This window comes from Paenibacillus silagei, from assembly GCF_017874735.1.
GTDB lineage: Bacteria > Bacillota > Bacilli > Paenibacillales > Paenibacillaceae > Paenibacillus_AQ > Paenibacillus_AQ silagei.
The window spans coordinates 56,732-114,402 of record NZ_JAGGLV010000021.1 but is presented as its reverse complement, the minus strand read 5'-3'; the positions used below and the strand labels follow the sequence as shown (position 1 = coordinate 114,402).

The 57,671-nt window shown below is 48.1% G+C and carries 43 protein-coding genes (2 of these 43 running past the window's edge); 36 read left to right on the top strand and 7 right to left on the bottom strand.

Going from position 1 to position 57,671, the window contains the following annotated elements; translation table 11 throughout:
- From J2Z70_RS25235 to J2Z70_RS25135, 21 genes are all read left to right on the top strand, one after another.
- Nucleotides 1-149, top strand: the 3' end of a protein-coding gene (locus J2Z70_RS25235; RefSeq protein WP_209877758.1) for a carbohydrate binding domain-containing protein. It extends 1,882 nt beyond the left edge of the window; the window shows 149 of its 2,031 coding nt (coding positions 1,883-2,031); the start codon falls outside the window, past its left edge; it ends in the stop codon at nucleotides 147-149.
- Nucleotides 150-171: 22 nt separating this feature from the next.
- The gene (locus J2Z70_RS25230) at nucleotides 172-1,428 is read left to right on the top strand and encodes an NBR1-Ig-like domain-containing protein (RefSeq protein WP_209877756.1); all 1,257 of its coding nucleotides are present in this window, start codon (nucleotides 172-174) and stop codon (nucleotides 1,426-1,428) included.
- A 49-nt stretch (nucleotides 1,429-1,477) separates the two neighbouring features.
- Nucleotides 1,478-7,090 carry an RHS repeat domain-containing protein gene (locus J2Z70_RS25225; protein WP_209877754.1) on the top strand — a complete coding sequence of 1,871 codons (5,613 nt, stop codon included), beginning with the start codon at nucleotides 1,478-1,480 and terminating at the stop codon, nucleotides 7,088-7,090.
- 3 nt (nucleotides 7,091-7,093) lie between these two features.
- Nucleotides 7,094-7,540 (top strand): hypothetical protein, encoded by a 447-nt coding sequence (locus J2Z70_RS25220; protein ID WP_209877752.1) that lies wholly within the window; start codon nucleotides 7,094-7,096, stop codon nucleotides 7,538-7,540.
- A 360-nt stretch (nucleotides 7,541-7,900) separates the two neighbouring features.
- A complete protein-coding gene (locus tag J2Z70_RS25215; protein ID WP_209877749.1) occupies nucleotides 7,901-8,086 on the top strand; it encodes a hypothetical protein in 186 nt (61 codons plus the stop codon).
- A 230-nt stretch (nucleotides 8,087-8,316) separates the two neighbouring features.
- On the top strand, nucleotides 8,317-10,011 hold the full coding sequence (locus J2Z70_RS25210) for a hypothetical protein (RefSeq protein ID WP_209877748.1): 1,695 nt from the start codon (nucleotides 8,317-8,319) through the stop codon (nucleotides 10,009-10,011).
- Nucleotides 10,012-10,027: 16 nt separating this feature from the next.
- Complete coding sequence (locus J2Z70_RS25205; protein WP_342593056.1) at nucleotides 10,028-11,443, top strand: GBS Bsp-like repeat-containing protein; 1,416 nt, start codon at nucleotides 10,028-10,030, stop codon at nucleotides 11,441-11,443.
- A gap of 30 nt (nucleotides 11,444-11,473) precedes the next feature.
- Nucleotides 11,474-13,480 carry an FG-GAP repeat domain-containing protein gene (locus J2Z70_RS25200; RefSeq protein ID WP_209877747.1) on the top strand — a complete coding sequence of 669 codons (2,007 nt, stop codon included), beginning with the start codon at nucleotides 11,474-11,476 and terminating at the stop codon, nucleotides 13,478-13,480.
- Between the two features lie 42 nt (nucleotides 13,481-13,522).
- Complete coding sequence (locus tag J2Z70_RS25195) at nucleotides 13,523-15,724, top strand: hypothetical protein (protein WP_209877746.1); 2,202 nt, start codon at nucleotides 13,523-13,525, stop codon at nucleotides 15,722-15,724.
- A gap of 19 nt (nucleotides 15,725-15,743) precedes the next feature.
- Nucleotides 15,744-17,312 carry a hypothetical protein gene (locus tag J2Z70_RS25190; protein ID WP_209877745.1) on the top strand — a complete coding sequence of 523 codons (1,569 nt, stop codon included), beginning with the start codon at nucleotides 15,744-15,746 and terminating at the stop codon, nucleotides 17,310-17,312.
- Nucleotides 17,313-17,739: 427 nt separating this feature from the next.
- Nucleotides 17,740-18,657: an RICIN domain-containing protein gene (locus J2Z70_RS25185; RefSeq protein ID WP_209877744.1), complete on the top strand. Its 918-nt coding sequence runs from the start codon at nucleotides 17,740-17,742 to the stop codon at nucleotides 18,655-18,657.
- Nucleotides 18,658-18,722: 65 nt separating this feature from the next.
- On the top strand, nucleotides 18,723-19,895 hold the full coding sequence (locus tag J2Z70_RS25180) for a hypothetical protein (RefSeq protein WP_209877743.1): 1,173 nt from the start codon (nucleotides 18,723-18,725) through the stop codon (nucleotides 19,893-19,895).
- 37 nt (nucleotides 19,896-19,932) lie between these two features.
- Entirely contained in the window at nucleotides 19,933-25,506 is a 5,574-nt protein-coding gene (locus J2Z70_RS25175) for an RHS repeat domain-containing protein (protein ID WP_209877741.1), read from the top strand.
- 14 nt (nucleotides 25,507-25,520) lie between these two features.
- Nucleotides 25,521-25,829 carry a hypothetical protein gene (locus J2Z70_RS25170; RefSeq protein ID WP_209877740.1) on the top strand — a complete coding sequence of 103 codons (309 nt, stop codon included), beginning with the start codon at nucleotides 25,521-25,523 and terminating at the stop codon, nucleotides 25,827-25,829.
- Between the two features lie 699 nt (nucleotides 25,830-26,528).
- Nucleotides 26,529-27,086 (top strand): hypothetical protein, encoded by a 558-nt coding sequence (locus J2Z70_RS25165; RefSeq protein WP_209877738.1) that lies wholly within the window; start codon nucleotides 26,529-26,531, stop codon nucleotides 27,084-27,086.
- Nucleotides 27,087-27,100: 14 nt separating this feature from the next.
- Nucleotides 27,101-27,625: a hypothetical protein gene (locus tag J2Z70_RS25160; protein WP_209877736.1), complete on the top strand. Its 525-nt coding sequence runs from the start codon at nucleotides 27,101-27,103 to the stop codon at nucleotides 27,623-27,625.
- Nucleotides 27,626-27,639: 14 nt separating this feature from the next.
- Nucleotides 27,640-27,867, top strand: coding sequence for a bacteriocin immunity protein (locus J2Z70_RS25155; protein WP_209877734.1), 228 nt, complete (start codon nucleotides 27,640-27,642; stop codon nucleotides 27,865-27,867).
- A 414-nt stretch (nucleotides 27,868-28,281) separates the two neighbouring features.
- Nucleotides 28,282-31,659, top strand: a complete 3,378-nt coding sequence (locus J2Z70_RS25150) for a X2-like carbohydrate binding domain-containing protein (RefSeq protein ID WP_209877732.1) — start codon at nucleotides 28,282-28,284, stop codon at nucleotides 31,657-31,659.
- A 177-nt stretch (nucleotides 31,660-31,836) separates the two neighbouring features.
- Nucleotides 31,837-32,430: a sigma-70 family RNA polymerase sigma factor gene (locus J2Z70_RS25145; protein ID WP_209877730.1), complete on the top strand. Its 594-nt coding sequence runs from the start codon at nucleotides 31,837-31,839 to the stop codon at nucleotides 32,428-32,430.
- The gene (locus J2Z70_RS25140; protein ID WP_209877728.1) at nucleotides 32,409-33,389 is read left to right on the top strand and encodes a hypothetical protein; all 981 of its coding nucleotides are present in this window, start codon (nucleotides 32,409-32,411) and stop codon (nucleotides 33,387-33,389) included. The genes J2Z70_RS25145 and J2Z70_RS25140 overlap by 22 nt, the downstream gene beginning before the upstream one ends.
- Nucleotides 33,390-33,961: 572 nt before the next feature.
- Nucleotides 33,962-34,633 (top strand): hypothetical protein, encoded by a 672-nt coding sequence (locus J2Z70_RS25135; protein ID WP_209877726.1) that lies wholly within the window; start codon nucleotides 33,962-33,964, stop codon nucleotides 34,631-34,633.
- 72 nt (nucleotides 34,634-34,705) lie between these two features.
- Here the strand turns inward: J2Z70_RS25135 and J2Z70_RS25130 are convergent, their stop codons facing one another.
- Nucleotides 34,706-35,323, bottom strand: a complete 618-nt coding sequence (locus tag J2Z70_RS25130) for a nitroreductase family protein (protein ID WP_036729596.1) — start codon at nucleotides 35,321-35,323, stop codon at nucleotides 34,706-34,708.
- Between the two features lie 323 nt (nucleotides 35,324-35,646).
- On the opposite strand from J2Z70_RS25130, the gene J2Z70_RS25125 reads away from it, so the two are divergent.
- The 11 genes from J2Z70_RS25125 (at nucleotide 35,647) to J2Z70_RS25075 (ending at nucleotide 45,488) form a co-directional block, all read left to right on the top strand.
- Entirely contained in the window at nucleotides 35,647-36,084 is a 438-nt protein-coding gene (locus J2Z70_RS25125) for a DUF1641 domain-containing protein (protein WP_036729594.1), read from the top strand.
- 31 nt (nucleotides 36,085-36,115) lie between these two features.
- On the top strand, nucleotides 36,116-37,294 hold the full coding sequence (locus J2Z70_RS25120) for an NAD(P)/FAD-dependent oxidoreductase (RefSeq protein ID WP_209877724.1): 1,179 nt from the start codon (nucleotides 36,116-36,118) through the stop codon (nucleotides 37,292-37,294).
- 159 nt (nucleotides 37,295-37,453) lie between these two features.
- Complete coding sequence (locus tag J2Z70_RS25115; protein WP_209877722.1) at nucleotides 37,454-38,083, top strand: SGNH/GDSL hydrolase family protein; 630 nt, start codon at nucleotides 37,454-37,456, stop codon at nucleotides 38,081-38,083.
- Between the two features lie 96 nt (nucleotides 38,084-38,179).
- On the top strand, nucleotides 38,180-38,926 hold the full coding sequence (gene map, locus J2Z70_RS25110; RefSeq protein ID WP_209877720.1) for a type I methionyl aminopeptidase: 747 nt from the start codon (nucleotides 38,180-38,182) through the stop codon (nucleotides 38,924-38,926).
- Between the two features lie 364 nt (nucleotides 38,927-39,290).
- Complete coding sequence (locus J2Z70_RS25105; protein WP_036695137.1) at nucleotides 39,291-39,578, top strand: carboxymuconolactone decarboxylase family protein; 288 nt, start codon at nucleotides 39,291-39,293, stop codon at nucleotides 39,576-39,578.
- Between the two features lie 107 nt (nucleotides 39,579-39,685).
- On the top strand, nucleotides 39,686-40,108 hold the full coding sequence (locus tag J2Z70_RS25100; protein ID WP_209877718.1) for an Rrf2 family transcriptional regulator: 423 nt from the start codon (nucleotides 39,686-39,688) through the stop codon (nucleotides 40,106-40,108).
- Nucleotides 40,109-40,494: 386 nt separating this feature from the next.
- A complete protein-coding gene (locus J2Z70_RS25095) occupies nucleotides 40,495-41,043 on the top strand; it encodes a GNAT family N-acetyltransferase (RefSeq protein WP_209877717.1) in 549 nt (182 codons plus the stop codon).
- A gap of 30 nt (nucleotides 41,044-41,073) precedes the next feature.
- Nucleotides 41,074-41,469 carry a hypothetical protein gene (locus J2Z70_RS25090; RefSeq protein ID WP_209877716.1) on the top strand — a complete coding sequence of 132 codons (396 nt, stop codon included), beginning with the start codon at nucleotides 41,074-41,076 and terminating at the stop codon, nucleotides 41,467-41,469.
- Between the two features lie 30 nt (nucleotides 41,470-41,499).
- On the top strand, nucleotides 41,500-42,174 hold the full coding sequence (locus J2Z70_RS25085; protein ID WP_209877715.1) for a DUF4085 family protein: 675 nt from the start codon (nucleotides 41,500-41,502) through the stop codon (nucleotides 42,172-42,174).
- A gap of 236 nt (nucleotides 42,175-42,410) precedes the next feature.
- Nucleotides 42,411-43,277, top strand: a complete 867-nt coding sequence (locus tag J2Z70_RS25080) for a VOC family protein (RefSeq protein WP_209877714.1) — start codon at nucleotides 42,411-42,413, stop codon at nucleotides 43,275-43,277.
- A 180-nt stretch (nucleotides 43,278-43,457) separates the two neighbouring features.
- Entirely contained in the window at nucleotides 43,458-45,488 is a 2,031-nt protein-coding gene (locus J2Z70_RS25075) for a Na+/H+ antiporter (RefSeq protein ID WP_209877713.1), read from the top strand.
- A gap of 112 nt (nucleotides 45,489-45,600) precedes the next feature.
- On the opposite strand, the gene J2Z70_RS25070 is transcribed toward J2Z70_RS25075, so the two are convergent.
- The 3 genes from J2Z70_RS25070 to J2Z70_RS25060 all read right to left on the bottom strand — a co-directional run bounded on the left by J2Z70_RS25070 (nucleotide 45,601) and on the right by J2Z70_RS25060 (nucleotide 47,565).
- Nucleotides 45,601-46,038, bottom strand: a complete 438-nt coding sequence (locus tag J2Z70_RS25070) for a threonine/serine exporter family protein (RefSeq protein WP_036729575.1) — start codon at nucleotides 46,036-46,038, stop codon at nucleotides 45,601-45,603.
- Nucleotides 46,039-46,065: 27 nt separating this feature from the next.
- Nucleotides 46,066-46,833, bottom strand: a complete 768-nt coding sequence (locus J2Z70_RS25065; RefSeq protein WP_209877711.1) for a threonine/serine exporter family protein — start codon at nucleotides 46,831-46,833, stop codon at nucleotides 46,066-46,068.
- Between the two features lie 150 nt (nucleotides 46,834-46,983).
- The gene (locus J2Z70_RS25060) at nucleotides 46,984-47,565 is read right to left on the bottom strand and encodes a YitT family protein (RefSeq protein ID WP_209877799.1); all 582 of its coding nucleotides are present in this window, start codon (nucleotides 47,563-47,565) and stop codon (nucleotides 46,984-46,986) included.
- A 116-nt stretch (nucleotides 47,566-47,681) separates the two neighbouring features.
- On the opposite strand from J2Z70_RS25060, the gene J2Z70_RS25055 reads away from it, so the two are divergent.
- Nucleotides 47,682-47,897, top strand: coding sequence for a hypothetical protein (locus J2Z70_RS25055; RefSeq protein WP_209877709.1), 216 nt, complete (start codon nucleotides 47,682-47,684; stop codon nucleotides 47,895-47,897).
- 12 nt (nucleotides 47,898-47,909) lie between these two features.
- Here J2Z70_RS25055 and J2Z70_RS25050 read toward each other — a convergent pair whose 3' ends face one another.
- Nucleotides 47,910-48,782, bottom strand: a complete 873-nt coding sequence (locus tag J2Z70_RS25050; RefSeq protein ID WP_209877707.1) for a helix-turn-helix transcriptional regulator — start codon at nucleotides 48,780-48,782, stop codon at nucleotides 47,910-47,912.
- Between the two features lie 168 nt (nucleotides 48,783-48,950).
- Between J2Z70_RS25050 and J2Z70_RS25045 the strand changes: the two genes are divergently transcribed.
- A complete protein-coding gene (locus tag J2Z70_RS25045; protein WP_209877705.1) occupies nucleotides 48,951-50,942 on the top strand; it encodes a glycoside hydrolase family 127 protein in 1,992 nt (663 codons plus the stop codon).
- Nucleotides 50,943-51,033: 91 nt separating this feature from the next.
- Here the strand turns inward: J2Z70_RS25045 and J2Z70_RS25040 are convergent, their stop codons facing one another.
- Both J2Z70_RS25040 and J2Z70_RS25035 read right to left on the bottom strand, forming a co-directional pair.
- Complete coding sequence (locus J2Z70_RS25040; protein ID WP_209877703.1) at nucleotides 51,034-53,469, bottom strand: glycoside hydrolase family 94 protein; 2,436 nt, start codon at nucleotides 53,467-53,469, stop codon at nucleotides 51,034-51,036.
- A gap of 105 nt (nucleotides 53,470-53,574) precedes the next feature.
- Entirely contained in the window at nucleotides 53,575-54,630 is a 1,056-nt protein-coding gene (locus tag J2Z70_RS25035) for a LacI family DNA-binding transcriptional regulator (RefSeq protein WP_036729560.1), read from the bottom strand.
- Between the two features lie 232 nt (nucleotides 54,631-54,862).
- Between J2Z70_RS25035 and J2Z70_RS25030 the strand changes: the two genes are divergently transcribed.
- Nucleotides 54,863-56,689: a cache domain-containing sensor histidine kinase gene (locus tag J2Z70_RS25030; RefSeq protein ID WP_245368506.1), complete on the top strand. Its 1,827-nt coding sequence runs from the start codon at nucleotides 54,863-54,865 to the stop codon at nucleotides 56,687-56,689.
- Nucleotides 56,664-57,671 carry the 5' portion of a response regulator transcription factor gene (locus J2Z70_RS25025; protein WP_245368505.1) on the top strand. Its footprint extends 633 nt past the window's final position, so only the first 1,008 of its 1,641 coding nucleotides appear in the window; it begins with the start codon at nucleotides 56,664-56,666; the stop codon falls past the right edge of the window. The genes J2Z70_RS25030 and J2Z70_RS25025 overlap by 26 nt, the downstream gene beginning before the upstream one ends.

Genomic DNA, 57,671 nt, shown 5'->3' with positions numbered 1-57,671 from the left:
CGGATGTAAATAGTTTAAATGCATGGACTACAGTAAGCGAAATATTAAAACCACCAGCAGGGTCTGTGTCCGCTAGAATTCATTTTCACAGTGATTCTCCATCAGGAGGCACTTTTGTAGTAGATAAGATTACTTTTACTAAAGAATGAACTAGGTAAAGACGGAGGTAATATGCAAAAGTATTGGAATAAAATCAGTCTATTGTTCATCTTGCTGCTTAGTTTCCCGGCGGTGCTGGTTCCTTCAACAACTCATGCTTCAGGCAGAGGGGCGGCCATTCTACACCACACGATTCCGTCGATGATGCAAGCGGGAGTTACATATCCAGTGAGTGTGACGGTCCGTAATGATAGTTCAGAAGTCTGGTCAGAGCAAAATCTAATTCGGCTGGGTGATGTGGGGGACAGCGATCCGCTTTCTTATGGGAGGAAGTTTATCCCTAATGGACAAATTGTCTCTCCAGGACAAACCATCACATTTTCGTTCACTATGACAGCTCCAACTACAACGGGAAGCTACATTACTGATTGGAGAATGGTGAAGGAGAATGTCGAGTGGTTTGGAGATACGGTGACCGTGAATGTCTCTGTTGTCTCATCGATACCATCCAGTTCGGCCACATTGATGTATGAGAATATCCCGTCTGTCATGGCCAAAGGGCATAAGTATCCAGTCACTCTGGCCTTCCGCAACGATGGCGGAGATACGTGGTCACCTGAAGAGTGGTATCGTTTAGGCGGTGCAGGGGACCAAGATCCATTTGCCAATACCCGGCAAATTATTCCTGATGGAAGAAGAGTGAAACCAGGAGAGGTGCAAAGCTTTACTTTTATCATGCAGGCGCCGGCTGAGACGGGAGCCTATATGACCGATTGGGGAATGGTTCATGACGGGGTCACCTGGTTCGGTCAGACTTTCACGAAAAATGTCCAAGTTGTAGAGGGGACGCGGAACGCGAGGGTGGTCACACATTCGATTCCTTCTACCATGGAATTAGGACAGTCCTATAATGTGACTGTTACCATGCGCAATGAGGGAGAGACCTCCTGGTATGAGGAGGGGACTGCTCCAGGAATGTACCGATTAGGGGCGGCAGGGGACAATGACCCGTTTGCACAAGGACGTTATTATTTGCCTCCCGGGACCATTATTAGACCGGGTGAAGAATATACTTTTGCTTTTACAATGACAGCTCCTGCTGTACCAGGAACCTATATAACCGATTGGGGAATGCTGCAGGAATACGTGACCTGGTTTGGAGAAACGTTGGTGAAGTCGGTTACGGTTATTGATCCTTCTAAAACCAATACCTATACTTATGACTCTTCTGGAAGACTTCAATCGGTAAAGCTTACTTCAGGGCAGACCGTTTACTATGACTATGACGCGAATGGGAATCTGATTAAAAAACGGGTTCGAACCAATTGATTTCTACACAAACTATTATTTCTATTTCATATTGACAGGAGAGTTTATATTGAAATTTACGAAAAAGATCAAGCCCTTCATAACCACTCTACTAGCCACCACCATGCTTCTATCCTGTATTCCTCCAATGAATTCAACGGTGGCTGCAAAGGGGGCCAGCAGTAGCTCTAAAGAGCGAGCGGTCTCACAAGAAAGTCTCACGCCAAGCCCAAGTGCGTCGCCAGTGCCAAGTTCTATCAGTGAACGTTCTGCAGAGCTTGAACCTACAGCAAGACCAGCAGAGCTGACGTCAAGACCACCATTATTCCCGGAAACTCCCCCGGTTGAGGCGAAACTTCCGGTAGTTCAGGAAGTCTATGGCCCGGAGGAGATGTCGGTCATCCCCCTGCTTAAACTGAAAACCTTAGAGAAACAGGGAATATTGGATACCTCCTTCCTGCTCCAGTCGCCCACTCTTCAAAAGCAGATGCAGCAGAAATCCCTGACCTCATCATCTAAGGATTTAAAGCAAAAAGATATTGAACAATTGATAGCAGCGGGAGCTTCAAAGGAAGATGTATATTGGATCAATCTGCTTCAGTTGGATCGTCCAGACCTGATGCCACTTGAACTTTTGAAACAGCATCAAGGAGGAATAGCATGGGAAGAGATCCAATCTCAAGAGAGTGGCAGCCACTCAGGGTTCTTGGAGAACCCTACGGTAAGTAAAGATGTCTATCTGCAAGACCTCATCCTGCTCCCTCAAACATTCCGTACAGTAACTCAGGAAGTATATCTTGATGAACTTGGAAAAGCGGAGAAATTCAGTAAAGATCAATTGGAGTGGGCGGCCTCAAGCGTTACCACCTTCGACAGGGCTGTTGACAATGTCATTAATGGTTACAAAATGGCGCAAATTAATCAAACGAACAAACGTCAGTATGAAGACCGGAGTCTGACGAATGAAGTCGTAGATCCTATTTCCGGGGCTCTAACCTGGAAACAGAATCAAATCCATTTACCCGGCCGGGATGGACTTGATTTAGATATTGGTCTCATGTATAAATCCAGTCAGATTGCTGAATTTAAATGGAATACCAGCGCCACTCATGGCCCTTACTTATCCTTAAATAATTACAATATGACTAAATTCAACATTGGCACAGGCTGGTCATTTCAGTTTCCTTCTTTACAATATACCGGGCCAGGAGTCTTTTACCATGATGGAAAGGGCGGGACTTTTTTAACTACTATTAAAGAGGATGAAGTTTATGGATTAGCTCAGTACACGGGCTTTGTAGGCTACTTTGGTCGGAATATGCGGCTATTGTATAGTAATAACTTTTCTAACGGACAGGAAAAATCAAGTTATTGCGTTGAATATTTGGACCAGCGAAGAGAATATTTTTCGAACAATGGAGATATTATTGGGATACAAGACAGATTTGGCAACACCATTACATTTAAGTATTTAGAAACAGAAAGATTAAATGGAGATTACGTAAAATTACTCTCATCCATTACGGATACCGTCGGGCGAGAAGTCACATTTAGTTATGATCGAAATCTGAACACAACTGGAGTATTTAACGGGGAAAACATAGTTATTCGTGTGAATGAAGGGCAGAAGGAGGTTAAAAAGGTCACATTAAAAAAATGGCGAGTCGCCCAAAGCATGATCTGGAAAGATGATAACCTTAGTCCAATAAATATGGCTTACTTATGGACGATAGAAAATAACGACGAGACTACCACTTTTGATTATGACTTTAAATTTGCTAAATATAAACCGGATGTTGGTTACGATGGACCGCAAGATTTAAATTTTTATGCTCTATTAAAAAAAATAGATTATCCCCGGTCAACGACCAAGTATAACTATCAATCGACAGTAAGACATTATGCACCTTACGATATAGTAGGAGATTACCAAATAGAGTCAAGAAGTGATATTGTAAACAATAAAGTTTATAACCAGATCGATTACAAGTATAACGGCAATTACACGGGCAACTTACCTGAACATTTCCCGAAGAATCTTCCCGATGATTTTCGTTATGGTACCACAGCCAAGAGTATCAGCAGTACTGCGAGCAATAACTTGGCAACAACCCAAACCTTTGACCGGGATGGAAGATTAATACTAACTGAAACAGCTGCTGCGAATGGAGAGCGGAAGGTATCTCAGAACACTGCATTCGATGCCACCTTTATCTACTCTCCAACGAAGTCGACGCTTACAGACTACGGCGCGGGCGGTGCAGCCAATAGTCTCTATTCCGAAACGGTCTATAACGACTATGGGATGGTTGTTGCCCAAACCGAGCCGCTGACCGCAGGACAAGTGGGCAATCCATCATTGAAACAGCATTACACCACCACATATGCCTTTGAGCCTACGTATCAGTTTCTGGCATCTAAATCGTGGTACCAGGATGAAAATGATGCTGCTCCGCTGATAGAGTCCTATATCTACACTACAGAAGGCCGGCCAGCAACGATAACGAATGCCAAGGGCGAGCAAACCAAGTATGACTACAGCTATGTGAACGACAAAGGACAAAACAAGCTGGAACAGGCCGTTGCCCAGACGTGGGCAAATGATCAGCGGGTTGCTAAATCGGTGGTGCGCTATGGCAGTGAGAACAACTATGCGTATCCCACAGAGCAACAGCAATGGTTCAATATCGGAACTGCTGATGAAAAAGCCGTTACGACCAAAATGGTCTACAATAAAGGCAATGGCCAAGTCATTCAGAAAACCGAAGCCAATAACCAGACTGTTACCTATGAATACGATGGTGCAGGGCGGTTGAAAAAAGAAACGTATCCAATAAAGACGAACACCAAGGGGCAGCAGATTCAGGAGGTTGTGGACTACAATTACTACAAAGAGACTTCTCCGTATTTTGATGCGGTCAATGCGGATACTCCGGTGCTAAAGGTGGATTCCATTAAAACCGTCACTCATATTGCCAGTGGATCTTATATGAAAACTTACGCAAATGTGTTGTATGACGGATTAGGTCTCGCCTTGCTGGAAGAGCATTATGATGAAAATGCAAGAAAATGGATGTTTACGCAATATCATTATGACGACCAGGGACGTCCAGTCTATTCCATCGATCCTGCAGGAAATACACTGACTGCCAGCTACGATGCCTGGGGCCGGCAGAACCGGGCCACAACGCCGAGTGGGGATGTGATGGTCAGCGACTACGATCTGGGGTCTCGTACCGCGACCAGTTATATTCAGGACCAGGCTACTGGCCAGACTCTGAACTATGTCCAGGAGAGCTATGATGTTAAAGGAAACAAGTTGTCTGCGTCCACCTATAAAGACTGGCCAACGAAGCAGCAGCCCATCAGCGAATCGTATCGTTACAATATTGTCGGACAGGTGACGGGGTATACCGATCCGAATCATAATCTGAACGAGGATGGAGTAACCACTAGCTACCGTTATGACACCTTAGGCCGGTTGACTGCCCTGAAGGACGCACTGAATCAGACGACCAACTATAGCTATGACGGGAACGGCCAAGTCACCAAGGTTACGATCCAAGCCAAAGGCGGTACTCCGCAAACCCTAAACACCAAAACCTATAACGAGTTGGGTCTGCCTAGCCTCAAGCAGGATGGTGCCTCACAAAGCGAGAGCTACACATATAACAGTGCCGGGCAGTTAGCGGCTAAAACTGACCGCAATGGAAGCAGCTTTGAGTATCTGTACGATGAAGCGGGTCAACTGAAGAAGAGCACGATACAAGGGAAGATCAACAACGTAGCCCAAACGCTGGAGACCGTCATGATTACGGGGGATGAAAGTCCGAAGAAGCAGACGATCCAAACGTTGCTCAATCAGGCGGAGACGGCTTACCAGACGTTGACGAGCGATAGCTTGGGGCAAGCCCGTTCGATCTATGGGCGTTCTGGAAGCCACTACGTAGCGATTGGTAACGAGGTGGATGTGCTGGGAAGAATGACACAGATTAGCGACCAGTACATGGGCTTTTTCACCAACTATACGTATCAGCAGTCACGGGTGACTCAGGTACAGACCAACGGGAGTGCCGCAGTGACTGGGGCAGCATCAGCTAATGCACAGTACACCTATTTCGGCAATGATCAAGTGAAGTCGATCACCTATCCGACCCTGACGGATGGCAGCACACTGAAGACAGAATACACCTACAACCCGGCACTGGGCTGGACGGAGCGGATGACCAATACCAAAGGGAGCAGTAGCCTGTCCAGTTACAGCTACAGTTATGACAACAACGGGAACCGGGTCGCTGTCAGTGAATCGCGCAACGGAGCCTCTGCCCAAACAACGAATTACGCCTACGATGCGCTGAACCGGCTGATCTCCATCAGCCGCCCAGACGGCGGACAAACGACGTATACTTATGATGTGCGGGGCAACCGCCTAACGTTGTCCGATACAAGTACCGTAAGCCTGGATTCTGCGGATACCAGCTACACCTACGATTTGCAGAATACTTTAACGAGCGTCACCAAGGGCGGAGCCAGCACCAGCTTCCAGTACTATGCAGATGGAATGCGGTCTATGAAGACCAAGGGCAATATCCAGACCCAGGTGAACTACAACTTCCAGGGTCAAGTCATCTCGGAAGAGAAACTCGTCAATGGTGATTTTGTAGAGCAAGCGAATTTTGTGCGCGGCGATCGGGTATTGGTGAAGAAGGACAAGAAGGCGGCTAAGGATTATTACTACTTGTACAATGGCCACGGTGACGTCGTACAGATCGTAGATGCCAGCGGAACCGTCATGAACAACTATACCTATGATGAGTGGGGGAATATCACCAGCCAGGACGAGAAAATCTCTAATTCCTTCAAATATACTGGAGAGTTATATGACGAGGAGACCGGACTGTATTACCTACGGGCACGGTATTATGATCCAAGCCTGGGACGGTTTTTGAATGAGGATACGGTTGAGGGGCAGATTGATAATCCGCTGAGTTTGAATTTGTATACGTATGTGGAAAACAACCCTTTGAAATACATTGATCCTTCAGGTCATTCAGCAATGGCAGCAGGAGGACTATATTTAATTCCTGGGTTTGGAGAGGTACTGGCTGTTGTTACTGGTGCAGGTATTTTAGTATATGGAGGGTATAAGATTTATCAGTGGGCTACTGCTCCAAAAGAGGTACCGAGTGTATCCATTCCAAAAAAACCAGAACTAAAAGTTATTCCAGGTGGTAATAATAGTAACAAACCGGAATCAAATCCTAGACCCAAAGCTCCGCCTTTATCTCAGCCAAATAATGACAAGCAAAAAAAAGAACCGACAAAAATCTATAGACTAGGGAGTGATAGCCCATGGAACTTGACACCTAGAGAAAAAGATGGGACAACAGGTTTGTCATTTTTATTAACTCGTCCTTCCTCTGGTGCTTATATTGAAACTACGGCCGAAGATATTAATGCTTCTGGATTACTTGTAGCAATTATTGACGGGAAGAATCACGTTTCAGTTGTGCCTTTAGATGGGAGACTTACTTATTGGGCTTCGCAAAGACCGAATACTGGAGATGCTGCACGAGATTCGTACAATTATAACATTCAAGGAAGTTGGAATGCTTATACTACCGAAATGTTAAAAATATTTGGCTCTTATGATAAATGGGTGCAAAAGAAAGGAGGATTGTAATACATGGAAAAATACAATGATTTAGATATTGCAGCTATGATTGACACACTGGATGAGTTGCAAAATTCTCAGCTATTATCAGAAGCGTTAGAAATTCAAAAAACACTAATTGAAATAAGAGAAGGTATTGTCCCATTTCTTAAACTATCCAAGAAGGACTCGAGCTTTATACACTATTTTTCTGCATTTTTCATCCCAGCTTGTGATAAAGAATTTTTAGTTATGATGAAACAAGAGTTATTTGCAGTCATAGATAAGATGGATCTTACTGAATATGTTGATTTATTGATTGCCGAAAGTTTGATTAAAGAACAGGTTTTCATTAAAGAGCTGAGTAATAAATTACTTGAAAAACAGAAACATGTCCAATACTTTTATGAATATTCAAATATGAATAAATATGTTCTAGCTGACTATTTGGATAAATTATCTTCTTTGTTGAAAATATAACTCCCTGTTTGAATTTAAATTCTACTGAAAGGACTGACCATATATTTTCAAAATGAAGTTAACATTTGAGAAGCCATTGGAAAGTATACCTGAAAGTGAATACTTAATACCTGATTTAGAACTTGATGATTCGCTGGTTGTTTTAACATGTATATGTGAGCGTTTGAAATATCTCAATCTGTATCATTCGTTGTTGGTGGTTTTGGGCAAGATGTTTGGCCTGTTGATTGCAGAACGGATCTATGTACTATTATTGAACAAGTGCCGGATATATTAATGAGAACAAGAGTGGGTATATATTCCTTCGAATTAGATTTTTTCGAACAGGGAATTGAAAGACGGCTACTATTTGAAGATGATATGGATTTTATTAAAATCACTTGTAGTAGTCGCACTGATTGGTTACCTAAACCAAGTTCTATAGTAATGACCAAGGCTGAAATTTCAAACATGTTTGAAGCACTATATCAGACCTTCGTAGAGTTGGGCAGTGTGATTTGTGAAGGTCTAGTAAATCATTTTCTATTAAAGGATTGGAAAATGTGAATGTTTTTAACACCGAACCACATGGGAGTATCTAATCCATGTGGTTTTTTTTGAATTGGAATAGTATGCTCTCCTCTCCAAATGTCTAGTCTGAAATTAAATGTGACTAAAATAATACCAAATCGACAAAATAAGTTGTATCTCGACAAATTACAACCGTTCTCAACGTTGCATATCTCCCTTATGATGGTTGAGGAAGTTCTTGGAGAAAAGAGAGTGAGGGAATTATAATGCTGAGCAGCAAACCTAAAATAACTTTCTATTTAACACTATTGATGATTTCTACACTATTCATTAGCGACTCTGTGGCTATGGGTGCGGGAGGAAAGACGTACTATTATGATACCAATGGGAGATTAGTAAACGAGGCATTGCACTCCAATGAGATTATGGAATATCAGTATGATTTAAATGGAAATGTAAAGCGGAAGTTTAGAACTAATAATATGCTCGTAAATCCGAATTTTGAGTTGAATGCTAGTAAAGCAACGGACATAGCCAGTGGTTGGGACAAATGGAGCGATACCGGAAGTGCCTTGTTTCAAGTAATTCCAGCGTCAGTAGTGTCTCAGAGTGTGGCGCAGAATATTTCAGCCTCGGGGATGAGGCTTGGCACTGCAGCGTGGCTATTTCAGGATGTTGCCGTTAAGGGGAACTTGCCGGTTCTGTTTAATGGCGATGTTAGTATCGAGAGCATTAACAAAGCCAAGGTGTCCTTATGTATCCAATATTTCGATGCAGCCAATACGCTGCTGTCTCAAAAAACGGTTGATTACCCCTCTGGAGCTCTAAGTAGTTATATGACTTTATCCTTGACAGATATCACTCCTCCTAACACGGTTCGTGCCAGAGCCCATGTAGGGATCAGAACGGAAGAAGGGGGAGGAAGCGGTGCTTTTTATGTGGACAACATGGCATTTAGATATGATACTGCAGGCAATATATTAAATAACCCTAGCTTTGAAAATAATCTATCCGGCCAAAAGGAAATTGCTGAAAGCTGGTCGCGATGGTCCGACTCAGGAGGAAGTCTATTACAAGTAGTCTCTTCCCCTGTGACTTCAGGTGTAAGAGCTCAAAAATTGACAACTCCAAGCATGAAGACTGGAGGTGCCAGTTGGTTATTTCAAGATGTAGTCACTCAACCCAATGTCCCGATCTCAGCAAGCGGAAATATAGTTGTGGATCAGCTTACATCCGCGAAAGTCTATATTATTATCCAATTTTTTGACGAAAAGAATAAGTTCTTAAGTCAGCAATCGGTGGACTATCCCACAGGCATGCTCCAAAAGTATATGACGTTATCTCTAAACACAATAACCCCAGCAGACTCGGTAAGAGCTAGGCTACACGTGGGGATTCAGGCAATCGCTGAAGGAGGCAACGGGTCCATTTATATTGATCATATGGCTTTAAATCGTGATCCGCAAAGAAACATGTTATCTAACCCAAGCTTTGATGCTAACTCCACAGCAAATGTTGGTACGGCAGATAGCTGGCAGACATGGTCCGACTCCGGGAATCATACTTTTCAAGTTATGGGACCTCTTCAAACGGCAAATACCTACGGACAGAAGTTTACTAGTGCCAACATGAAAAAGAACGGAGCAGCATGGCTGCTGCAGGATGTAGTGGTAAGCGGAAATAAGTTAGTCGAGTTCAAAGGAAATATTTTAGTCGAGAGAGTGGTGCAGACAAAAGTTTCTTTATGCATACAGTTCTTCGATCGTAATGATTCTTTACTCTCAGAGAAGTATGTTGACTACCCTGCGGGAGTGCTACAGAAATTCTCTACGCTGTCATTAACAGAAAAAACTCCCTCCAACGCTGTTAGTGCAAGGGTCCATGTAGGATTACAAGCAACTGCAGCGGGTGGGAGCGGAACCTTTTATGTGAAGCAAATGATATTGAAATATAGTGAATAATGGAGCGTGTACTATCGTGATTGCGAAAATAGTGAAACTTGTTAAACATATCTGCCTTCTCTTTATTCTGTTCTTAGGATATGCTGCTTCATCTGCTTATGCTGAGGCATCCAGTACAAACCATATCGTTATTGATGTCATTGGTTCATCTCCACAGCGTATTTATACCTATAATCAAGGGCGGTTGGATACGGAGATTCTACAAGACAGTACGATTAATCAATATACATATGATGCTAACGGAAATCTGATCAAGCGCAGTCGCGCGAATTCTTCCACATCACCCTACGTATTCGATCTATCTTCAGTATCCTATGATATTTATATCCGCGGGGTTCAGCCTAATGTCCAGCAAGTACATTTTCCAACTTGGACTGCCTGGAAGGACCAGGATGATGTGGAGTGGATCGTAGGGGAAAAACTGGCCGATGGAGTCTGGAAAGGAACTGTAGTTTTTAATAGACATGGTGGAGAGACAGGTACATATATTACACATATTTATGCGGATGGGAAAATGGTTAGTGATGTAGGTGCAGAAGTCCGGAACAACGGAGTGACGATTACAGCACCTGAACAAGCTTCGCTGGCTGACGGGTTCTATACTGTGCAGGCTAATGGTATACCGGAGAGTATCAAAGAGGTGCGCTTCCCTACGTGGACAGAGCATATGGGACAAGATGACTTGGTCAATCCCTGGATAACAGGTGAAAGACTTGCAGACGGATCTTGGAGAATTAAAATACCGTTCAGTACACACAACTTTGAAATGGGGAATTATATTACACACATTTATTCATTTGATCGGTATGGGAACAAAACAGGAGTGGGCGGCAAAGTAGTCAATGTGTTAGGCGGAGCAGGGGGATCTAAAGAGACCGATCTGTCCGGTGTTTCGTATGACGTATTCATCTATGGGGTAGACCCGTCTATCCAGAGTGTCCAATTTCCAACATGGACGGCGAACAATAATCAGGATGATATTGAGTGGATTGAAGGTGTGAAAGTTGGGAACGGCGTGTGGAAAGCAACAGTCGTGTACGCCAGACACCATTCAGAGACCGGCAGGTATATTACACATATTTATTCCAGCGGTCGTATTCTTGGAGCTTGGGAATATGATGTCACTAATTCACAGGTATTGAAAGCACCCGTAAATGCTAAGATCAGTGACGGTTACTATGAAGTCTCTATTGAAGGAATACCAGCCAACGTAACCCGCATGGAATTTCCGACGTGGACGAATCAGAATGGCCAAGATGATCTCATTTGGTATCAAGGGGAACGGGAGAGTTCGTCCAAATGGAAAGTTCGGATTCCTTTTGCTAATCATGGGAATGAAACTGGGATTTATATCACACATCTCTATGCCAGTGATGGATACGGAAACAGCCGGCCTGTTGGAGGAGTTACAGTAAATGTTAATCGTTATTGAAATGATAAAGGAGTGGAGGAAATAGATAACATGAAAATTGGAAGGGATTTAAAAATTCTAATTTGTATCATTGTATTTTTGTCTCTTATAGTAAAGCCTTCACAGGGTACGGCTGCCTCAGTAGATCAAGTATTTAGAACCGTGGATAAAGGCGGAACCATATACAACTACGATCCGACTGGAAGATTAACGGAGACTCAAACCCTTAATGCTGTTGTCAGAAACAAATACGACTTGAATGGTAACATGGTAAGCCGAAAGTCGGTGGCGAGAAGCCTGACACAGTGGCAGTTGGGAAACGGTCTTGGCTCCAATACTCGTTTTATCAATGATGTGAACGGTGATGGGAAGGCGGATGCGGTTCTCTTTTTTAAGGATACAGGAACATGGTATGTCTCTCTGTCGAATGGTCAAGGAATTAAGGGGTTCCAGAGATGGATTACCGGCCATGGAGTGGGATCGGATGCTCAACTGTTAGCGGATGTGAACGGAGATGGTAAAGCGGATGCAGTTATCGTGAATTACGGAAGCTGGTACGTGGCATTGTCCAATGGGAGCGGTTTTGAAGGCTATAAATTATGGGTCTCCGGCCATGGAGTTGGGGCCAGTGGCTTATTTCTGGCAGATGTGAACGGAGACGGCAAAGCAGATGCAGTTATTGAAAATAGCGGAAGCTGGTATGTATCACTTTCTTCAGGTCAAGGATTTCAGGCTTACAGCAGATGGATTGAAGGATATGGTGTAGGAGCTACCAAAGAGTTCTTAGCTGATGTAAATGGGGATAGTAAGATGGATGCCGTTGTTTTCTACGAGCAAGAGGGTTCTTGGTACGTAGCGTTATCCAATGGAAAGGGGTTCGAAGGGTATAGAAAGTGGATAGAAGGCCATGGTGTTGGTTCAGCGGATCAGCTTCTGGCTGATGTGAACGGAGATGGCAAAGCAGATGCTGTAATAATAAATTACGGGAATACGTATGTAGCCTTATCAGGAGGTAGTTACTTTAAAGCATATACCAAATGGTCAATAGAAGGTGCTGTGGGGCAAAACACTTATTGGCTAGCTGATATCAATGGGGATCACAATGCTGACGTTGTTCAATATAGTGAGGTTGGTATGAAATGGAGCGTATCTTTATCTAATGGTTACAGCTTTCTGAAGAATAAGGATTGGTCACTGGAAGGTGGATCAGAGGTTCACACCCAATTTACATCTGACGTGAACGGTGATGGGAAGGCGGATACGGTTCTCTTTTTTAAGGATACAGGAACATGGTATGTCTCTCTGTCGAATGGTCAAGGAATTAAGGGTTACCAGAGATGGATTACCGGCCATGGAGTGGGATCGGATGCTCAACTGTTAGCGGATGTGAACGGAGATGGGAAAGCGGATGCGGTTATCGTGAATTACGGAAGCTGGTATGTGGCATTGTCCAATGGGAGCGGTTTTGAAGGTTATAAATTATGGGTGGCTGGGCATGGAGCTGGGGCCAGTGGCTTATTTCTGGCAGATGTGAATGGAGACGGCAAAGCAGATGCAGTTATCGAAAATAGCGGAAGCTGGTATGTATCACTTTCTTCAGGTCAAGGATTTCAGGCCTACAGTAGATGGGTTGAAGGATACGGTGTAGGAGCTTCCAAAGAGTTCCTGGCAGATGTAAATGGGGATGGGAAAGCAGATGCCGTTGTATTTTATGAGCAGGAAGGTTCTTGGCACATAGCATTATCCAATGGCAATGGCTTCGAAGGGTACAAAAAGTGGATAGAAGGCCATGGCGTTGGTTCAGCAGATCAGCTTCTGGACGATGTGAATGGCGATGGAAAAGCGGATGCTGTGATTATTAATAGTGGAAATTGGTATGTAGCATCATCAACTGGAACCAGCTTTACAGGCTATGCACCTTGGATTATGGAGTTTAGTGGTGTCGGTTCAAAATTATACCGGTTGGCAGACGTTGACGGAGATCGCCGTTTGGAAGCAATAGTAATTACTACCGATGACTCTTGGTATGTGTGGGATTATTTATCTGGTGCTAATTGATTAAAAATGAAAATAGGCGGGAATAAGGAGCGAGACATTTCTATGAGCTTCAGGATAAAAAAGAAAATAATATATTCTCTTGCCCTAAGTCTAGTCTTTAATTTAGTTGGCATGTTCAATTCCGATTATATTAAGGCGGATGCAAGCGTGGGTACAGATAATATAATTAAAAATTCTGGTTTTGAAATAAACACTAATGGCAGTAGCATAGCCGATAACTGGGTCTCACATGGGATTGGGAGTTTCGAAGTTACCAGCTCATTGGTCTCTGGAGGAAGCAAAGCACAGAAGGTTTCCATTAGTAATTTACCGATGAATCAATTTGCTGGTGTGAGCCAAACCTTATCGGTGAATCCTGGGCAACCGTATAATATGAACGGACGTTTTTACATTGAGAGCATCTCCAATGCTAAAGTGCAATTGTACGCAGATTTTTTTAATGCTGGAGCTTTTGTGGATTGTAAGGTTTACGAATTGCCTAATCAGGCTACAGGACAATTCGTTACTTTAGGGGGAACAGGCAGTGTGCCTGAGGGAGCTACATCAGTTGTCATTTATGCTTTGATTCGTTCTAGTTCTGATGTCAATTCCGGTGCTTTCATTACGGATAATATCTCTTTTCAATATACTAATGACGGCAATCTAGTTGCTAATTCAGATTATGAGAGCTTTTCAAACACGCTTGCTAACTCAGACGATTGGGATTATACGACCTCCTATAACCCATCATTTAGTTCCGTTGCTTATCCATCTTTAAGTGGAGCTAGAGCCCAGAAAATCAAAGTCTCGTCTCTCCCGGTTAACGGATATGCGGGTATGTTGCAAAAAATTAAAGTAGTTCCGGGTAAGTCATTCCAAGTAAGTGGTGCATTGTTAATAGAAAGTCTAGCGAATGCCAAGGCGCAAATCTATATTGATTTTATGAGCTCCTCTGGAAATTATACGGGGACGACTATTCTCGAATATGCTAAACCGACCAATGGCATATATATGACATTATCTGATACAGGTCAAATTCCTAAGAATACCACTTATGCTGTTATATACGTAATCATTCGAGGGACAGGGAACAATGGTTCAGGAAGCATGTATGTGGACTCTTTGAATTTTCATTATACGAATGAACCCAATCTATTTAACAACGGGAACTTCGAAGCACCTGGTTCTAACGGCTTGGGAAGCGGGTGGTTGCCCAGTTACGGGAATGATAACCATACCTACAGATTAGTTTCGGAAAGCTACGGGAATACCGTTCAGCAAATCGATGCATCTAATATAAAAGCTAATGAGTATGTTGGAATAAGTCAGATGTTAAAAGTTGTACCTGCTAAAAAGTATACGATGAGCGGCAGATTAAAGGTGGATCGTATCAGCAATGCCAAAGTACAGCTGTATGCAGATTTTTTTACAGGCTCAGGTGCATTTATTGATGCGAATATCGTAGAATTGCCTGCTACCACTCAAGGGGGATATATCACAATATCTAATACTGGAACCGTACCTTCTAATACTGATTACGTCCGTGTCTACGCTATTATACGTGCAACTAGTGGAGGCGGGGCAGCGAGTATTTATGTAGATGATATGAGATTCAGTTATAGCTCCAACTTATTGGATAACCCTGACTTTGAAGTGAGTAATTACGGGTCGCAAACGCCGCTGAACTGGACCATTTATAAGCCTCTAGGAGTAGAGGATGGAATTCGGTTGATTGAGAATAGTCCGGCTAAGGGTGTAACTACTAATTCTTATTCGGCAGCGGGACGTTTGCTTAATCAGACGCTTGTACAAGGAACCCAGACTTATAATACATTTTACAAATATGATCTGAACGGAAATTTAACGAAGAAATCAACGGTGATAGGTACACTAGAGGCATTTCATGATCAAAAGTCAGTGGAAGTCAGGGGATTCGGGATTCCGGTTAATCAATTTGTTGGCATCTCTCAGACTCTACGTGTAATTCCTGATAAGTCTTACATGGTTACAGGAAAAGTTAATATTAGCATGTTGAATCAATCCAGAGTGCAGATGTATATTGACTTTTATGCTATGGATGGGTCATTCGTCTCCAGCAGTATTAAAGACACCACTGAAGCGAATGGAAAGTATGTGTTACTGACGAATGAGGGGGTCATCCCAAGTAAAGCTGTATTCGCAAATGTATATTTTCTAATCAGATCTGCAGGAGATTCTGGGGCGGGGACGTTCTATCTTGATTCGGCTAGCTTTGATTATAAATGAAATTAGGTGGGGAAAAAGAATGAGATATAGGAAGAGTTCACTTGGGGGAATTGTTGTATTTGTATTTTTTCTTATTGGCTATTTCTCAAATGGTAATTTGATTTTTGCTGATAATGGTAAGAAACAAGAACTTCAATACTTTTATAATCAGAATCGATTGGACTTTATTTATTCAGAAGACAATTCATATTTAGATTTTTACTATGATCGGAACGGAAACTTGATAAATAAAATACATAGGGAGTTTGAAGGGTTTGAAAAAGGTAACATCTCGGCAACCAGCTTCATTCCTCTAATAGGTACGCTATCGATGACCCAAGAGCCAAGCAAAGTTGTAAACGGAGCGTATTCAGCATATGGGGTCGGGGAAAAGAATGTGGAATGGACAGTGTTTATGATTTCAGATTTCAATACGTTCAAACTCGAACCGAATACGCCATATAGTGTGACGTTCAACTATAAAGTAATAGATAAACCGGCAAATGGAGGATATTTTGACTTTTTTGTAAGGAGCTTAACCGGTAATGGAAAGGATGATGTGGGTTGGCTGACTTGGAATGAGGCCATCGGAACTAAGGGGAGTAAAAAGATAGAGTTTGTGACTGGAGCGAACAGTGATTATTTTTTGAATTTCGGGATGCGTAACGGTGGAGCTATTTCTATTGATGATATTAAAGTCACGAAGGAAGCGGAATCCTTTGAAAAAGGGGACATTACAGCAACCCAGTATATGCCTCTAATAGGTACACTGTCGATGACCCAAGAGCCAAACAAGGTTGTAAGTGGAGCATATTCAGCATATGGGGTCGGGGAAAAGAATGTGGAATGGACAGTGTTTATGATTTCAGATTTCAATACGTTCAAACTCGAACCGAATACGCCATATAGTGTGACGTTCAACTATAAAGTAATAGATAAACCGGCAAATGGAGGATATTTTGACTTTTTTGTAAGGAGCTTAACCGGTAATGGAAAGGATGATGTGGGTTGGCTGACTTGGAATGAGGCCATCGGAACTAAGGGGAGTAAAAAGATAGAGTTTGTGACTGGAGCGAACAGTGATTATTTTTTGAATTTCGGGATGCGTAACGGTGGAGCTATTTCTATTGATGATATTAAAGTCACGAAGGAAGCGGAATCCTTTGAAAAAGGGGACATTACAGCAACCCAGTATATGCCTCTAATAGGTACACTGTCGATGACCCAAGAGCCAAACAAGGTTGTAAGTGGAGCATATTCAGCATATGGGGTCGGGGAAAAGAATGTGGAATGGACAGTATTTATGATTTCAGATTTCAATACGTTCAAACTCGAACCGAATACGCCATATAGTGTGACGTTCAACTATAAAGTAATAGATAAACCGGCAAATGGAGGATATTTTGACTTTTTTGTAAGGAGCTTAACCGGTAATGGAAAGGATGATGTGGGCTGGCTGACTTGGAATGAGGCCATCGGAACTAAGGGGAGTAAAAAGATAGAGTTTGTGACTGGAGCGAACAGTGATTATTTTTTGAACTTCGGGATGCGTAACGGTGGAGCTATTTCTATTGATGATATTAAAGTTACTAAAAAACTGCAAAAGTAGCATCCTTTAATATCTTTCAGCTATAGATTTATAAGAGGTCCACTGGGGATTTTATAAGCTTGCTTAACTTTTCCCAAAAAGCTCAGAAAGGTTTTGTTGTATACTGCTCATCTTCCTGCCATACTACTATTCCTGTTTCGTAAGCTACAGTAGAACGCAATTTCACACCATGGATTCGTCTTGTTTCTCTTTGGGACCAACTATACAATGACTGTTTCAGTGTTGTGCTTTAGTCAATTGAACAGGCGCTCACTATAGTTTTTGACAATGGAATATTCAATAAACGGGGGTATGACTTATAAAAAGATATGTACTAATTTTATTAGCATTTGCTTTATTTATTAGCTCTCAGACTGCCACCGCAATGAAATACACTTACTCCAGAACAGGTGGATTGAACCTGATACGAATATCTGAAGAGAGGTATATGAATTTTCAGTATGATAACAACGGTAACTTAATTGGAAAGAAAAACTTAAACTGCAAACCATCAGAATATAAACTATTGAATGTGAATAGCAATAAGGCACTTGATGTATACGCAGGAAATAGTGTGAACGGAACCAAAGTTCAAATAGAAACAGATAACGGAACAGATGCACAGCGGTGGTTGCTTTGTACAACCGAAAATAGCCTTTTTAAGCTGATTAATGTTAATAGCGGGAAGGCACTCGATATAGCAGGTGGAGAAACATCCAATGGAACGAGGGTTCAGATATGGAATGATAACGGAACCGAAGCTCAGATATGGCGCGTAGTTGAACAAGCGGACGGTTCATATGAACTAATAAATATACATAGCAATAAAGCTCTCGATGTTGCAAATGGTGATACAGCAAGTGGAACCCCTGTACAGATATGGGCCTCTAACGGAACAACTGCACAGAAGTGGAGACTCATTAAAGCGATAAGTAATAGAACAGAATACAAAATATTAAATGCTGGTAATGGAAAAGCCTTGGATGTCACAGGAGGAAATACTGCAGACGGTACTCCTATTCAGATATGGACCCATAACGACACCGCATCCCAAAGATGGAGAGTCTATGATACAGGGGACAGTAACTATAAGTTAATTAATGTGAATAGCGGCAAGGCACTGGAGGTGGCTGGTGGTGGTGAAAATAATGGTTCTTCTATTCAAATTTGGACAGATAACGGTACCACATCACAACAATGGAAATTTAGAGAAAATGGAGACGGATCAATTAGTTTCATCAATGTGAACAGTAATAAATTGCTTGATATTACCAATGGAAATAATGAAAACGGTACACCCCTCCAAATATATGAGGATAACGGAACAAGCTCGCAAAGGTGGAGACTAATCAAATATATTGATTGAGGGAGCAGTTATTATTTAATACTTAATTCTAGATAGGAGTGTGTTTTTATTTGAGAAGGATCTTCTTGATATTTCTATTTTTATTAACTTTAGGTGCTTGTCATGCTTATGCTTATCCCATCAATGAGAACATCAATGGAGGCTTTGAGCAGGATCAGAACAACAATAACCTTCCTGATTTTTGGGAAACCGTTTGGAGAAATGGAACTAGCGTCGGCTCCAGCGCTTCAAAAGAAAGTTTCGAACCCATTGAAGGAAAATATCATTTCAGATTATACAATGGTAGTGGAGATAAAAAATCATATATGTATGCTTTATCGAATCCGGTTACTATCGAAAAAGACCATTTGTACAAAATTAATGCTTTTATGAGATATACTCTCCCTGTTGGAAGAGCAAGCATAACGATCATAGAAACTGACCGTTATAAGAATATTGTATATGAATCCAATCGTTCCTTCTCTAACGGAGGATGGCAATGGCATGATAATACCATATATCTAGCCCCCAAGGACAATACAGAATACATACAAATCCGCTTTGAAGTAGGCGGAGAAGAAAAAGCCTATTTAGATATCGATAAGGTCAATATTCATTCTATTGAAATTAATGAAAGCTTTGAGGATGACCTGAATAACAATAATCTACCTGATTTCTGGGAAACAGTATGGAGAAATGGAACAAGTAGTCAATCCAGTGTCTCTAAACCAGGTTATGAGCCTATTGAAGGCACCTCCCATTTAAGAATGTACAGTGGGACAGGAGATCCGCAATCCTTTGTTTATTCACTATCGGACCCAATCCCTGTTAGTGCTGGATCTTCATATGACATGAATGCTTTTATGAGATATACCTTACCAGAAGGTTGGGCGGAAATAACAATTATAGAAGTGGATAGCAATGATCGTGTTGTTAATGAGTATGGAAGAAGTATGAATAACGGTGGATGGAAATGGCATTATCATTCAGTTTTAATTACTCCTAATTATCAGACCAGTTACATACGAATACGTTTTGCGGTAGGTGGAGAAGAGAAAGCTTATTTGGATGTTGATCAAGTTTCTTTGAAAAGAGTTGCAAATCCAGCGGCATGGAAAATAGATATACCGAATCAAAATCAAATACGCTACTTCTATGATGCTAACGGCAGGCTTCAATATGTGCTGCTGACTAATGGTAAAATTGTCGCATTAAAATATGATAAAAATGGATCACTGATTAAGAAAGAAGCATTATAACTAAATTTATTTAAAGCGAAGATTAGGAGAGTTACTAATGAAAATATCATATTTATCTAAAAAAATTATATTGTTCTTGATGTGTTTTGTTTTAATATTGCCAAATGAGCCTATGTTTGCGCAAACTAGCAAAGCAGTGATAGAACAGAAATCCGGACAGACACAAGACATCGACCCATGGGACAGTATGAGGAATCCCCAGCAGCCTGCAGATAACGGTCAACCATTGACGAAGCAGGAGATTGAAGAACCAACACCCCTTGAGCTGCCTCAGTTTGATGATGATTCGTTGGCTGAGGGCACAGATACGGCGTTGCGCCAAAACTCTGTTGTAGCAGATACCTATGACTCGGCAGACCCGACCCAACTTGAGATTCTGAAGCTAAAAGCGAAAACGCTGGAAAAGCAAGGTCTTCTACCGGCTAACGGAGCTTCCATGCAGCGGGGATTATCCGATGCGAATATCTCCAAGGCGTCCGATAAGAACTTATCCATCGAAGTGATCAAGGAGTTGGATCTGCGGGGGGCTACCAGGCTAGAATTTTACTGGCTGAACCTATTGTTTCAAGACCACCCGGATTGGAATCTGCCCAAGGTATGGGATTGGAAGCAAGAGTCCGGTTTTGATTGGGAGACCATCTACAACAACCCGGTCTTATTCACAGCTTCTTCCTCATTTCAATTGAAGCGAAACGTAACCTCTCAGGTATATCAAGAAGAGGCACAGGATTGGAGTCCGGCAAGTGTAACTTCAGAGGTATATAATTCGCTGGAAGTGTCCAAGAACAGTTTAAGCTTTGCGGCTGTGAGCATGAGAGCCTTTGATAATGATGTGGACAACGTCACCAAAAACCGGTTGCAGGCTCAAATTAATCAGACCGGCAAGCCTCAATATGGAGATCGTTACAATGCGGGAGAATTCGTGGACCCCGTTACTGGCTCCCTGAGCTGGAAGCAGAATCAGATTCATCTGCCGGGAAGAGACGGCCTGGATCTGGATATTGGATTAAGGTATAGCTCCAACGAAGCTATGGCCTTCTATACGTCCAGCGACTATAATCCTAACTTCAACAGCTACGATGTGACAACTAGCCTATATAATTCGTCTGTTCTGGGAGCAGGCTGGTCCTTCCAGTTCCCGTACATTCAGAAGATTGGGGATTATAACTATTACTATCACGATGGCAACGGTAGTGTCTACCCTGTCGGTGATGGGGGTGGACTGTCGAGCTACACCCAACTGATAAATTATGAGGGCAAGGACAAGCGCTACATCTGGGAAACCTCGGTTTGGGAGAATGAATTCAGCAACGGTAAAATTGGCTCCAAGCACTATATTGAATATGCCGACAAAAGAAAAGAGTACTTCGACCGCGATGGGAAGTTACTCGGGATCAAAGACCGGTTCGGCAATACCATTACCTTCAAATATGAAGGACCGAACTCTTGGCAGCTCTCCTCCATTGTGGATTCCGTAGGTAGAGAAGTGAAGTTTACCTACGAAGATAACCTGATGAACAGCAATTTTAATGGGGAAAATGTAAGTATTCAAGTATTCGACGAGAACGGACGTCCCAGTGAATCAGTCATGCTAACCAAGGGCCGGCAAGCGATTAAAGTCAACGAACTTCAAACTTATGTACCCTTTCTGCAAAAGGTGACCAATCAAAAGGGGGATAAAATCTATTTTGACTATCAGCACGAGTTGGCCAGATACAATCCGCAGGGCATTAACCGCAACTATGAGAACAAGAATTACTATGCACTCTTAAAGAAGATTCAATTTCCGAATTCAAGCTCAGAATATAGCTACGACAAAGTCGTACGCAATCTTCCTTATGAAGATTCGGTAGAAGAATTCCGTATTAATTCCCGGAGCGATCATACTGGACTCAAAGACTATAACCAGTATAAATACACCTATTGGAAAGATTATACGGGAGAACATTTCACCCAATGGCCGGGTCATCTCCCTGACGGTTATCAATACAGCACCAGTGTCATCCAGATCAGTGACTCAGCAAGCAATGGAACGACAGCACTGAGAGTATTCGATAAAGATAACAAGCTGCTGCGGACCGAGACTCAAGCGCCGAATGGAGAAAAGAAAGTAGTCAACAACACTGCGTTCGATCCTACCTTTATCCATCGGCCGGTAAAGACCACTCTATCCGATTACGGAGCAGGCGACAGTGAGCAAACGGCGAATCACCTGTACACTGAAACTGTCTACAATGAGTGGGGCTCTGTTCACAAGGAGACATTACCGCTAACCTGGGAACAGTTGAACAACGCAGCCGTCAAAGAACATTACACTACTACTTATGACTATGAGCCTAATTATCAATTTATCCGTGCCAAGACGTGGTATCAGAATGCATCCGATGCTGCACCGCGCAGCGAGACGTATACTTACACTGGAGACGGGCGTCCAGCCCGCACCGTCAATGCCTTGGGGGAAGAAACCCGTTATAACTACAGCTATGACTCGAACAAGGTCGTTCAGGTGCAAGCGGAAATCTGGTCAGGAAGCCAGCTTGTCGCGGTCACCGTTACCCGGTATGGACCGGAAAGCAACAACGCATATCCTACCGAACAGCGTCAAACGCTGAATCCCGGAGCGGAAAGTAGCCATGAAGTCATCACTAAGATGAGCTATTACATGGGAACCGGGTTATTGTGGAAGATGACAGATGGATTGAACCGTGAAACCTCCTATGAATATGATGAGCTTGGTCGCCCGACCAAGATTACGTATCCCGAGGCGGTAAACGGCAATGGCAGCCGATACTCCCGGACGGAAGAATACAGCTACATGTACTCCAGTCCAGACGGACTGGATGCGTTCAATGCAGGTACCCCCACTCTGCGGGTAGGAACCAGCACCAAACTGACCGAAGTGGCAACCGGCAAGCAGTCGTTCACGAGCGGAGAAGTGTACTACAATGGGCTAGGACTGCCTATTCTCGAAAGTAACTGGGATGCCTTTGGCGCAGTATCAATCATGAAGCAGTATCATTATGACGATCAAGGACGCCCGGTATACATGATGGACCCGGAAGGAAATACAGTAACCGTTGGTTATGATGCCTGGGGCCGTCCAAATGTATCTACGGATGCCTTCGGCAACCGCATGATTGCAGAATATCAGTTGAAAGCCCGGCAGGATGCCAGCTACCTGATTCCAGCCGATGGCAGCGGCACTCTTAATTATATTCTTCAGCAGTATGACCCATTAGGCCATGTGATCCAGCAACTGACGTATAAAGACTGGCCGCAGAATACGCAGCCTCTGACTGAAGATTATCAATACGATCTGGATGGGAATATAACAGCGTACACCGATGCGAATAAAAACCGGAACAACGAAGGGGTAACCAACTCTTATCGTTATGATGCGCTGGGACGGTTAAAATCCGTTAAAGATGCGCTTAATCAGACCACCCAGTACACCTATGACGGGACAGGACAGATTAAGGAGGCGTCGATCCAGGCGTTAGGAGGCGTAGCCCAGAAGATTTTCAGCAAAGGATTCAACGGGCTGGGTCAAATGACGATGAAAGAGGACCCCTCTTCTCAAAAGGAAAACCTGACCTATAATGAACTTGGACAGCTTGCTACCCGTACCGACCGGAATGGGACGTCGTTTACTTATGACTATGATGAGTGGGGGCAACCCAAATCAGTGAAATTGGCGGGCGCTGGAGCAGCAGCTCAGCAAAGTCTGGAAACCAGGTTCTACATTAGCGGCAGGAATATTTGGGATACCGTCACAGAAAAAAATGGCGGTCCGGTAAAAGCGACACATACACAATGGAATGATAGCCTGAACCGGACGCGGGGCATGTATGAGGAAGTGAACTGGAATGGTGCCGTTCATTATGCGAATATCACGAACACTCTGGACCGCTTAGGCCGATACACACAAGTGAAGGACGCCAGTCTGTCGTTCTCTACGAATTACCAGTACCAGCGGAGCCGTTTGCAGAAGGTTCAGACCAATGGTGCGGCCACAGTTAATGAAGCGGCATCGGCGAACGCAGAATACCGGTATTATCCGAATGGGTTGGTAGAGTCCATAACGTATCCGACACTCGCTGACGGCAGCCGCCTGGTCACGCGATACACATACAACAAGGCACTGAACTGGGTTGAAACGGTAACGAACGAGAAGAGCGGTGCGGTCCTGTCAAAGTTTGATTACGATTATGACAACAACGGCAACATCATAAAGGTAACTGAGAAACGGCTAAATGAGGATGAACGGGTGACCGCCTATACCTACGATGCATTGAACCGTCTCTTGACCTCAAGTCAATCCAATGGCGCGCGTGAGGCCTATACGTATGATGTGCGCGGAAACCGCTTGACGCTGGAAAGCAGCGCCACGCTGAGTGCAGAATCAACGGAGACCAGCTATCAGTACGATTTGGAGAATACACTGACAGGACTGACCAAGGGGGCGCAGAAGACCGAGTTCGCTTACTATGCCAATGGGCTGCGTGTAGCCAAAGCGACCGGTGCCAAGAAAACAGTGTATAACTACAATTTCAACGGTGAAGTCATCTCGGAAGTGAAGAGCAGCAACGGAGCCTCGGAACTGTCCCAATACGTGCGCGGCGACCGGGTGCTGGTGAAGAAGGAACAGAAGACAGGTAAAGATTACTACTATCTGTACAATGGCCATGGCGATGTCGTCCAGATCGTGGATACCACAGGCAAGATCGTCAACAACTATGTATACGATGAGTGGGGCAACATCACCAGCCAGAAGGAAGAAATCTCGAATTCATTCAAGTATGCCGGCGAAATCTATGACGAAGAGACCGGACTGTATTACCTGCGGGCACGCTACTATGATCCGAGTATGGGACGGTTTTTGAATGAGGATACGGTTGAGGGGCAGATTGATAATCCGTTGAGTATGAATTTGTATACGTATGTGGAAAATAATCCATTGATTTATAGTGATCCGACAGGTCATAGAAAAACAGAGTCGTATTACGAAATAGAAATGCTTCTTAATGCTTCAATGAAAGGTAATTCATCGTATAAAAATAATCTACAGAAACTATATGGTAATGTTTATGATGATGGAGGAAACACTTTTAAATATTTATATGGCTTATTAACTCAGACAAGCCCTTACGAAAACTCTGCGGGTAATGCTTCATGGGCTAAAGGCCAATTACTCAATGCCCTTGAGGCTTCACAAGATAGTTATGATAAGAAGTTTGGATACGTGACTGCAGCTTCTGATCTCATTGTTGGAGGAGCAGTTGGATTTTCTAAAAGCTCGATAAGTTTGTTTAGAGCGGTCGGTCCTGAAGAATTCTATCAAATCTTTAAAACAGGAACCTTTGAAATAGGTGGTAGTGGTTTTGAAGCAAAACAATTTGGCTATACTCTCGAGGAGACCCTGGCTTTTGCTAATAAATTTAAAGATTATGCAGCAATTATTGAAGTTAGAATATCTAAAAATGCTCTAAAAAAATTAGGAGACTTTACAAGTGTTGATCCTTTTATATTTAAAAGTGGGACTGTAACAATAACACTGGAGAAGTTAGGGGATTTCAATAAAATGATTAAGGAGATCATCCATGCTTTATAATTTGGAGGTTACAAATGCTTTTACTCAAAGCGAAAATATTATTTGATAAGTTAAGTAACGAAATCAGTACTAAATCGATAATAAGACCAGGATTTAATTTTGGAAATAATATTATTTTTTCTGGTTCAGTTATACCATTAAATGCTGTAGAGGCATTAGCGGAAGGTGAATGGTATGAGGTGGAAATTGAGATGAACACGATTGAAAAAGATGCTATGAAAGCAGTCGGCCATCTTGTAAATATTGGAGGTGGATTTTTTATTCAAATTGGAGTGCAAAGAATAGGAAAAGGTGAAATTATTGATTTTTTATATTATGACTGAATGAGCGAAGTGAATGATTGTTGGTACAATAATTTCACACGAAAATGATTATTTAGCTAAAATGGTTATACCTTTAGTTGGGTAGTTTTTTGATGGGAAATACAAAAATAAATAATATTACAGTTATATAAATATTATAAATAGTGGTAACTGGGAATATCTACTCTCAGTTGCCACTTTCTTTATTCAAACATTTCAAAATAGTAATTAAAGACTAGGGTAGGACGGTATGGTATTAAACAAAATAGAAATTAATGAGTTTTTATTTTTGTTACTTCTATTTTGGGAAATTACATTCAGAAATGGGATAAAGGGATAAAAATATCCGGAGGTTTAATATGGAGGTTTGTAATAATGAATAGCAAAAATATATTAGTAATTTTTATCACGAATATGGTTTAGATAATTCAAAGAAAGCAGACAAATTTTTTTAGGAATCTTAGATGTTTTCCCTAAACAACTAACTGAACTAGAAGCGCAGGAAATTGATTTTCCATTATTATATTAGAACATGAGGATCAAATATTGATTTTTTTCAGAAAATATATCAATTAAACAAAAATTCTATTTATGTTAAGTTAATTCAAATTATTAATACTAGTTTATAACGGATTTGCTTGACTTCATTAACCGGCAGGGTATTGTAGGAACTGCTTTGGCACTTGATTATCTGTAATGTATATAGGGAACTAGGAGGGGTTGAAGATACAATTAAGACTAGAAAAACTATGGAAGAGGGCACGTGTAGAAAGAAGCTGCTTTAGTCTGGAGAAAATATCAGATAGATTTATTTTGGTGAAATTAGTATTTGACTATGACAAGGTGAAGGATTATTACGGGAGACTGGTATGGTGTTTTTATGGTGAAGCTGAACCTCTCATTATATACTTTGATAAAAGCAGGGAAACTTATACAAGTGAAGAAGTGCTGCTCCCTAATGAGTTAACATTTTTTGTCGATTCCTTCTCAAATAAATTTGTACAGAATCCGCAGATAAGAACCTCGGGGCTTCCCGCTTTATCTTTAACAACAGTAGAAGGGATAGATCATGACTTTCTTGTTCAGGAGAGAGGCGAGTTAACAGTGGCTTATAAAGACAACAGCATCTATTGCTTATTCAATGCAAGTCAACCTGACGAAATTGTACAAGTGGGAGAGAATATTGGTTTTTATTTCTCTAACAAAATGCTGTCTGAAATTAAGCTACAATTAACCGATCATGATAAGCTCATTTTACAGCAGGCTCATTTAATTTAACTAATACAGATCTATTGAGCGAGGTGATCTCCATAGCCGCTAACTTCAATATAGTTCTATATTCCCGGGACATCATTGACCCAGACAGGTTGTTGAGAATTGTGCGAGACAAGGGTTTTGAACCTGTTATCAATCATATCGAATCAATAAAAAACTGGGAATATGAAGATTCGAGCACCCATACGATTCAGGGAATGCTGGCAGCCCCTTTTGCTGCTCTTCTTGAGAAAGGAAGGATTATTTGGATACAAGGAGAGGCCAAGCTGAACAGATTTGTGGTGTTTTTGAGCAAGTCGAAAGGTATCTATCTAACAAGTATTGCAATCAATACGCAATATTTAGATTACTTAGACGATACGCTGAACGAACGTAACCAGCCAGTCTATGATGCACTATCAAACCTTTTGTTATCTTCCGAACTGGTGAATGACTTCCTTATTGCTGCATTAGGCGTCGAAGTGGTGGTAGACTACGATGCCGATAGGAATAAGATGATCCTCCACAGCCACAACGTGGTGAAATGGATATTTAACACATAAAAGGAGGCCCCAAAATGTCCCTATCCCGACAACAACTGATCACACTCGTAAACAAGATCGTGAACGCCGAAGGAACAGAGGCGGAGCTGGACGAGTGGCTGGAGGTCGTAGCGAGCAATGTGCCTCATCCCGGTGTGAGTGATCTGATCTTCTGGCATGATCCGGAGCTGACGCCGGAGGAGATTGTTGATGCTGCGCTAGGTTATCAGCCAATTGTGCTGCCGCCGCCAACAGAGAACTAGCTCTGAACTACCTTGCGATTGCTGATCGCGAGGTTTTTTTATAGTTTCCTGCTGCCTTGGAGAAGGTGTGTTGGAACAAATGTGTGTGGAAAACAGTATACATTGTGTTCGCAAGCAGGCATACGGCCTGAATGTATGTGAAAAACAGTATACATTGTGTTCGCAAGCAGGCATACGGCCTGAATGTATGTGAAAAACAGTATACGTTGTGCTCGCGCAAAGGTAATTTTAGTTATCCGTAATGATGATTTTGTCCATTACGTACTACCCTAATCCCCAATTTCGTCAAGTGTGAAAATGGTGCGCTAATTGCTGACAAAATTCCCGCATAATCAACCATTTTCTCTCACGGAACGGGCGAAACCTGCTCTATAATGGAAGCGTTACCAAAGTATGTTTGGGGAGGTTAGGATCATGAGTCGAAAACGTATCCGAAGACTAGGAATACTCGTCCTGCTGGCAGCGATGTCAGGCTCTTTGTTTAACGTTGCTCCCGCTGTAACCCATGCCGCAGCCAGTGAAGACTACAGCTGGAACAGTGTGGTTACCGGTGCGGGAGGCGGTTTTGTGCCGGGGATTATTTTCAACCAGACGGAACCGAATCTGATCTATGCACGGACGGATATTGGCGGGGCTTACCGCTGGAACGAGGCGGACGGGAGCTGGATTCCGCTGACGGACAGCGTTGGGTGGGCGGATTGGAACAAGAATGGTGTCGATGCGCTGGCTACCGATCCGGTTGATCCGGACAAGGTGTATATGGCAACCGGGACGTACACGAATTCCTGGGATGGCAATGGTCAAATTATGCGTTCCAGCGACCGTGGGGATACCTGGCAATCTTCGCCGCTTCCGTTCAAGGTTGGAGGCAATATGCCTGGACGTTCAGCCGGGGAACGGCTGGTCATTGACCCGAATAAGAACAGTATCCTGTTCTTCGGGGCGCGGAGCGGGAACGGCCTGTGGAAGAGCGTGGATTCCGGGGTAACCTGGTCCAAGGTCACCTCTTTTACGAACGTAGGGACGTACGTCCAGAATCCGGGGAATGAGTATCAGAGTGATATCGTGGGCTTGTCCTGGATTACTTTTGATAAAAGCACGGGCTCTGCAGGACAAGCTACCCAGACCATCTATGTCGGTGTCGCGGATACCGCGAAGAGTGTGTTCCGCAGTACGGATGGAGGTGCAACCTGGTCAGCGCTGCCGGGACAGCCGGTAGGCCTGCTTCCGCATCATGGGGAACTGTCGGCAACCGGCGATCTGTACCTTACCTATAGTGACGGGGTCGGGCCGTATGACGGACGCAAAGGCGAGGTCTGGAAGTATAACACAACCAGCGGCGTTTGGAAAAACATCAGTCCAACAACAGGGGCGGACAACTTCTACGGCTTCGGGGGGCTTGCGCTGGATGCCCAGCATCCGGGTACGCTTATGGTTGCCAGCCTCAATGCCTGGTGGCCGGACGAGGTGATCTTCCGCAGTAAGGACGGCGGGGAGACTTGGAGCCGGATCTGGGATTGGGGCTTCTATCCGGAGCGCAACTACAAGTTCGAGATGGATATCACGGCGGCGCCGTGGCTTAATCTTGGGCTGACTTCGAGCTCGCTTGATCCTGCACCGAAGATGGGCTGGATGATGGGGGACCTGGAGATTGATCCGTTCAACTCGGACCGGATGATGTACGGCACGGGTGCTACGATCTATGGTACGAATAACCTCGGAGCCTGGGACACCGGCGGCAAGGTTAAGATATCCGTGATGGCCAAAGGGGTAGAAGAGACCGCAGTGCTTGGGCTGATCAGCCCGCCAGCGGGTGCCCACCTGATTACCGCGCTTGGCGATGTATCCGGCTTCCGGTATGAGGATCTAACAGCGGCACCAGTCAAGTTCCAGACCAGCCCTTCCTGGGCCAGCACGAACAGTATCGATTATGCGGAGCTGGACCCGGCCTATGTTGTCCGTGTCGGCGGTGTGGACAAAGAGAAATATCCGAACGGTAAGTCGATTGGGATCTCGAATGACAATGGCAATAACTGGTACATGCCGAATGCAGAACCCTCCAAAGGAGGCAGTACCACGGTAGGGCAGGGTCAGGTAGCTGTATCTGCCAGTGGGAATGCGCTTCTGTGGAGCACCTCGGATATCGGGGTCTTTTACTCCAAGTCAGGGGGTAACTCCTGGACGGCGAGCAGCGGAATTCCTGCCGGAGCGAAGATAGCATCCGACCGGGTGAATCCGAATAAATTCTATGGCTTCTATGAGGGCAAGCTCTATGTCAGTACAGATAGCGGAGCTACCTTCACAGCTACGGCTGCGACCGGCTTGCCAGCCAATAACGTGAACGGCCTGCAGCCGAGCCAGGCGCAAGTGAGCCTGAAGGCCATGCCGGGCGTGGAAGGCGATATCTGGTTTGCCGGAGGACATCCGCAGGATAAGTATGGCATATGGCATTCTACGAACTCCGGGGCAAGCTTCACCAAGCTGAGCAATGTGGAAGAAGCGGACCTGATCGGGTTCGGAAAGGCCGCGCCGGGTGAGAATTATATGGCCCTATATACTGTTGCCCAGATTGACGGAGTAAGAGGAGTGTTCCGCTCGGATGACGCCGGAGCCAGCTGGGTGCGGATTAACGATGACGCCCACCAGTATGCCCGAATTAATATGGCGATTACAGGAGATCCCCGCGTCTATGGCCGCGTCTATCTCGGGACCAATGGCCGCGGGACCTTATATGCTGATCCGGTGAACCCTCCGGCAGCAGGCTCCGTCATCACGCCGGTCACGGCCAGCTTCGATAAGAAGACAGCGAATCAGAACGACATCGAAGTGACGATGACCTTGAACGGGAATACCCTGGATTCCATTACCAATGGTGCTTCTGCATTATCCGCTGGAACGGATTATACGGTGAGCGGTTCCACAGTGACGATCCATAAGTCTTATCTGGCGGCACAGGCTGTGGGAACAACCACGCTAAGCTTCCATTTCAGTGCCGGAGCTGCGAAGACCTTAACGGTTACGGTAGCGGATACGACAACAACGGCTAATGATTCAACCATCACACCGGTCACGGCCAGCTTCGATAAGAAGACAGCGAATCAGAATGACATCGAAGTAGCGATGACCTTGAACGGCAACACCTTAGCCTCCATTAAAAATGGTTCGGCGGCGTTAACCGCCGGAACGGATTATACGGTGAGCGGATCGGCTGTGACGATCCACAAAGCTTATCTGGCGGCACAGCCGTTGGGGACAACAACGCTGAGCTTCCAGTTCAGTGCCGGAGCCGCGAAGACGCTGGCGGTTACAATAGCCGATACGACAGCACCAGTGGATGGCGGTCTGAAGGTCCAGATGTTCAATAGCAGCACGGCTAATGCTGTCAATGCCCTCAGCCCGCGGATCAAGCTGGTGAATACCGGCACGGCTGCGGTATCCCTCTCCGATGTGAAGCTCAGATATTATTACACCAGTGATGGCGAGCAGGCCCAGAATTTCTTCTGTGACTGGTCGCAGGTAGGGAGCGCCAATGTGACTGGGACGTTCGTGAAGCTTCCGGCAGCCTTGAGCGGCGCGGATCATTACCTGGAGCTGGGCTTCACAGCAGCAGCAGGCTCGCTTGCTCCGGGAGCCAGCATAGATATTCAGATGCGGGCCTCCAAGGCAGACTGGACCAATTATAACCAGTCCGATGACTATTCCTTTAATTCTACAGGCACAGCTCCTGCGGATTGGGCCAAGCTTCCTGCCTATATCTCCGGCAGTCTGGTATGGGGGAATGAGCCCTTGTAATCTGTAACGCATAGCCAGGGAGGTTCCGGCGGCAGCAAAAGAACCGGTTGCACATGATGAAATTCATGGGCAGCCGGTTTTTGATATGTCAGGATGTAATAAATTGCATATCAAGGGAACCTTCCACCGCCAGCGGACCAATATAGAGTGTAAGCAAGATAGAGAGGGGAGAGGAAGATGACAGAAGAAGAGCTTCGGGAATGTCTGCAAAGGCTGGAACAAGGAGATAAAGAAGCCTTCACCTTACTACATAACACCATTAGGCAGCAGGTGTACGGAACCGTCAGCCTGCTGGTGAACCGGCAGGCTGATGTGGCTGATGTAGTCAATGAAATCTACATCGAGCTATTCCGCTGCCTGCAGCAGTACGATGGCAAACGGCCTTTCGGAGCCTGGCTGAACGGTATGATCGTCAGGCAATGCAGCAACTGGAACCGCAGAAGCTGGCGCAGGCTGCGGCTCATGAACCGCACCCGGGAGCATGCATCTGAGAGTCTGTATCCGGGGGCGGACACGCAGCTTCTGGTCCAGGAACAGCAGGGAGAGCTGATGCAGCTGGTCAGCGGACTGCCGCCTAAGCTCCGCAGCGTAATTGTCCTGCGTTACTACGGAGAGTGCAGCTATGACGAGATTGCTGCGGCCCTGGGCATCCCGCTGGGAACCGCCAAATCCAGGCACCATAAGGCGCTGCGCAAGCTGCGACAGAATGCGGTATTTACAGCGGACGATGAGATGAAGGGGGAATGGACATGTCTGTCGGAAATCAACTGAAGCAGGAGTTCAACAGGTATAAACAACATACAACGATGCCGGAGTCGCTGGAGCAGCGGTTAGCAGCGAGCTTTGAGCAATTCCAGCAGCCGCAGCAGAGAGGAAATAGGCCCGTGCGCGCGCGCGGGACAGCGAGGATCGCCCTGGTACTCTGCGGACTGATGCTCTTCGGAGGCGTGGTCTATGGTGCGGAGCGGCTATGGCAGGTTACCTATGGTGCAACCAGTTTGGAAGTAGATATTCATGAGGGCGCTAATGAGTCAACAGCTTTTGCCAACCAGACCCGGCGGGTGATTACAGAGATTCAGTCTCAGCTTGCTGATAATGAATCGGCTATGCTGTTAATTGCTAGATCAAACGGGATGAAGGAGCTCCGTATGATCAACCGTCCGCAGATATTCACAGATATCGAAAGCTGGAAGAAGGCTACAGAGCCTGTCACAGGTAAGCTGGCCGTGCCGGGCAGAATGCCGGAAGAATACCATTTTGCCGAAGGAAGATCCGACAGTACAGTGGGCATTACAGATAGCTCCTGGGTTAAAAAATACACCAATGTCCTTACCAAGCGGCTGAAGCCCGGTGAGCATTACGCCTGGATCAAGAGCTTCAATGTGCCCAACCAACAGGCCGGGACGGTCAGTCCTGAGCTGGTGTACCAAGGTCCTAAGGGAGAAAATGATTACATCTCCGTTACTTATTCCCCGCTTACTCCGTGGGCACAGCTTACATCTGATGTTTGGGCGGATACAAAGGTTAAGCATCTGAAGGTAAAATCTCAGGAAGCCTTGTATGTTGAAAACCGCCAAGCCTATGAGAATAACAGCAACGGCTATTATGCGTACATCCGCTGGATTGAGGTTCGGGAGAACGAGGAGAGAAATATAATGCATGAGGTAGGGACCGGATCGCCTGAAGTCACCAGAGAGATGCTGCTAAAAGTGGCGGAAGGCCTGCGTTAACCTAGAGCGGCGGAAAGACCGTGCAGACACATATAAACCTCTATCGTTGATCAGTACATCAACAATAGAGGTTTATATTGTTACCACTATACCCATGTTAGTCTCAGACTCCTTATCCTATCCTTTGTACTCAGCCGGGTAGAAATGGTCCGAGGTGGCAGTATATTTGCCTATCCTGCACATTCAAACTGCTCAAAACTGATCCGCTAACCACGATAGGATGGATTGTGAAGCCTGTGAGCTTTAAGAAGCTCATACCGTTTCGTGCAGGGACTCACTTCAGGCGGGAATGTCAGGATCAAAGATATAGTCTCAGTCACAAGGAGGAGCGCTGCTTAAGATTAGCTGCCGGAGATTCTGTCCTGGCTTACGTTCTTCCTGCAGTGTCTGTTTCCTTGAGCTGATACCTGAATTATACCGTCCGTGCGGGGAATAGTAAAAAGCCGAAATTTTTAAATTTGCACTCCCAGTTTGGAAAAAGGTATTGTAAGCGCTATTATTCTGCGTTTTCCTTAGAATCTGCCGAATTCAAATCCCGCTGCCTTTGCTGTATAATGAAAAGGATGGTTTCAATGCTGCGTAGACTCCGGCAGCTTTGCCTGGAGGGAGAGGATACGGAAATGGGCTTGTATGCAATGAAGCTTGAGGAACTCGGCAGCGGGCTGCTGAAGTCCTTTTTGGAGGATAATTATATATGTGCAGGCTATTCCGGTACGGGAGATCTGGAGAAGCATAGCAGAGAAGAGATCATCAGCAAGCTGGCTGCCGCCGGCTATCACGGGCAGGAGCTGGAGGGTGCAACCCATACTCTGGATACCTTCATTAATGCGATGCAGGATGGGGATTATGTGCTGATCGCCGATGAAGAATGGGTGTATCTCGGGGACCTTGGCGATTACTTCTATGATACCCGGCACAGCGGCGCAGAGGATCGTACAGCCCACCGGCGCGGTGTCACCTGGCTGAAGAGTCTGCCACTCGCTGCGGTTAATCCGGCTGTAACAGGGCTGCTTGCCTCTGACAGCAGAATAACTGCCTATTCAGGAGTGCTGCCCGCAGCCCGAATCGATCTGTGGCTGGGGAATCAGGCAGGGGATGGCGGGAATGCCGCCGGTGCCTGTCCGGTTCAAGTGGATGAAGCTACAGTAGCGCAGGCGCTGGCTGTCCTGAAGGCAGCCTTGAACAGCACGGATGTAGAGCGGCAGGAGCGTGCGGCTGTGGCGATTTTGCAGTATGCGCGGTGAGCATGGATTGAGAATACGGCAGGATGATATAGACAAGGGTCTTTCGGCATAGTAGCCGGAAGACCCTTTTTATTAGATGAATTCAACAAACTCATTAACCGGCTTGCGGTAGCCGCGCGGTCTGATCTTATGCTGGTTGTCCTTGCCGATTGTAATCAGCATCACCGGAACCATATGGTCGCCGAGACCGAGGGTAGCCTTCACAGCCTCCGGATCAAAGCCGATCATTGGGCAGGTATCCCAGCCCTTATCCTTGGCAATCAGCATGAACTGCATCGCTGACAGAGAAGCATTGCGGATCGCTTCATCCCGCTGGAACGCATCATTCCCGGTATAAGCATCGTTGATAGATTGAATGGTTTGCTCGTATGCATCCTCGCTCATCGCTCCCAGAAGCTTAAGCCCGCTATAGATTTCAGGAGCCTGCAGATAGGCATTCTTGTCACCCAGTACCACAATAACAGCCGATGCGGTGTGGATCTTGTATTGACCATACGCGTCCTTGCGGATGGCTTCCTTTACGTTGTCATCGCTGATCACCTTATAATGGGTGTGCTGAAGATTATAAGCCGAGGGAGCCAGGCGGGCCAGGGAGAACATCTCTTCGAGCTCACTCTGCGGAATGGTAACACCTTCCACGAAATTATTAGCCGATCTGCGGGACTGCACCAATTCGGAAAAAGTACTCATAAGTCATTACCTCCATCTAATATGTATGCTGCTTAGTAATAATCAATTGCTGATATTAATTAATGAACTTACATTAAGTTACTTGCTTAAGATATCACGACTCTTTGTATACGTCAATGAGGAAAAACATAATAATTTGTAAATTTAACCTGATTAAACGACTGAGTTCGATAAAACCGATGAGGAAGTGATTAAAATCACAAAAATAGGTTGCAAAGGTAAAAAGATTGTGACAATAATAACAAATAGAGTGTTATAATAGTCACATAGTTTCACCTGGATGTCATTGTGCAAGAATACGATTTGTAAAAGGAGACTTCGATATGTCAGAAACCGTTACCCAAACCCTGCCTGAACAAGAAATACCAGAAGCAGCTCTTCCCAGAGAGGATGTGCTGAAAGAGCTTTTGAAGCCGGAGGTGCAGCAATCTCTGATTCTTTTGGTAGAGCAGCTGCCGCAGATCACACAAATGGTCAGTGTATTGTCCAAATCACTAGATTTTGTGCAGTCGGTTGCCACGGATGAAGTACTTAAGAATGATACAGTCGGTGCGATTAAGGAAATGGCGGGTCCTGTGGTGGGCACTGCCAAGAATCTGGCGGCTACTGTTATTGAAGCGAAAGACCGCGCGGAGGCAAGCAGCGAAACAGTCAGCCTGTTCGGCATGATGAAGATGATCAAGGACCCGCAGGTACAGAAGGCTCTCCGGTTCATGAATGCCTATCTGCAGGTCAGCGGTGAACGTCAATCGGGCAAATAAGCCCGTAATACTTAATGATGGAGGAATTATCATGTCAAAACATATAGTGATTCTAGGTGCAGGCTACGGCGGCCTGCTTAGTGCCTTAACCATTCGTAAATATATGAGCAAAGCGGAAGCCAAAATAACAGTAGTCAATCAGTATCCGACACATCAGATTATTACGGAATTGCACCGGCTTGCAGCGGGCAGTGCGTCTGAACAGGCGGTTGCCATGCCGCTGGCGAAGCTGTTCGCCGGTAAAGATATTGATCTGAAAATCGCCAAGGTCAATTCGTTCTCCCCGGAGAACAAGCAGGTTATTCTCTCGGACGGCGTCATGCTGACCTATGATGCTCTCGTTGTCGGTCTGGGCAGCACCACCGCATACTTTGGTATTCCGGGACTTGAAGAATACAGCATGGTGCTGAAATCAGCAGCAGATGCACTGCGGATCCGCCGTCATATTGAAGACCGGATTCGTGACTACTCCAAAACCCGCAACGCAGCAGATGCAACAATTCTGATCGGCGGCGGCGGACTGACTGGCGTAGAGCTGGTAGGCGAAATTGCCGATATTCTGCCTAAGCTGACGAAGCAATATGGAGTGAATCCTGCTGAGATCAAGCTTCTGCTCGTTGAAGCGGGTCCGAAGATTCTCCCTGTCCTGCCGGATCATCTGATTGAGCGCGCTACAGCCAGCCTGGAGAAGCGCGGGGTGCAATTCCTGACGGGTCTTCCGGTTACGAAGGTGGCCGATAATAAGATTGATCTCAAGGATGGGCAGCAGATTGTGGCGAACACCTTCGTCTGGACCGGCGGGGTACAGGGCAATCCGCTGGTTGGCGAATCCGGTCTTGAAGTCAACCGCGGCCGGGCCACGGTGAATGAATTCCTGCAGTCTACTTCACACCCTGATGTATTTGTTGCCGGAGATAGCGCTGTTGTCTTCGCACCGGATGGCCGTCCTTATCCGCCAACGGCACAGATCGCCTGGCAGATGGGTGAGCTGATTGGCTACAATCTGTTCGCTTATCTTAATGACAAGCCGCAGGAAGCCTTCAGCCCGGTTAATTCCGGCACACTCGCCAGCCTCGGACGCAAAGACGGGGTAGCCATTGTCGGCGGTAACTCCACTCCGCTGAAGGGGCTGCCCGCAACGCTGATGAAGGAAGCCAGCAATATCCGTTACTTGACTCATATCCATGGCTTGTTCAGCCTGGCCTATTAAATCTCTATTCTAAGATCCCCCTGGGACTGTCATATGGCAGTCCCAGGGGGTTTTCTGTTTTAGGAATAATTTTCAATGAAAACGTGTCCGCAGGAAAGCCGATTTGCTATAATGATCATGTTTACATACTATAGATGTTTTCATAGGAGGACTTCAGGCATGCCATTTCAAAAGAACGATATCATCCTGTTCCAGGGGGATAGTATCACAGATTGTGGACGCAATTACGCCGATGCCTCATCGCTGGGTGTAGGTTACGCGCTGATGGCGGGCGCCCGGCTTGGCCTTCAGTATGCGGAGAAGAATCTTACGTTCCTGAACCGCGGAATCAGCGGCAACCGGGCGGTCGATCTGCAGGAGCGCTGGGAGAGGGATTGTCTTGCACTGAAGCCAACCTGGGTGTCTATCTATATTGGCATAAATGATACCTGGCGGTGGTATGATTCCGGGCAGGAGACTACAGCGGCTGAATTCGAGTCGTCCTACCGTGATCTGATTGAACGGACCAAGCAGCATCTGGATGCCAAGCTGGTGCTGGTGGAGCCGTTCGTATTGCCGGTGCCGGAAGACCGCAAGGGCTGGCGTCAGGATCTGGACCCCAAAATCCACGTAGTCCGTGAGCTGGCCCGTGAATACGGCGCTGTGCTGGTGCCGCTGGATGGCTTATTCGCAGCGGCATCCGTCAAGGCTGAACCTGCCTACTGGGCGGCGGACGGGGTACACCCTTCGCCTGCCGGACATGCCTTAATCGCCGATGCCTGGATGAAGGCCGTAGGTGCAATAAGCTAAGAGGTACGTTGATTTCACTCTGCGTAACAAGGCTGTTATACTTGTAGGATACATACTCAAGGTGAAGCTTTGATAACGAGAGGAATGTGAGCAGGGATGACGAGCGAGACGCTCCAGGATATGCAAGGGCTGAAAGCGGCGGGTGCAGTGGTAGGCCACACCATCGCTGAGATGAAGAAAAGTGTAGTTCCCGGAATGACGACTGCGGAGCTGGATGAGGTGGGGGCGAAGATTCTCAACCATTTTGGCGCAAAATCTGCTCCAAAGGTAACCTACAACTTCCCCGGAACGACCTGTATCAGTGTGAATGAAGAGGTAGCGCATGGAATTCCGGGACAACGTGTCATTCAGGCCGGAGATCTGATCAATATTGATGTCTCCGCCGAGCTGAACGGTTATTTTGGCGATGCCGGGGTATCGTTTCAATTGCCTCCTTATAATGAGAAGCTGATTCACCTCTGCCGGAGTACGGAAGAGACCATGATGAGCGTGATTAATCATCTCCGGGCGGGCATGAAGGTGAACGAGATCGGCCGGGTTATGGAGTCGGAAGCACGGAAGCGCGGCTATAAAGTCGTGCGTAACCTTTGCAGCCACGGCATTGGCAAAGCGTTGCATGAGAAGCCGTTTGAGATTCTGCCCTTCTATAATCCGCGTGTAACGACGGTGCTGAGAGAAGGCCAGGTCATTACCATCGAACCGTTTCTGTCCACAGGCACTGATTTCGTAGAGCAGCAGCCGGATGGCTGGACACTCAGCGTTGCCGATAATAGCCGCGTGGCCCAGTTTGAGCACACAATTGTGGTCACCAAGGGCAAGCCGATTATTTTGACTACTGCGTGAAGATATATAAGACGCACTAAAGCTATTAACAAAAAGCAAAAAGAAGTGGAGGGGAAATTTGGAACTGGAGGAGCGATAGCGTCCGCCTTTGTGTTTGGATTTCTACCGCGAGGAGCGGTTTGTATGAAGAAATCCAAACACAACAGCGGCCGGAGGGCCAAATGTTCACCGCAGCGACGACCCAGCTTTTAGTGCAGACCTTAAGTGCATCTTATATATAGGAATATTTAACAGTTGTAATGTATGCATTACGCAAGAAACCCTCATACTAAAGATGATGTTATGATATGGAATGCAAGAATCTGTTTCCAGAATCGGAGGGTTAATTAAAGTGGATAATGTACCGCAAGTCAGTCATGCTTTTATGACATTTATGAAGGAAGCGCCGGAGCAGCAAAAGGCCCTTGGCGAAATTGTGAAGAAGCTGGATGCCGCAAGCAGCCTGGATGCCAAAACCGAGGAGATTGCCTATATCTCTGTACTCGCGGCGGTTAGGCTGGAGAGCGGGCTCCCCTTTCATGTTAAGCATGCCAAAGCACTAGGCGCAACCCGTGATGAGATCATCAGCGCAGTGCTGCTGCCCCTTCCGGCAGTGGGTAATGTGGTGATTCAAGCCCTGCCGGTGGCATTGCAGGCGTATGACAGTGAATAGTGTTCTGTTGTCTGCAAACTCCTCATGGGATTGACAATTGCCCTAAATGTAACTATTATAGTTGCATCTGGCGGAAGCATTCCGGCCAGTGTGAAGGAGTGATTGACATGAACATTAGCACGCGGTTTGCGGTGGCTATTCATATTCTAACCTTAATCGACAGCAATAAAGACGGCAAAAGCACTTCCGAGTGGATCGCCGGTAGCGTGAATACGAACCCCGTAGTGATTCGCCGCCTTACGGGTATGCTGAATAAGGCAGGACTTGTGGAGGTTCGTCCCGGTGTGGCCGGAGCGAAGCTTGCCCGCAGTGCAGCTGACATTACGCTGCTGCAGATTTATAAGGCGGTGAATGCGGTGGAAGAGGACTCCCTGTTCTCTGTCCATGAGCATCCGAACCCGGAGTGTCCGGTAGGCAAGAACATTGCAGGCGCTATTGTTCCAGTGTTCTCTCTTGCACAGAAGGCGATGGAGAATGTGCTGCAGGAGGTCACCCTGGATCAGATCATACATCAGCTTCCTGTGGCTTGAGACAGGATCTGATGTACGTAAATTTAAGGAAACCTTCAGCCCCGTTTTATGTTTTTTTAAGGTTCGGGGAGTATAGTGAAGTTCTCCACCCCCCAGTGGAACCATTTGTGGAAGACCCCGCCGTGCCTCGGCAGGGTCTTTCTTTGATCCTTGCGGAATTCTGTCTATTTTCATTAAACCTTTATGTGTTTTTCATCTGGCCTTAAGCTTCGCTCAGTATAGTAGACCCATGACCCCCTTACAATAGACTTTTGGCCCTGCCGGTTACCGGCGGGGCCACTTTTTTTGATGAGCAGCTGCTTGGTGCTGACTTTACACTTCAATTTCTATCGTTTAGACTGACACATATGTGACAGGACTAGAGGAATATAAGGAGTGATCTCATTATGATTCTTTTTCAGAACGGGGACCTCAGTGTCCGCAGGCTGGAACAGGAGGATGCACCGCTGCTCGTACGATGGCTCTCGGACCCGGCAGTGCTGGAGTATTATGAAGGCCGGGACTGTCCGCATGATCTGGAACGGGTACAGACGCATTTTTATGAAAGTGAAGAAGAGGGATTATACCGTGGGATCGTGCAGTTCATGGGTCAGGATATAGGTTATATCCAGTTCTATCCTGTTGGCAGGGAAGAGCTGACGGAGTACGGCTACGCAGATTATACGGGAAAGGTCTACGGAATGGATCAGTTCATTGGTGAGCCGCAGCTATGGAGCCAGGGGATAGGTTCGCTACTGGTAGGTGGGATGGTGAAGCATCTGCTCGAAGCAGAGCAGGCAGACCTCATTGTCATGGACCCGCAGTGCTGGAATCACAGGGCACTCAGAGTCTATGAGAAAATTGGATTTGTACGCAGCAAGCTATTACCGGAGCATGAACTGCATGAAGGGGAGTGGAGGGACTGTTGGCTCCTTACTTATACTCCTGCACATTGATTCAAGCATACATATAAGGAGATTTTGTCCATGAAGAATCATTATACCATCCTGGGAGCTGCTCTGATTCTGGGCCTGTGTCTGGTTGCCGGCAGCTTCGTAATCGGAGATCGGATTAGAGCGGGCTACGAGATGCAACTGCTGACACCTGCCGGAGCGCAGACGGAACGCCAAGCTGAGGACCATCCGTTGATGACACTTGCAGAGACTGCACAGTTCCTGCGTCTGAGTGAAGATCAGGTGAAGAATATTATGAAGGCGGAGAATGCAATGTTGCGTAATGACGGACCCTTCGAGGGGACAAAGCTCCCTTATCTCAGAATAGATAACGAGTTCCTGTTCAATAAGCAGCAATTGACGGTCTGGATTCTGGCCGCTACGCAGGAGCACAGGGTATACGCGGGAGAGAAGCTGGCCGGGAATTAAGGATCGCTACAGAGTGGAGGAAGCTTCAGAATGAAATTTTTCACTATACCCTGGTATGAAGAAATGCAGGTGCGCGGGTTCATGGTCTTCCCGGAAACGGAGCAGGATTGGCAGGAGGAGGTGGCCTGGCATGTGGCGGAGGGAATCAGCTATGAGGAGCGGGCCAAGGATTTTCTGGAATATATGAAAAAAGATCTGCTGAAATATCTACCCGGGTACTTCCACGCTTCAATATATGACGGAACCATAAATTCCACTTATCCTGCGCCTGATTTCAAGGAACGGGCCTTGCAGTGGGGCGGGGAATATGATGAACGGGTGCAGGCGATCTTCAGAGAATACCGCGAAGGGTACGAAGCCATTAAGCATGAACTCCCGGAGAGCGCCGTACAGTTAGTCGAGAAGAGTCTGCATGACGCCAGAGTAATCTCCTATACTATGGCTACAGAAGGTGTGCTGGAGATGATTCTGGACTGCAGCGGGGCGATGCATTACCAATGTGAGATCAAGCTAAAGTTCAAAGGTGTGAGCGGACTACGCTTGCCTGAACCACTTGAAAAGAAATATTGGCTGTATGACGAGATTTATGCCGTGGAGCAGGGGTTTGAGCTACGGGTTCTAATGGATTCCCCGCCAAGTGAACTAAGAATTACTGCACAGGATGTATCGATAGAGCTCCTTGGGGAACCAAAGTATATGGAATGAATGCTTCGGAGTCTGGCCTGTCGGCTGGGCTTTTTTGTTGGACATGATGTGTATTGTAAAAGTAATTGACAAACATATAGATCGCTACTATACTTAAGTAAGTTAATGTGTAACGGAAATTGAAATTACCTTTGCATGGACATGACAGGAACAGTTAACACTAACCGTTATTGTGCGCGCTTTGGTACCGGGGACTTTATTTGAATTAGCCTATATTCATTTCAGGAGGGATTCCTATGACAGCAACAGCTATATTACCGCAACAACTGGAAATTGGACTTGTACAGATCCGTGTAAGTCATTTGGAGCGCTCGCTCAGCTTTTATCAGAATGTAATCGGACTGAAGATTCTGCGGCAGCAAGGGCGCGTGGTAGAGCTGACAGCGGACGGCCAGCAGGTGCTGCTGGTTCTGCGGGAGATTGAGCAGGCTCAGGTGCTGCGCCGGAACTCGGTGGCCGGACTGTACCATTTTGCGATTCTGCTGCCGGATCGGCCTTCTCTGGGACTGGTGCTGCGCAATCTGATCGATTCCGGGATATCGGTGGGCCAGGGGGATCATCTGGTGAGCGAAGCTCTATACATCGAAGACCCTGATCATAACGGAATCGAGCTGTACCGCGACCGGCCCCGTGACACCTGGAAGTATGAAGCAACAGGCAATGTGGTCATGACCACCGATCCGGTGGATGTGGACGGTCTGCTGGCTGCATCGGAGGGCCTGAGCTGGACCGGGCTGCCTGCGGGCACTGTAATGGGTCATGTTCACTTCCATGTGGGTGATCTGGCAGAGGCCAAGAAATTCTATGTGGATGCGCTTGGATTCACGGTGACCGCCCATTACGGCGATGCGGCCATGTTCATTTCGGCTGGAGGCTATCATCATCATATGGGACTGAATACCTGGGCTGGCAAGGGGGCTCCGGCGGCTCCGGCGAATGCGGCGGGCATCGATTATTTTACACTGCTGCTCCCGGACATTCAGGATGTGCATGAAGCCGCTGAACGTGTGAAGCGTGCCGGATACCGTGTGGAAGAAGAGGGCGGTATCATCACTCTAAGGGACCCGTGGAATATAGGCATACAGCTGCTAGTGAAACGCTAAAATAACAGAGCGGACAGCATCGTGTTACTATTTACTGCTAGACCAGCGGCGGAAGCCGTGAATGATAAGGCAACGGAAGGTACGGGCGGAGATTGTAATTTCCGCTGTGCCTTCCGTTTGTTGACGTTAGCCGGGTCATTGCAATAATATAATTGATTATCAGACGGGGAGATGATGGAATTGGAGACTTTTCTGGCTGTGCTGTTGATGCTTGGATTAATCGCCGTATCGAATATCTTGAACCGCTTCATTCCGTTTGTCCCGGTTCCCCTGATTCAGATCGGACTAGGAATCATTGCTGCACTAATTCCGACGGGAATACATATGCACTTCGAGCCTGAGCTGTTTTTTGTATTATTCATTGCTCCGCTGCTCTTCAATGACGGGCGGCGGACGCCACGCGGTGAGCTGTGGAACCTTAGGGCACCGATTCTGCTGCTGGCGCTGGGACTTGTATTTGTCACGGTATTTGTGGCGGGCTATGCGATTAACTGGATGATTCCCTCGATTCCGCTGGCAGCTTCCTTCGCACTGGCGGCTATTCTGTCTCCTACAGATGCGGTAGCGGTAAGCGCGCTGGCTGGACGGGTTCATCTTCCCAAAAGCATCCACCGGATTCTCGAAGGAGAATCGCTGATGAACGATGCCTCCGGCCTGGTCGCCTTTAAATTTGCGATTGCAGCCATGGTTACCGGCGTGTTCTCTCTACCTAAGGCCTCGTTTAGCTTTGTGCTGATTGCCGCAGGAGGACTGCTGCTTGGTGCAGTGCTGTCATTCCTGCTGATCCGGCTCAGCGTGTTCATCCGCAGGTTCGGTATGGAGGATGTGACCATCCATGTGCTGCTGCAGATCCTTACGCCGTTCATTATTTATCTGATCAGCGAGGAGATCGGGGTCTCGGGCATTCTGGCCGTTGTGGCAGGGGGTGTCATGTACGCCATTGAGAAGGACCGGGCCGTCTCTCCGCAATATAAGCTTCAGCTGGTATCCGCCAGTACCTGGTCAGTGCTGCTGCTGGTGCTGAACGGGCTGGTCTTCCTGATTCTCGGTGTGTCCGTTCCGGATGTGATCGAGGTGATTTACCGGGATCAGACGCTGAATAACTTCATGGTTGCCGGCTATGTTCTGGCGATCACAGCGCTGCTGATTGTGCTGCGTTTTCTGTGGGTCTATGGTTACTCCTTATGGGAGAGCAAGCGGCTGAAGGCAGAGAAGGCCCCGCTGAAGTCACAGATTATTACCTCGATCTCAGGGGTGAGGGGAGCTGTAACCCTTGCAGGTGCCTTCTCCATTCCGCTGGTGCTTGGGGACGGAGTGACGCCATTTCCGGAGCGGGATCTCATTATTGCGCTGGCGGCAGGTGTGATTCTAATGTCGCTGGTCATCGCCAGCATCTTCCTTCCGCTGCTTGCGGACAGTGAAGAGACCGTAGTTCAGAGCGCCGGAGCTGTATACGGGAATACGGAGCTGGCGGCCAGAAATGTGGTCATTGATGCCGGGATGTCGATGCTGCGCAGCCTGGTCTCTGAGAGCCCGGAGCGCTCAACACAGCCTGTGCTGCTGGAATTTACAGATAAGGTTGATAGACTATGTGCTGCAAGACCGGATCATGACCCGGCCCATGAGCAGTTCCTCCGTCTGGGTGTCGAGGCACGTAAGAGTGCGCTCGAAGCCGAACGCACGGAGTTGCGGAGGATCATGGAGAACGGGGCGCTGCCGGAGCCTGTTGCCGTGAAGATGGAGGAGCTGCTGGATCATACGGAGTCTCTGCTGTGCAAACGGCTGAATACACAGATTAAATTCTCTTTAACAGAAATTCAGCGGCTGTTCTCTGGACTGTTCTCAGGTAAGCTCAGCGGGGAAGAAGGACAGCTCGCCCTGCAGAATGCCGAAAGTGCGCGGACGGCGAAGATTGCGATGTGCCAGGCGGCAGTATCCGCCGTTAGTGCAGGAATGAGTGATGAGAACCGGCTCGCCTCACAGAAGGTCATCGACAAGTACGAACGGCTGGAATCCAGGCTGGTGCAGGGGGAAGGCTGGAGCAATGACGGCGTACTGGATGATGACAAGCTGGAGCTGAAGCTGCAGGCGATTCAGGAGCAACGGAATACTGTACAGGAGATGTATCAGAACGGGGCAATTAATCTTAAGATTGCCGGCAGGCTGCGGCGGTTCGTCGACCAGCTCGAAACCTCAATCTGGGAGGATTAGACCGTTAGAACGCCGGTGTTGCAATATATTTTACCTGATACAATATACAAAGCCCGCTTGCGCAGGGATCCGGGGTCCTTACTGCAAGCGGGCTTGTCTGTGGAATGGAGCATTACGGTTGTTTGGGCAATTTCTTGATACGCAAAAACATCTGTCCGAGCACCTCGCTTAGCACCAGACCGGCCGCAATGGCTCCGGACAGCAGGAGCGCCTGAACCCCATACTGGATGCCGAGGTTATTATCATTCTCCACGAACCTCCGCATGGCATCATACGCAAGACCGCCCGGCACAAGCGGGATGATGCCGCCGACACTGAAGATAATGACCGGCATCTTGAAGGAACGCGCAAAAAACTGGCTGATCAGTCCGATCACAACGGTAGCACCAAAGGTTGCGACGACAGTATCGGAACTGTAATCCAGCAGCAGGTACAGCATCCAGCCGATCATTCCGGCGAAGCCGCATTGCAGCAGCGCGCGCACCGGTGCATTGAATAGAATGCAGAAGGTTGAGGCAGCGATGAAACTGGTGATCAATTGCAAAATCATGGCAGGACGACCTCTTTCAAGTGGGTGTTAAAAAATGGACAGGACCAGCCCGATGCCAGTCCCGATGGCGAACGCAGTCAGAAAGGCGTCGGCCCCTTTGGAGATGCCGGATACCAGATGCCCGGCCATCAGGTCACGGACCGCATTGGTGATGAGCAGCCCCGGTACGAGCGGCATTACACAGCCGATAATAATCTTGTCCATCTCCCGTCCCACACCGAGCTTGACGGAGAAGAAGGCCAGCAGACCGATAATGAAGGAAGCAATGAATTCCGCGAAGAAGCGAAACTGCACCAGACGGTGAAGATAAGTGGCCGCTGCGAAGCCTGTACCGGAGATCAGCAGCGACGGCAGAGCATCCTGCAGGCTGCCCTTGAACATGACCGTGAAGCAGGCTCCGGTCAAGGCTGCCGCTGCGATCTGTACCCATACCGGGTAAGCATGCGCCGCATCATCGACGATGCCCAGACGCTCCCGCGCTTCTGCGGCTGTCAGCTGGCGTTCGGTCAGCCGCCTGGAGATGTCATTGACCTCGGATACCTTTTGCAGGTCTGTCGTCCGTTCGGCGATCCGGAACAGCTTCACCGGCTCCGTCCGGCTGGTGGTAAACATAATGACCGTCGGCGTGACATAGCTATGCGCACCGGGGAAGCCTAGTGCCGCCGCCATCCGGCTCATGGTATCCTCCACACGGTAGGTCTCTGCACCGCTCTGCAGCATGATCTTGCCTGCCAGCAGGCACAGATCGACAATGTCATGTATGGAAGTGTTGCTATTCGTGCTTGTACTATCCAACTTCGCTGATCCTCCCCGGGAATGTTATCTATTCGATTGTCGCCTGAAAGTCTGAAAATTTCAACCTTTATTCCATAGCATCCGGCAAATTCCGGGTTTTTATCAGAAATAGCGCAGAAATCATGCTCCGGGCGGGATGATATATACCGTCTATTCTTCCAGCGTGCATAATCCCGTAGCGACCCCTCCTGAAACAATCGTCAGAATTGAATGGAAAAAGGTCTCCTTGGAGATCAGAATTCCGCCAGCGCCGATGATCAGGAAGTCCGTCAGGAAGATAATCAGGCCGACATTCAGCGGCAGGTAGTGTTGGATGAATCTGGCCAGCAGGTCGGTTCCGCCTGTGCTGGCTTTGAACCGCAGCATCAGCCCGAGTCCGGTGCCCATCAGGAAGCCGCCGATAATGGCGCTTGAGATGGAGCCCAGCTCAATATAGTACAGGAAGTAATACTGAAGCGGAAAGAGCAGCTCGATCAGCAGGGAGGAAGCCAGCAGACCCAGAATGCTATTGTAGAAGATCTCCCGTTGCCGGAACCAGGCCAGCAGGAAGATAGGCAGACTGCATAGCATAATGCACAGTCCGATTTTGGTGCCGGAGATATAATTAATAATGAGGGCAATGCCGATAATTCCTCCATCGAGGATTTTATAGGGGACCAGGAAGAAGTTCGTTCCTGTTGCAATCAGCAGGCTGGCCAGCAGAATAATAATATAGCTTGGGAAGGATCGCATAGTCAACATCTCCGGAATTGAGGCATGTCTTAATCCTTATGCGCCTATCTGGAAAAAAATAGCTAAAATTTCTGCGCTGCCCGAATCAATTTACCATAAAGCAGGTGAAGTCTGAAATGGGTTATTCCTATAAAATACTGGAGACCGATATGGAGCTGCTGGCTGCTGCACTATCGGAGGTGCCGGTGGCAGTGTTGCTGAAGAGCGGACCGGAGCAGCAGCTGGAAGCGGGCCCGATCAGAGCCTACACGCCCCAGTCCGTACGGATTCGCGGGTTATCCTACTGCCGGGAATTGCACGAGTTCCGTATCCTTGCCCCGGGTTCCGCCTAAGTGCATTCATGCTCAGCGGGAATATCGCTTGCGGAAGCGCAGCGGAGAGATTCCGACCTTGCGGCTGAAGCGCCGGGAGAAGTAAGCTGTACTCTCGAAGCCGGTGCGCTCTGCGATTGCCGCGATCGGGATCTCTGTCTTAAGCAGCAGAAGCTTGGCCTGCTCCAGCCGGTAATCGGTCAGGTACTCCATGGGCGTAAGCCCGTAGACACGCTTCATGCAGCGGGCCAGGTAATTGTAGTGAAAATGCAGGGCATCCGCCAGAGAGGTATTCGTGACTTCTTCCATATAATGATTCCGCAGATAGGCCTCCGTCTGCTCGGCAATCTCGTCTGCCTGGCTTCCGGCCGTATCTTGCCGGGCCAGATCCATCGTCCGCAGCATCTCCTCGAAGATACGCTGCTGCTGCCACACGGCGCTTGAGCGCCTGCTATGGTTCAGCTGCAGCAACTGCCCTGCCTGGCCGCTCCGTGCGAAGGGGGCAGGCAGCGGTCCGAACTGGGGAATACGGATGGTATAAGGGTGGGTAAGAAACTGCCGGAAATGCGTTTCCCGGTCCGCATATACCGGCTCACCCGCTGATTCCGTCCATTCTCCCACCGTGTGAAAATGAACCCAAGTGAAGACCGTCTCTGCATCACACGGCTGCACTGAATAATGGTAGCGGTCAGGCAGCAGCAGCAGGGTATGCCCGGCGCCCACTGCCCATTCTGTATGCTCCTCTCCAATGTGCAGGCATCCCTGCTCCACGATGATCAGATCGAATTTGCCCATACGGCTGCGGTTCGGATGCTGGTCTCCGGGCAAATAGACGGTACGGCCGCATTCCAGGAAATAGGGGAAGGGCGGTGCGGCCAGATGAATATAGGAAGAATGAAGTGTCATTAGCAGCTCCTTGGAAAGGCATGTGTCCTGAATTAACATTGCTAAGCCTTATATAAAAGTTGTGTGAAATAGTACAAAAACGGAGTTGTTTATGCTTCTGTTTTTGTTATATTGTACCGTCTATAATGGCAATTAGCGAGGACGAAATGCTGAAGAGGAGATGCTACAATGAGTCAATTTGAAGGTGCAAAGGTTCGGACAACCGTTCAACCAGATCATTCTGGTCATTCGGATCAGAGTGGCCACAGTGTGTACGTTCAGGATGAATTCTGGGGCCGTTATATCCGGTTGGTGCAGGAGACAGTGATTCCTTATCAATATGAGGCGCTTCATGACCGCGTGGCCGGGGCTGAACCGAGCCATGCCATTGCCAATTTTGAAATCGCTGCCGGAAGAAGACAGGGTAAGTTCGGGGGCATGGTCTTCCAGGACAGCGATGTAGCCAAGTGGCTGGAGGCAACGGCTTATTCCCTCAGCATCCGGCGGGACCCGGAGCTGGAACGCCAGGCGGACGAGGTGATCGATCTGGTAGGAGAAGCACAGCAGGCCGACGGATACCTGAACACTTACTTCACTGTCAAGGAGCCGGGCAAGCGCTGGACGAATCTCCAGGATTGCCATGAGCTGTATTGCGCCGGACATTTCATCGAAGCTGCAGTGGCTTATTATGAAGCGACCGGTAAGGACAAGCTGCTGAGTATTATGCGCCGTATGGCCGATCATATCGACTCTGTGTTCGGAACGGAGGAAGGCAAGCTGAAGGGCTACGACGGTCATCAGGAGATTGAGCTGGCACTGGTGAAGCTGTACCGGCTGACAGGGGAAGAGAAGTATCTGAAGCTCAGCCTCTTCTTCATTGACCAGCGCGGGCAGGAGCCGAACTTCCTGCGCCAGGAATGGGAGGGCCGGGGCAGGGTTACACATTGGGGCGGCCAGACGGATCATGTCGATATGGCCTACAATCAGTCCCATATACCGGTCCGTGAGCAGACGGTAGCCGTAGGCCACTCTGTCCGCGCCGTCTATATGTATACCGCCATGGCCGACTTGGCCCGCCTGACCGGAGATGAAGCACTTCGCGAGGCGTGCCTGCGCCTGTGGAACAATATGACAGAGAGACAGATGTATATCACTGGCGGAATCGGCTCCACCCATCACGGCGAAGCATTCACCTTTGATTACGATCTGCCTAACGATACGGTCTATGCGGAGACCTGTGCTTCGATCGGGCTGATCTTTTTTGCCAGACGAATGCTGGAATTGACTCCAGATAGCCGTTATGCCGATGTGATGGAGCGTGCGCTCTATAATAATGTACTCGGCTCGATGGCGCAGGACGGCAAGCATTATTTCTACGTCAATCCGCTGGAGGTCTGGCCGCAGGCCTGCACCTGTAATCCCGGCAAACAGCATGTGAAGGCGCAGCGCCAGGGCTGGTTCGGCTGTGCCTGCTGCCCGCCGAATGTGGCGCGCCTGCTGACCTCATTGAATCAGTATATCTACACTGAACACAGCGATACGCTATATACGAATCTGTATATCGGAAGTGAGCTTAGAACCCTACTTGGAGGAACAGAGGTGAAGATCACTCAGTCCAGCAAGCTTCCATGGGAGGGCATAGTCACACTGAAGGTTGATCCTGCGGAAGCCGGGGTGTTCGGTATCGCCCTGCGTATTCCATCGTGGAGCGGAAAGGTCCGGATCAGCGTCAATGGCGGGCTCCTTCCAGCACTTGATGCTTTGGAGCAGGGCTATGCGGTAATCCGCAGGGAGTGGCAGCCCGGTGACATCGTGGAGCTGATGCTCCCAATGGAAGCGCACCGTGTATACGCCCACCCGGAACTGCGGGCTAATGCCGGGAAGACGGCTATTCAGTACGGGCCGCTGGTCTATTGTCTGGAATCTGCGGATAACGGCGAGCCGCTAAGCTCAATATCTCTAAGCAAGGAGGGCAGGCTCAAGGAGGCTTACGATGAAGAGCTGCTTGGCGGAGCTGTAGTAATCCGGGCGGAGGGCTACAGGGTGGAGGAGCAGAGCTGGAGTGGCGGACTCTACGGCAGCACCAGGGCGGCAGTACAGCCGGTGGAAGTAACGGCAATTCCGTACTATCTGTGGGGCAACCGCGGCAGCGGAGAGATGAAGGTGTGGATACCGGAGTAATTCCGGGGCCGCCTGTCCATAAACGAACAACCCGGTTGTACCGCCTAAGCGGACAACCGGGTTGTTATGCTTTTATAGGAGTGATAGATAATTAGCCGAGAGTGACTACAACCTGATGAACAGAACCGTCGCCCACAGGAGCGATAATGTTGCCTTCCACGGCAGCGCCGTCGAGGGTCAGGCTGGCTACGCCTTTAGATACATGGTTCGGATTCTGGATCGAGATCACATAAGTGTCACCACGGAAGACGCGGGTAATCTCGAAGCCGTCCCATTCTGCAGGGATACAAGGGTCAACCTTGAGCCCGGCGAAGTCAGCCTGGATACCAAGGATGGACTGTGTAATCGCTACATAGTTCCATGCAGCGGTACCTGTCAGCCAGGAGTTCTTCGCTTCGCCGTGACGTACAGCATCTTTACCGGCGATCATCTGGGAGTACACGTAAGGCTCCATCCGGTGCACTTCGCTGATGTCCTCCAGATAGGCCGGAGCGATTTTTTTGTAGATTTCAAAAGCTCTGTCGCCGTGTCCAAGGACCGTCTCCGCAATCATGATCCAAGGGTTGTTATGGCAGAAGATCCCGGCATTCTCTTTGTAGCCCGGAGGGTACGTGGAGATTTCACCCAGGTTCAGATAGTACTTGGAATACGGAGGCTGCTGCAAAACGATACCATAGTCCGTATCCAGACGTTCCTGCACGGAAGTCAGGGCGCGGGCTGCTTCACCGTTCTCTACACCGATTCCGGCCATTACGCACATGCCTTGCGGCTCAATGAAGATCTGGCCTTCCTCGTTCTCCTTGCTGCCGATCTTGTCGCCATAGTGGTCATAAGCGCGCAGGAACCAGTCGCCGTCGAAGCCGTGGGACAACGTGATGGCACTCATGTTCTCGATCTTGGCAACAGCGTCAGCGGCTACATCATCCAGTCCGCGCATCCGGCAGATCTCGGCATAGTCCGGTCCAACGAAGACGAACAGACCTGCAATGAACACGGATTCCGCTACGCCGCCTGCGATATTCTCCGTAGTCTGGAACGATTCGCCCGGTTCGGTGGAGAAGCAGTTCAGGTTCAGACAGTCATTCCAGTCCGCGCGTCCAATCAGCGGCAGGCCGTGAGGCCCGAGGTTGTTCGTGACATGCTCGAAGCTCAGCTTCAGATGCTCGAACAGGGTTGCAGTGTGATCCGGATTGCTGTCAAAAGGAACCTGCTCATCAAGGATCGAATAATCGCCGGTCTCCTTAATATAGGCTGCTGTACCCGAGATCAGCCAGAGTGGATCATCATTGAAGCCGGAGCCGACTTCATTGTTGCCCTTCTTGGTTAGCGGCTGGTACTGGTGATATGCGCTGCCGTCAGGGAACTGGGTAGCGGCGATATCGAGAATACGTTCTCTGGCGCGCTCTGGAATCTGGTGGACGAAGCCGAGCAAGTCCTGGTTGGAATCGCGGAAGCCCATACCGCGGCCAATGCCGGATTCGAAGTAGGAAGCGGAACGGGACATGTTGAAGGTAACCATACACTGGTACGGATTCCAGATGTTCACCATCCGGTTCAGCTTGTCGTCCCCGCTCTTAATCTGGTATTTGGACAGCAGGTTATCCCAGTGTGCAGCCAGAACCTCCAGGGCGGCATCCACCTGGGCATCTGTAGCGAACTGATCAATAACAGCCTGAGCCGGCTTCTTGTTGATCACGTTCAGGGCTTCCCATTTCTCATCCTCAGGGTTCTCGATGTAGCCGAGCACGAAGATGAAACTTTGAGCTTCGCCCGGCTCCAGCGTGATGTCAAGGGCGTGGGAGCCGATCGGCGACCAGCCGCTGGCGACAGAGTTAGTAGCTTCACCGGCAGCAACCGCCTGCGGAGCATCCAGGCCATTATACATGCCCACGAACGATTCGCGGTCCGTATCGAAGCCGGCAATTTCTTTATTTACAGAATAGAAGGCATAGTGGTTTCTGCGCTCGCGGTATTCTGTTTTGTGATAAATGACGGAATCCTTCACTTCTACTTCGCCGGTGCTGAGGTTACGCTGGAAGTTGGTCATATCATCATTGGCATTCCACAGGCAGAACTCGGCAAAAGAGAACAGCTTCACGGTCTTCTTCACATCGCCTGTGTTCTTAACAACCAGACGGTGGACTTCCGCATTATGGCCCATCGGTACAAAAGCAAGCTGATTCACGGAAATGCCGTTACGCTCGCCTGTAATAGAAGTGTAGCCCAGACCGTGGCGGCATTCGTAGAAGTCGAGATCCCGCTTCACTGGCATCCAGCCCGGGGTCCAGAAGTCCCCGCCATCGTACAGGTAGTAATAGCGGCCGCCGGTATCCAGCGGAATATTGTTATACCGGTAACGGGTAAGTCTTCTCATCCGCGCATCGCGGTAGAAGGTGTAGCCCCCGGCAGTATTAGAGATCAGGCCGAAAAACTGCTCGTTGCCGAGGTAGTTAATCCAAGGATAAGGTGTTTTGGGAGTGTTGATTACATACTCTTTGCGGGTGTCGTCAAAAGTTCCGAATTTCATGAGAGACAAGTCTCCTTTCGATTGTGAACGCGCGTTTACAGAGCGGAGAAAAAATTCCCTCGGGGCAAGGGATTTTTCTGGATCTGTCTGAATCTAAGTGTAGCTCTACTTCTTCGGCGGCTGACAGGAATCTCGGGTAATCAGACGCGCCGGAAAACTGATGGTGCTGAAGGTAGGCTGCTGTGAATCACACAGCTCAATGACCTTCTCGACAGCGGCTTTGGACATTTCATAAATCGGCAGACGGACGGAGGTCAACTTGGGATGAATCCGCGCAGCAAGCTGCACATCGTCGAACCCCGCAATGGAGATATCCTCCGGTACGGAAATGCCATGCTCCGAGAACGCTTCCATCGCCGAAATAGCCATATCGTCATTGGAAGAGAAGAAGGCTGTCGGCAGCGGGCCGCCGGAACTGAGCAGCTTTTTCACTTCCTGATAGGCGGTTTCCTTGAGAAAATCACCCTGAAGGACGAAGTCCTTCTGCAGGGCAAGTCCATGGCGCTTCAGCGTATTCTCGTAAGCCATGTAGCGCTCCCGCCCGGAATAAGTATTCATCCGTCCGCAGATCATGCCGATCTCCGTATGGCCGAGACCGATTAAGTACTCAATGGCTTCTACCGTACCTTCATAATCCTTGGAATTCACAATGGCGAGATGATTGCGGTCCAGATGCTCTGACATAATCTCTGAAATGTCATAATCGATCAGCACCAGCGGAGCGCTGAGACCGACCATTTCCCGTACAATCCCGATATCCTTCTGGGTGCCGACAATGATGCCGCCGTCAATCCGTTTCTGCAGGAAGGCCTGCTTGACCTTCAGGAAGTCGTCGGGAGAGTAGACGGTGTGAATCAGAACATAACAGCCGCGGGCATTCGACGTATCTACCACAGCATCGACGAACGGGGCAAAGTAATTATTCTGATAGATCCGCGTCGCATTCTCCTTCTCGTTCATGCTGATGGCAAACAGCCCGATCGTGTCGGTCTTCTTGCCGGCCAGCGCCCGGGCGAAGCTGTTCGGCTCGTACTGATGCTGTTCAATCACCTTCAGCACCTTGGCCCGGGTCTCTTCAGGGACATTGGAATAATTGTTGATCACACGGGATACGGTGCTTCGCGAAACCCCGGCTAGCTTGGCAATATCTTCGCTTCGCATAATGTACCCCCTCTAATGTAAACGCGCGTTTATGAGTTTATTGTAAAATAAACCGGGCTGGAGGTCAATCGTCCTCTGCAATATTTTTGCCTCAGAATTCGAGTGGTTTCCACTTGCCGGATTCTCCGTTCTGCGTTACAAATAAATGCAGTAAACAAAATGTACCACGGGAAAGGCAGGAACAGATCATGATACAGGCATCCGCTTTGCATTTGAGCAAGGAGAAGGAGGGATGGCTATCTTTTACTCGCTGAAAAACCGACTGATCGCATTCTTTGTTGTGCTGCTTGTCTTGTCCTTCGGCACGATGTCGCTGCTGCTGTTCAATCAGGCGCGCTCGATTATCCGCTCTTATATCGAAACGTCGGCACTGGAGAAGATGGACGAATACGGGTCCTTTATTCATATGGCGCTCCAGCAGAGCTATGACTTGTCCTCTCTGGTCTATAACAGCGATATCACCCAGAAGTGGGATGCGATACTTACCCAGCCGGCTTCCACCGAAGGGCAGCGGATGCTGGCCAGCATCAACATGAGCAAGTTCCTGACCCAGACGACGAATAATTATTCGATCGTCTCCTCGGTCAACATCTACCGCAAGGAGGGGCTGCGGGTCGGGGCCGAGAATCAGGTGGTGGCAGATAGCTCGTTTAGGCAGGAAGCGTGGTACCGCAACTTCATCGAACACAGCAATCACTGGGTTCCGGCCCATACCGATGAGGCGGAGATCAAGGGAGCTAAGCCATACGAGGTGGTGAGCCTGCTGCTGCCGATCGGGATCTTCGAGCCTTCGCTGGCGAGGAATGTGATGAAGGTCAACATCAAGGCGGATTTCCTGCTGGAGCCGCTGAACCGTATACATCTTGGTGAAAGCGGTACCATCTTCCTGCTCAACGAGCAGGGCAGTCCCATTCTGTCCCAGCAGGAGTACAGCACCCATCCGGAGGCGGCGAAGGAGGTGGAGCGGGTGCGGGCAGCACGGGACGAACAGGGGGTAGTATATCTGAAGGATAAGCAGGGAGCATCCCACATTCTGGTCTACAAAAAGCTTGCCATCACCAACTGGCTGCTGGTCGGCTTCGTCTCGGAGCAGGACCTGTACGCCAATCTGTTCAAGCTCCGCAACAGCATTATAGTGTTCGCCTCGCTGATGCTGGCGGCCGCCTTTGCGCTGGCCTACTGGATCTCAGCGGGCATTACCAAGCCGCTCTCGCGGCTGGTCTCGGCCATGCGCCATGTGCAGAAGGGCGACTTCGCCCAAGCCGAGCGGCTTACCTTGCCGGAGCGCAGAATCCAGAGTGAGGTGGACTATGCCACCGTCACCTTCCGCAATATGGTCAAGCAGCTATCGCATCTGATCCGCACCGAGTTTGAACAGAAGCTCCTGCGCCAGCAGGCTGAATACAAGGCGCTCTTGATGCAGATCAATCCGCATTTCCTGTTCAATACGCTGGAGCTGATGAGCAGCCTGGCGATCCAGCAGCGCACGAAGGAGACGGTTACGGTCATAGAATCGCTGGGCAAAATGCTCAGGTTCTCGCTGCGGATCAGCGAGGATCTGATCCCGCTGCGCGAGGAGCTGAAGGTCGTGCGCTATTACATGTCCATCCTGGAGGTCCGCTTCGGTGCGGGTCTTGATCTGCGGCTGGACGAGGAGGAGGCGCCATACGATCTGGAGATCGTCAAGTTCCTGCTGCAGCCGCTGATTGAGAATGCGGTGAAGTACAGCTTCATTCACCAGGCTAAGGCCAAGGTACGGATTACCGTCAGAGCGGACAAGGACCGGCTGGTTCTCTCCGTCGCCGACAACGGAATCGGAATGGACCCGGAGCTGCTGCGCGAGCTGAAGGATCAGGCGATGCGCCAGCAGCCGGAGCAGTTATTGCAGAGCATGACCCATCAGATTGGACTGCGCAATGTACTGGCCAGATGCCGGCTGTATTACGGAGGGCTCTTCACCCTAAGCATAGAATCAAGCAAGGAGGCGGGCGCCTGCATCACGCTGGGCCTGCCCCTTCAGAGGAGGAATGACCATGTACCGCGTATTGATCATGGATGATGAGCCGGAGATCCGCCAGGGCCTGCGGCTCAAGGCTGACTTTGCAGCGCTGGGCCTCAGTGTAACCGGAGAGGCGGGCAACGGCATGGAGGCCATGGAACGGCTGGCAAGCCAGGCGGTCGATATTGTCATTACGGATATGAACATGCCGGTGATGAACGGCGTATCGTTCCTGGACGATTGCCGCAGGCTCTACCCGGAGCTGAAGCTGGTAGTCATTACAGGCTATGAAGATTTCCATTACGCCAAGGCAGCGATCCGCAATCAGGCGAGGGACTATCTGCTCAAGCCGGTGGCCGCCGATGAGCTGACGGCCGTGCTTCAGAAGCTGAAGGACGAGCTGGATCAGGAGCGCAATGACCGTGACCGGCAGGCGGTGAATGAGTGGCGGCTGTCCCAGTACTACAAGGAGATGAAGGAGCATTTCCTGGTGCAGCTTGTCAAAGAGGAAGTGGAGCCGGTCCATGCGCTGAAGGAGCGCGCTGCGCTGTTCGAGCTGGACGGCTGGGACCTGACGGAGGTGCGGTTCGTAACGGCCGGACTCCGTGAGCGTGCGGGGGAGGCGGCGGCGGTGCCGGAGCCTGGGCACGGCAAAGGTTCAGCGCTGCCGGAGCGTACGCCGGGCAAGCTGCGGCTGCCGTTCGAGCTGCTGACCAGGGAATTCGCGGGCAGCTCCGGGGAGCGCTGCCAGGTGCTGCGGGACCCGAGCTATCCGGGGCTGGTCCACTTCATCCTCCAGGATGCGCTGACCGATATGGACCGCTTCTGTGCAGAGCTGGCGGAATGCGTCGCCGCCCATCTGGGCTTCAAGCCGGTGATCGGCTACAGCAGTAGCAAGCTTGGATTCCTCCGGTGGAAGGAAGGCTATCTGGAATCTTTGCTGGCCTGGAACCTCTCGGAGAATGCGGCCCAGCCGCCGGCCGAAGGAAGAAGCGAGCCGGGACTGGTGCTTACGGAGGAATTGACACGGACCCTGCGCAGG

Bases quoted from the DNA above. Each gene is read 5' to 3' on its own strand.
- J2Z70_RS25230 (WP_209877756.1), top strand. From the start codon at position 172: ATGCAAAAGTATTGGAATAAAATCAGTCTATTGTTCATCTTGCTGCTT.
- J2Z70_RS25220 (WP_209877752.1), top strand. From the start codon at position 7,094: ATGGAAAAATACAATGATTTAGATATTGCAGCTATGATTGACACACTG.
- J2Z70_RS25215 (WP_209877749.1), top strand. From the start codon at position 7,901: ATGGATTTTATTAAAATCACTTGTAGTAGTCGCACTGATTGGTTACCT.
- J2Z70_RS25210 (WP_209877748.1), top strand. From the start codon at position 8,317: ATGCTGAGCAGCAAACCTAAAATAACTTTCTATTTAACACTATTGATG.
- J2Z70_RS25200 (WP_209877747.1), top strand. From the start codon at position 11,474: ATGAAAATTGGAAGGGATTTAAAAATTCTAATTTGTATCATTGTATTT.
- J2Z70_RS25195 (WP_209877746.1), top strand. From the start codon at position 13,523: ATGAGCTTCAGGATAAAAAAGAAAATAATATATTCTCTTGCCCTAAGT.
- J2Z70_RS25190 (WP_209877745.1), top strand. From the start codon at position 15,744: ATGAGATATAGGAAGAGTTCACTTGGGGGAATTGTTGTATTTGTATTT.
- J2Z70_RS25185 (WP_209877744.1), top strand. From the start codon at position 17,740: ATGAATTTTCAGTATGATAACAACGGTAACTTAATTGGAAAGAAAAAC.
- J2Z70_RS25175 (WP_209877741.1), top strand. From the start codon at position 19,933: ATGAAAATATCATATTTATCTAAAAAAATTATATTGTTCTTGATGTGT.
- J2Z70_RS25170 (WP_209877740.1), top strand. From the start codon at position 25,521: ATGCTTTTACTCAAAGCGAAAATATTATTTGATAAGTTAAGTAACGAA.
- J2Z70_RS25155 (WP_209877734.1), top strand. From the start codon at position 27,640: ATGTCCCTATCCCGACAACAACTGATCACACTCGTAAACAAGATCGTG.
- J2Z70_RS25150 (WP_209877732.1), top strand. From the start codon at position 28,282: ATGAGTCGAAAACGTATCCGAAGACTAGGAATACTCGTCCTGCTGGCA.
- J2Z70_RS25145 (WP_209877730.1), top strand. From the start codon at position 31,837: ATGACAGAAGAAGAGCTTCGGGAATGTCTGCAAAGGCTGGAACAAGGA.
- J2Z70_RS25140 (WP_209877728.1), top strand. From the start codon at position 32,409: ATGTCTGTCGGAAATCAACTGAAGCAGGAGTTCAACAGGTATAAACAA.
- J2Z70_RS25135 (WP_209877726.1), top strand. From the start codon at position 33,962: ATGCTGCGTAGACTCCGGCAGCTTTGCCTGGAGGGAGAGGATACGGAA.
- J2Z70_RS25130 (WP_036729596.1), bottom strand. From the start codon at position 35,323: ATGAGTACTTTTTCCGAATTGGTGCAGTCCCGCAGATCGGCTAATAAT.
- J2Z70_RS25125 (WP_036729594.1), top strand. From the start codon at position 35,647: ATGTCAGAAACCGTTACCCAAACCCTGCCTGAACAAGAAATACCAGAA.
- J2Z70_RS25120 (WP_209877724.1), top strand. From the start codon at position 36,116: ATGTCAAAACATATAGTGATTCTAGGTGCAGGCTACGGCGGCCTGCTT.
- J2Z70_RS25115 (WP_209877722.1), top strand. From the start codon at position 37,454: ATGCCATTTCAAAAGAACGATATCATCCTGTTCCAGGGGGATAGTATC.
- map (WP_209877720.1), top strand. From the start codon at position 38,180: ATGACGAGCGAGACGCTCCAGGATATGCAAGGGCTGAAAGCGGCGGGT.
- J2Z70_RS25105 (WP_036695137.1), top strand. From the start codon at position 39,291: ATGACATTTATGAAGGAAGCGCCGGAGCAGCAAAAGGCCCTTGGCGAA.
- J2Z70_RS25100 (WP_209877718.1), top strand. From the start codon at position 39,686: ATGAACATTAGCACGCGGTTTGCGGTGGCTATTCATATTCTAACCTTA.
- J2Z70_RS25095 (WP_209877717.1), top strand. From the start codon at position 40,495: ATGATTCTTTTTCAGAACGGGGACCTCAGTGTCCGCAGGCTGGAACAG.
- J2Z70_RS25090 (WP_209877716.1), top strand. From the start codon at position 41,074: ATGAAGAATCATTATACCATCCTGGGAGCTGCTCTGATTCTGGGCCTG.
- J2Z70_RS25085 (WP_209877715.1), top strand. From the start codon at position 41,500: ATGAAATTTTTCACTATACCCTGGTATGAAGAAATGCAGGTGCGCGGG.
- J2Z70_RS25080 (WP_209877714.1), top strand. From the start codon at position 42,411: ATGACAGCAACAGCTATATTACCGCAACAACTGGAAATTGGACTTGTA.
- J2Z70_RS25070 (WP_036729575.1), bottom strand. From the start codon at position 46,038: ATGATTTTGCAATTGATCACCAGTTTCATCGCTGCCTCAACCTTCTGC.
- J2Z70_RS25060 (WP_209877799.1), bottom strand. From the start codon at position 47,565: ATGCGATCCTTCCCAAGCTATATTATTATTCTGCTGGCCAGCCTGCTG.
- J2Z70_RS25055 (WP_209877709.1), top strand. From the start codon at position 47,682: ATGGGTTATTCCTATAAAATACTGGAGACCGATATGGAGCTGCTGGCT.
- J2Z70_RS25050 (WP_209877707.1), bottom strand. From the start codon at position 48,782: ATGACACTTCATTCTTCCTATATTCATCTGGCCGCACCGCCCTTCCCC.
- J2Z70_RS25045 (WP_209877705.1), top strand. From the start codon at position 48,951: ATGAGTCAATTTGAAGGTGCAAAGGTTCGGACAACCGTTCAACCAGAT.
- J2Z70_RS25040 (WP_209877703.1), bottom strand. From the start codon at position 53,469: ATGAAATTCGGAACTTTTGACGACACCCGCAAAGAGTATGTAATCAAC.
- J2Z70_RS25035 (WP_036729560.1), bottom strand. From the start codon at position 54,630: ATGCGAAGCGAAGATATTGCCAAGCTAGCCGGGGTTTCGCGAAGCACC.
- J2Z70_RS25030 (WP_245368506.1), top strand. From the start codon at position 54,863: ATGGCTATCTTTTACTCGCTGAAAAACCGACTGATCGCATTCTTTGTT.